Source organism: Paenibacillus glacialis (assembly GCF_001637205.1).
In the GTDB taxonomy this organism is placed as follows: Bacteria; Bacillota; Bacilli; order Paenibacillales; family Paenibacillaceae; genus Paenibacillus_AQ; species Paenibacillus_AQ glacialis.
The window spans coordinates 1-57,671 of the sequence record NZ_LVJH01000018.1 but is presented as its reverse complement, the minus strand read 5'-3'; the positions used below and the strand labels follow the sequence as shown (position 1 = coordinate 57,671).

Genomic DNA, 57,671 nt, shown 5'->3' with positions numbered 1-57,671 from the left:
CATCCAACAACAGAGTCAGATTGCTACACAGGAGGAACTAGGTCGACGCCTTAAGGAAATCCAAATGCAGGGAGATCGTCTTGCACGAGCCATGACAATTCGTGAATTGAAAGCCTATCGCACGATGATCAAGCGATTTCTTGAAGATACAGTTCGTCGTGCGGTAAGCATGAAGGAAACGAGGGGCTGGGATCGACGTGGGCGCGGGAAACGTTACAAATTAATTGATGAGATAGATTCGGCGTTATTAGCCATGGCAGATGAATTATTAGAAAGTGAAGAGGGTAAAATAGACCTTCTGCAACAAATGGGTGAAATTCGGGGGATGCTAATCAACTTAAGTTTCTAATAGATGATTGTGTCCTTGACGGATTTATCCAGGAAAAGAGGATTTATGTCTTTTAATGATATTCTAGGGCAGGCTGATGCGAAGAAAATTCTTCAGAGTGGATTACGCAAAGACAGCGTGAACCATGCATATTTGTTTGACGGCCCTGCGGGCAGTGGTCAGATGAAGACGGCACTGACATTTGCACAAGCATTATTTTGCACTGAAATGAAGGACGACGCCTGTGGCAAGTGTTTAGAATGCCGTAAAGTCGAGCACGGTAATCATCCTGATTTATATCTGATCAATCCAGACGGTGCATCCATCAAAATTGAGCAGATCCGTGGATTACAGCGGGTCTTTTCCTATCGATCGGAATCAAAGAATCCGAAAGTATATATTATTGACCATGCCGACACGATGACGAATCAAGCGGCCAATAGCTTACTTAGATTTCTTGAAGAACCACCCATTCCCGCAGTGGCTATTTTGATTGCAGAGAATGTACAAGCACTCCTTCCTACGATTCAATCTAGGTCCCAGCGCGTATCATTTAGTCCATTAAGTCCTTCGATGATGCTTCAAGTTCTCATTAATGAAGGGTATCCTTCACCGTTAGTTCGTTGCGCGGTTCATTTATCTTCTGGATTGGAAGGATGTAGGGAACTGCTTGAGCAGAATTGGTTTGCAGAAATTAGAAACGTAGTGTTACAATTAGGGAAGGAGTCTATGGGCAGAGGGAGCACGTCTCTTATTACTGCGGGAACGAAGCTGTTCAAAGCAGGACTCTCAGAGCACCTAGATATTCTCTTTAACCTGTTTCATTTGTGGTTTAAAGATATGCTGCACGTTCAATACGAAAGGCACGAAAGTATCGTTTTTATAGATCAGCTAGAGTATTTGTCTTCACAGGCTTTTTCAAGAAGTACTGCGCAGTGGGTCTCCTATATGGATCTGGCCGCAGAAGCGAAGAAAAAGTTACGTTATAATGTGAATGGACAACTCTGTCTGGAACAGTTTTTGATGGGGTTAGATGATTGAGGTTTACTTGACCCCATTGTTTTTAGGGAACACGAAGAAGTGATGGTAGGGGGTTAGCTTTTTGTACAGTGTAGTGGGTGTCCGGTTTAAAAAGGCCGGTAAGATCTATTATTTTGATCCATTGGACTTCCCTATTATGAAAGATCATAGCGTTATAGTAGAAACAGCGCGTGGGATCGAATACGGAAAAGTCGTCGTTGGAAAAAAAGAGGTGCAGGAATCAGATGTGGTATTACCACTGAAGAAGGTTATTCGTATCGCGAGTGATTCCGACGCTAGTATTGTGGAAGAGAATCAACAGGCAGCAAAAGATGCGTTTGCTACCTGTTTAAATAAAATTCGGGACCACGAACTCAAAATGAAGCTTGTGGACGTAGAATTTACGTTTGACCGAAACAAAATTATTTTTTATTTTACAGCTGAAGGAAGAGTCGATTTCCGAGAACTTGTCAAAGATCTTGCGAGTATCTTCAGAACAAGAATTGAGTTAAGACAAATTGGTGTTCGTGATGAAGCCAAAATGTTAGGTGGTATTGGTCCATGTGGACGAATTCTATGTTGCTCATCTTGGCTTGGAGATTTCGAACCGGTATCTATTAAGATGGCGAAGGATCAACGATTATCGTTGAACCCAACCAAAATTTCCGGATTGTGTGGAAGACTCATGTGTTGCCTTAAGTTTGAGCATGATAACTACGAAAGCGTAAGAGAAGAACTGCCTGCCGTTGGCAAAATGGTCGTCACTGCTTTAGGGGATGGCAAAGTCGTAGGAATTAATGCTGGTAGCCGAAGTGTTCACGTGCAATTGTTCGAATTGGGCAAAGTTAAGGAACTTCCAATGGATGACGTTGTCATCAAGTAGACCAATGAGGTCACTGTTCGGGGTGGAAACATGGAAAAGAAAAATGTATTTCTACGCATGCAGGAAATGGAAGAACAAATGGAAAACATGCACAGTGATCTAGGTGAGTTGAAGCTACTCGTCAAGGAACTCCTTGAAGAGAATAATCGACTAATCTTGGAGAATGAGCGACTTCGAATTATATTGAAAAGAGAAGCTCAACTCATGGAAGAAAGAGCCGCGTCTTCTATAGTACCTCATCCACATGAAATTCTAGAAGATGTCGTTGGAGAGGGATATGATAACCTTGCGAGGTTATATCATGAAGGCTTCCATATTTGTAATGTCTATTATGGGCACTTACGAACCGAAGGTGACTGTCTATTCTGTCTGTCTTTTCTGAATAAATAGCAAAAACAAGCCGTAGGAGAAATTGCCTACGGTTTTTTTGAAATATAAGAAAGTATAAGTTTCACTTGATATGCTCCTTCTAATATTTCCGAAGAGACGGATACCCGTTCTTAAGGGACGGTATGGCTGTTGCTACTTGAAATATTGTTTCTGTCTGTTTGAATAATAAACTGTGTAAGGATTGGGTATATGAATATAGATAATGTCATTCTTAAAGAGTCTGAACGAATTGATGATTTATTAACGCACGATCTTGGGATCATTCAGAGCGACGAGGTATTTAGTTTCTCTATGGATGCGGTTTTGTTAGCGCGGTTCGCTAGTATCCCACCCAAAGGGCGTATATTGGATTTGTGTACAGGCAATGGAGTAATTCCATTGTTATTAACGTCTCGTACGAAAGCTTCTATTGAAGGTATCGAAATTCAACCTAGACTAGCTGATATGGCACGTCGTAGCGTTCAACTGAATGAACTGGAGGAGTCCATCGTCATCCGAGAGGGAGATCTGCGTGAGCTTTATAAGGAAATGGGACATGGTATATATGATGCCATTACGGTGAACCCGCCCTATATGCCGATGAATGGCAGTGATATTAAGCTAAATGAACATCAAGCGATAGCTCGTCATGAGATCAATTGTACGCTTGAGGAGGTATTGCAAGCTTGCTCACGTTTAGTGCGTACAGGTGGGAAAGTGAATATGGTGCATAAACCTCAACGCTTAGGGGATCTAATCACATTAATGAGGGAGAATCGACTAGAGCCGAAACGAATTCGATTTGTACACTCTCGTGCTCATTCTGAAGCTAATATGGTATTGATTGAGGCTTTACGAGATGGGAAGCCAGAAGTGAGAATTCTACCCCCACTGATTGTATACAATGAGCAGAACGAATATTGCCAAGAGTTAATAGATATTTATTATGGAGATAAAGAAAAAAGAAATTAAAAGAGGGTGAAGTATGAATATTCAGAAGCAAAGCAGCTTTCAAGGCGAAACAACTCGGACAAGCGGTTCATTGTATCTTGTGGGCACACCGATCGGTAATTTAGAGGACATCACTTTTCGTGCGGTAAGAATTTTGAAGGAGTGTGACATTATTGCAGCTGAAGATACACGTCAGACGCGCAAATTATTGACTCACTTTGAAATAACGCCTGAACATTTATTTAGTTATCATGAGCACAATAAGCTCGCAAGCGGTCCAGAGTTAATTCGATATATAATAGAAGGAAAAAATTTGGCACTTGTGAGTGATGCCGGTTTGCCGGCTATTTCTGATCCGGGATCAGACCTTGTGAAGTTAGCCATAGCCGAAGGCATTCCAGTGATTCCGATTCCTGGTGCTAATGCGGCACTTTCAGCGTTAATCGTATCAGGGCTGTCGACAGAACGGTTTACCTTTGCTGGATTTCTGCCTCGTGAGCGAAAAGATATTCAGAGTGTCCTAACAACTCTACAGTATGGACAAGGAACCTTACTGTTCTATGAGTCCCCACATCGTATTATTAAGACTTTAGGGTTCCTGTTAGAAACATTGGGGAATCGTAGGATCGTACTTGCACGTGAATTGACCAAGCGATACGAAGAGATTGTACGTGGTAGCATTGATGAATGCCTACTATGGTTAGATGAACATTCACCTATTGGAGAATATGTAGTCGTGGTGGAAGGGGCAAGTAAGGAAGAAGAACAGGCTCAGAGGGATGCATGGTGGCAGGATTTATCTTTAGAAGAACATGTTACACATTATGAGAAAGAGGGAGACTCACGTAAAGATGCGATGAAAAGAACAGCAACGGATCGTGGGGTATCCAAGCGAGATATATATAATGCCTTGCTATAAATGAATTCTTTGTGACAAAAGACAAAAAAATGTCCTCTCAGCTTCGAAACAAAGCTTGAGAAGACATTAAGGAGATATAAAAAAGGTTTGAATTAATAAATTTATAATTCCTATTATAACCTATTTCAAAATATAAGAAAGTATAAGTTTCACTCGATACTCTACTTCTTAATTAAATTGTCACAGGTGTTGGTATTTCGGAAATACATTCATTACAAACAATTTTACCTTTGAAATATACCACGTTCTCTGCGTTACCACAGAAGATACAAGCTGGTTCATATTTCTTAAGAATAATGCGTTCGCCATCAACGTAGATTTCTAGAGCATCTTTCTCTCCGATTCCTAGTGTACGACGCAATTCGATTGGAATAACAACCCGTCCTAGTTCATCTACTTTTCGTACAATTCCTGTTGATTTCATCATATTTATCTTTGCTCCTCTCGAATATTAAATAAAAATGTCACGATTCGACATAATTCGTACTTTAATGATATTTATAATACCAACCTTTCCCAAATTAGTCAACCCATAAAACACATGAAATACAGGAATTGTTATGGAAAAGTGTTGTAATATACGAAGTTACATATAAAATGAGTACAATGATTTATTGATAGCAGTGTCGGATTACAACGAGAAAATGCGACCTAATAAAACATAATTCGACAGTGCTAATTATGCTACTAAATGTATTGAAAAAGGAGTGAAAATGATATGATGCGTCCTCTAAATGAAGAAAAGGTATTCAAAGATCCAGTTCATAATTATATCCATGTACAGGATACGACGATTTGGCGCTTGATCAATACAGCTGAATTTCAGCGGCTCCGTCGTATACGTCAGTTAGGGACATCTTATTTCACTTTTCATGGGGCTGAACATAGTCGTTTCTCACATTCGCTAGGAGTCTATGAGATTACAAGGCAGATCATTTCGTTGTTTGAAAGAAACCAGTATGCTGATTGGCCCAAGGAAGAGAAGTTACTAACACTTTGTGCTGCCTTGTTGCATGATTTAGGGCATGGACCTTTCTCGCACTCTATAGAAGAAGCTTTTGACATGAATCATGAAGACTGGACCTGTCGCATCATTCTTGGAGATACCGAAATACATAACATCCTATGTGAGGTAGATCCTGAATTACCAGCAAAGGTTGCTTCAGTCATTGCAAAAACTTATGATAAAGCGATTGTTGTCAATCTTGTATCTAGCCCACTGGACGCTGACAGGATGGATTACTTGCTCCGAGACGCATATTACACAGGTGTAAATTACGGTACAATCGATGTCGATCGTATCATTCGGATGCTAAGACCCCATGATGGGCGAATCGTGGTGAAAGAATCAGGAATGCATGCTGTTGAAGACTATCTTATGTCAAGATACCAAATGTACTGGCAAGTGTATTTTCATCCTGTGACAAGAAGTTCTGAAATAATGTTACGACTTATCTTTCGACGTGCTAAAGAATTGTATAATAGCGGATTCCAATTTGAGTTCATGATGAAGCCTATAATCAGCTTGTTCGAGGAACAACTGAGCGTTGAGCAGTATCTGAAACTCGATGAAGCGCTCATTCAGACTGCATTTATGCAGTGGACAACAGAAAGGGATTCATTACTCAGTCAACTCTGCGAGCGATTCATGCATCGAAGACTGTATAAATATGTAGAGTTAGAATCACATAATATGGATATGATTAATGATGTCCGTGAAGCGTTTATCAAAGCTGGACTAGATCCAGAGTATGACCTTGTTGTTGATCTCCCAAGTGATCTTCCCTACGATATATTTCGTCCGGGTGATGAAGTGAGTCAGAAACAAATTTTATTATTAGATCGACAAGATAGACTACAGGAAATATCCGAAGTGTCAGATATTGTACGATCCATTAGTGGTCTACATCGTGGCAAAGTTCACCTTTATTATCCTGAAGAGAAACTGAATGCAGCATTATCGCTGTTTTCTCCGTCTATTACCCATATTTTCATATGATTTGATGCTATTACCGACAAAAGGGGGTTATATCATGATGTTGTTCGACACACATACGCATCTCGATGCACCGCAATTCGACGAAGACCGTGAAGAGGTTATTGCACGTTGCGTCGAAGGTGGCGTAAGTAAAATGGTAAATGTCGGTTTTAATCGGGAGACGATCCCAACGACCATGACTTTGGCTGAGAAATACGATTTCATCTATGCGGCAGTTGGCTGGCACCCACAAGATGCAATTACGATGAAAGAGGGAGATCTAGAATGGATCGCGTCCCTGTGCCAACACGAGAAGGTCGTAGCTATTGGAGAGATTGGGTTGGATTACTACTGGGATACCTCTCCTAAGGATGTTCAGCACAAAGTGTTCCGCCAACAAATTGGACTTGCCCGTGAGATTAAGATGCCCATCGTGATTCATAATCGGGATGCACATGAAGATGTGGTTAGAATTTTAAGAGAAGAGAAGGCACATGAGGTTGGTGGTATTATGCACTCTTACTCAGGAAGTTGGGAAACCGCTAAAATATGTCTCGATATGGGGTTCCATTTGTCATTCGGAGGACCTATCACATTCAAGAATGCTAAACAGCCAAAAGAGGTCCTAGCACAGGTGCCCATGGAGCGATTATTGATAGAAACAGACTCTCCGTATCTTACCCCACATCCATATCGAGGAAAGCGAAATGAGTCTGCTCATGTTAGGTTGGTGGCAGAGGCTGCAGCCCAGATTAAAGGTGTTGATATCGAAGAAATAGCCCGAATAACGACCCGAAATGCACTGGATTTATTTGGAATATTGTAAAAACGAGAGTAAATGTGGTGTAAAATCGAGCATGAGCGACCAATACATGTATGACGGTGACCAAAAGCGAGTATATTACAAATTTTTAACCATTTATTCAGAATTTTGTGGTTGATTCATGCTTTACAACATGCATAGAAACGCGATATCATCTTTTCAGTGATATGAGCTGATCAGTTTTTGATAGCTTATTATTTTCTTGAACCAGTCTCGCTAAATCTCCGAATTGTTGGAGAACGGGGGAACCAATACGAATCGAAAACTGATGAAGTCTTCAGTGGATGGCGTATTTGATTTCTTTTATTGGGTCTTTGGGGTGAATTTAAGGGCAGCCGCCATGAGCGGTTGACCTAAGATAGGGCGACTCTCTTTCGTCCGAACCCGACAGCTAACCTCGTAAGCGTTATGAAGAGAGGCAACCTCGTGCATGCATTTCCCTTATTCGAAATTTCGGGAAGCCACGAAAGAGTTCCTCTAACTCTTTCTTATGGCTTCTTTTGTTTTTGAATAAAGACAATGTTGTCATCATACTCTTGTTTAACAGGGGGGTGACAAACATGACGAGCAGACTGGCACATGAATGCAGGATACTCGAGTATCTATATAGATTGAACTAAAGACGAACCCCCAATTCATGATTCTCTTTAGAAATGATTGAAATTGTGAGAGCAAACTTTAGTTAAATCTATCTAAAGTATCCTGTAAAAAATTTAAAATAGTCACGTCAATCGCAGATTGCATATGGTTACATAGACGGCGAGGCTATGAAGGAGGATCGGAAAGTGGGCATTTTGAAAGAAGAAACCCATGATTCATCATCATCCAGCATGACTTACGCAACGCGTTGGAAGTATGAAAATTTACGTAATATCTCTGTTGCAGCTATTGTTCTAATAGCGATTTCCCTTTTGACTCTTTTGTTAATCAGCATTCAAGGACGTAAACAAGTGTATGTGGTCGTAGATGGTCAAGTTAAAGCCATAGAAACCCATCACACGATGTTACGTGATATGTTTGATGAGCAAGCCATTGTATTGAGACCGGAAGATAAGGTTTCCATGGCACTGAACAGCTCGATTAAAGACGGGGATAAGGTTCTTATTCAACGTGCAGTCGAGATTAATGTTACTGTTGATGGACAGTCCAAATCCCGTTTCACAACGCAAGGCAATGTAAAAGGTGTTATTCATGAATTAGGTGTTTCACTTACAGAGCATGATAAAGTGTTTCCTGCATTGACTAGTAAAGTTACGGATAAGTTAGATATCAAGGTTGTACGGATCAACAAACAGATTGTAGACCGCATAGAGAAAGTTCCTTTCCGTGTTATTAAGACTTCAGATTCAACGCTACTCAAAGGAAATGTTAAAGTGGCACAGAATGGACAGCCTGGCACGATCGTTCATCATATCGAGAAAGTATATCAAGACGGTAAGTTTGTATCGATGAAGAAGGTTGGCACAGAAGTGCAGAGTAGCAGACAGGATAAAGTTGTTCTCGTAGGCACGAAAGCAGAAGCAAAGAAAAAGCCCGTCTTAGCATCCTCAGAAGCAATCAAAAAAGACACTAGCAAGAAGAGCTCTGTTATCAAAGCAAGCCTAAGCAATAACAAGCTCAGTAAGGCTGGAGTTGACTTCACATATAAAAAAGTCCTTAAGAACGTGTCTATGACCGCTTATTCTTCGGAAGAACCAGGAATAGGTACACGGACTGCTTCAGGCACACGTGTAACAGAGGGACGTACCATTGCGGTTGACCGTAACATCATCCCTATGGGTTGGTGGGTATACATTGAAGGTATTGGATTCCGCCGTGCTGAAGATACGGGTGGTGCCATAAAGGGTAACAAGATTGATGTATATTATGATTCTTTACAGCATGCACGTAATTTTGGACGGAAGTCCGGAAGAACGGTATATGTAATAGGACCAACTAAGCCTCAATTGAACTAAATCGGTTTTACAACAGTGTTGTAATGCTATACTATTAGGGTCATATAGAAGCCATGCTAAAGAAGGGGATTTATCCTCTTCTTTTTGCTGTTGTTATAATGGATTTGAAGGGATGAAATAGCTATGATCAAAGAGGTTATTGTCGTAGAAGGACGCGATGATACTACAGCCATTAAGAGGGCTGTAGATGCGGACACAATCGAAACGGGTGGTTCTGCGATTAATGCACGTATTATACAGCGGATTGCATTAGCACAAGAGCGAAGAGGCGTTATTATATTTACGGACCCTGATCATGCTGGAGAGCGGATTCGCAAAATTATCGCTTCTCGCGTTCCTGGATGTAAGCATGCATTCATCCCGGAAGCAGACGCGACACGTAAAGGTGATATTGGTGTAGAGAATGCAACGCCTGAAGCCATTCGGCATGCATTAGAACGTGTCCACACATCCTATGAAGGCGTAGAGAGCCTTATTGACATGGAGGACCTTGTAGACGCGGGACTTATGGTTCACCCTGATGCAGCAGCACGTCGAATGGCAATGGGTAACATTCTTGGAATTGGGTATTGTAACGGCAAGCAGTTTCTGAAGCGTCTCGCGATATTTCAAATTACGCGGGGTGAATTCGTTAATGCCCTCGCCCAAATTGAAGAGGGAGGATAAATCATATGAATGAGTTAGATAGTATTGCCACACCAAGACGAACGAAGGATATCATCAGACGACATGGTTTCTCTTTTAAGAAGAGTCTAGGTCAGAATTTTCTAATTGATCAGAATATTCTTAATAAAATTGTGGAAGCAGCAGAATTGGATTCCACCAAAGGGGCATTAGAAATTGGTCCTGGTATTGGTGCACTGACGGAGAAATTGGCACAGACAGCCGGTAAGGTGACGGCAGTTGAAATTGACAGACGCCTTATACCGATATTGGAAGAAGTGCTGGAGCCCTATGAACATGTTCAGGTGGAACAAGCCGATGTACTTGAAGTAGACCTGCCAGCGTTGTTTGAGAACAATTTTAAAGATGTTTCTAAAGTTAGCGTAGTAGCTAATCTGCCATACTACGTTACGACTCCTATTCTGATGAAACTTCTAGAGGGAAAGCTGCCTCTTGAGCATATTGTTGTCATGATTCAAAAGGAAGTTGCCGAGCGTATGGCTGCTTCACCGGGGAGTAAGGATTACGGTAGTCTTAGTATTGCTGTTCAATATTATAGTGAGCCGAAGTTGATCTGTATTGTGCCGAACACGGTATTTATCCCTCAACCTAATGTGGATTCTGCTGTTATTCGCCTAACGGTTCGTGAGAAACCGCCAGTCGATGCATTGGATGAAGTGCATTTCTTTGACGTGGTACATTCCTCATTCGCTCAACGGCGCAAGACTATTTCCAATAACCTTAAGAGTCGCTTTTCACCTCCTGAAGGACGGGAGCGAATTGATGCCTTATTAGTACAGGCAGGGATACAGCCTTCAAGACGCGGAGAAACACTAAGTCTACAGGAATTCGCTACCCTTAGTAATGTGCTGTTAGAAGCGGGTATTGTGTAGATCGAAAGCGATAAATATACCAAAACACGAACCAATAGGGGTCACTGCCCATAACATGGAGTAGGGGTGATGTTCTGATGGAATTGGGTGATTTGGTCGTCCGCCAATCGTATGGCGGTGATATTGCGTTTCGTATTGAAGAAATACAACAGGATTCTGCGATCCTTAAGGGGACTGATTTCCGATTGTTGGCGGATTCCCCCCTTAGGGACTTATTGAAGGTACCTTCCTCACCGGTGAGTGAAAAGACCCAGAAGGCACAAGTGAAAGCGAGTGAATCACTTTCGTCTCTTCAACGTCATCGGGAAGAACAATCTGCCCGAAATCAAGCTCAAACGGGTGGAGAGTGGGGTGGAACGAAGGAGCCTGCCTTTTTCGAAGTGCCTGGTAAAGTACTGCATCTCGACGGAGATCCGAATTATCTGAAGAAGAGTCTTCAGGCCTATGAACAACTTCGGGTGCCAGCGGAGGGTCATTACGTAAGGGAATCAGGCATGGCAGATGCGCTCTATCGACTCTTGCCAAAGGTCCAGCCAGATATCCTGGTCATTACAGGCCACGATGGCGTGTTGAAGTACAGAAGGAACCACGATCTTTATAGCTTGAATAGCTACAAAAACTCTCAAAACTTTGTAAATGCGATCCAGGTGGCTCGTCAGTATGAACGTAACTTGGATGCGTTGACCATTGTTGCAGGAGCCTGTCAGTCTCACTTTGAGGCGTTACTTCAATCAGGGGCTAATTTCGCAAGTTCGCCCGCTAGGATTCTAATTCATGCGCTGGATCCAGTATACGTGGCCGCTAAAGCCTCATTCACCTCGATCAGGGAATTCGTCAATATGAATGAAGTGTTAAGGAATACGATCAGTGGTACCGAAGGCGTAGGTGGGATTGAGTCACGTGGGAGCTACCGTATGGGTCTTCCTCGTCTTTACGATTTATCTACACTTAATGTGACGCCAGCAGCGATTTAGTCATGACGTCCAAATGGTGAATCCCAGATGGAAATAAATGACGTAAACTCTTGAACACAAAGGATACAGTAGTTGTCAAAAAAAGAAATAAACCCCGAATTTGCTCCTTGAATTTGGGGTTTATTTGTTGAATTTAGGGATTTATTGAAATGGTTTGTAGGCTCAGAAAAAATTCGTTGACAAGATAATTTTAGTGCTGATATAATTAATGTTTTGATTTGACAACCACTCAAAAATTTGTTATAATGGACAAGGAAAGAGGTGGTCGTTAGACATGGCTAAAAATGCACTGTTAGAAATCAAGCACAGTCTCGATGCTCATGTAGGTCAAAAAATTATGTTACGTGCCAACGGCGGTCGCCGAAAGACTGTGGAGCGAACTGGTGTTTTGGAAGAAACGTACCCTTCTGTTTTTATTGTGAAACTAGACGAAGAACAACAGACTTTTAAACGTGTTTCATACAGTTACGCAGATATCCTTACTGCTTCGGTGGAAGTTACGATTTGCGAGAACAATGGTGAAATGCAGCTTGAGTATATCAAAGCATAAATCTTAACTATAAAGATGGACAGTCCTTTTTGGAGGGCTGTCTTTTTGTATATTCTTTTTTGAAATATAAGACAGTATAAGTTTCACTTGATAGAATGAACTAAAGTTTACGCTCCTCCTATTCAATCATTTCTAAAGAAATTCATAAATAGGGGATATCGTCTTTAGTTCAATCTATATTGATACTCTATTCCTTATATTTCCGTTAAAACGGGTGCTGTCCTTGAAAAAGGACGGCAGAGCCGTTTCTACTTGGGCGATTAAATTAGTGAACTACTTTGTGAATGAGATTGAACGTACTGCGTCATACTAACAGTGACATTTATCTTCATTCATCAAGGAGGGGGACTGTAAATGAGCCGTAAAAGACGTAGCGTAATGTCCGAGGAACTCAAGTATGAACTTGCGAAGGATTTAGGATTCTATGACACCGTCCAGAACGAAGGATGGGGAGGCATTAGAGCTAAGGATGCAGGGAATATGGTCAAAAGAGCGATTGAACTTGCGGAGAAGGCAGCTGCCAGAAACCCAGATTAATGAGTAGATGAAAGCGAATGCTGTCCTTAAAAGGGCGGTCTTCGCTTTTTTTATTATTTAATTCATTTGCATCTTGGATAAATAAGGGTATGATCATCATAATCTTAAATGACTTGAATGAGACAGTTTGGTATAATGTGTGAAGTTATAATGAGCGAAAAGTTAAGGGTGGGTGAACGCCTTGAAAATTTATGAAAAAGCACCAGCCAAAATCAACTTAATGCTGGATGTATTACATAAGCGTCCTGATGGTTTCCATGAGGTTGAAATGGTAATGACAATGGTCGATTTGGCTGACCGATTAGAAATGGTGGAGTTACCAAGAGATACGATCATAATTTCAAGCCAAGCGGGTTATATTCCGCTCGATGAGAAGAATCTGGCTTTCCAAGCTGCAAGATTAATTAAGGATCGGTATGACGTCAAGAAGGGCGTTCATATTCATCTGGACAAAAAAATCCCTGTCGCTGCGGGTCTGGCCGGCGGTAGTAGTGATGCAGCTGCTACACTAAGAGGCCTGAATCGTCTTTGGGGGCTTCATATACCAATCAAAGAGTTACAACAATTAGGGGCAGAGCTTGGCTCTGACGTGCCTTTCTGTGTGACTGGTGGGACAGCTCTTGCTACAGGAAGAGGAGAACTGTTAACGCCTATCGAGAATCCTCCACAATGCTGGGTTGTATTAGCTAAACCGCCCATTAATGTGTCAACAGCAGATGTGTATACGCGACTCAAGAGTAATCAGATCACGAAGCATCCTTCTGCATCCAATATGATTGCTGCAATACAATCAGGGAACTTCCATGAGGTCTGCGGGCAACTTGGCAATGTACTTGAAGATGTCACACTGAAGTTGCACCCAGAAGTTCAACATTTAAAAGAAACGATGATGAAGTTGGGTGCGGATGGAACGCTAATGTCGGGTAGTGGTCCAACGGTGTTCGGTTTGGTATCGAAAGAATCCAAAGTGCCTAGGATTTATAATGGTCTGCGGGGATTCTGTCGTGAGGTTTATGCTGTACGTCTATTGACTTAGGGTGATAGACACTTGTAAAAAGACGTATAATGATGATATATTTTAGATAAAATATTCGGATTTAGCGAGGAGTATTTCGTGAAAAAATTAAAACGTAGCGCGCGTTTAGTGGAGTTAACGCAATATTTACTAAACAGACCACATACATTGATCCCTCTTACGACATTTGCAGACCGCTATGGAGCTGCAAAATCGTCCATTAGTGAAGATCTGGCCATCATTAAAGAAGTGTTTGAAGATGAAGGTATGGGAGATCTTCAAACATTTGCAGGAGCAACGGGTGGCGTAAGGTTTATTCCTAAGATGAATAAGAAGCAAGCTCTACTCTTTGCACAGGATTTGTGCGCACAATTGGAACAAAGAGATCGGATTTTACCAGGTGGATATTTATATATGTCCGATTTACTAGGTGAGCCATCACTCATGAACGAAGCGGGTAAAATATTCGCTACAGCTTTCGCAGAAAAAGAGATCGATTGTGTGATGACTGTGGAAACTAAAGGAATTCCTTTAGCTTATGCTACAGGTGCACAACTTAATCTACCCGTTGTCCTCGTTCGCCGAGATCACCAGGTGACGGAAGGATCAGCGGTAAGTATTAATTACGTCTCCGGCTCCAACAAGAGCATTCATACGATGTCCCTGTCTCGTCGAGCATTGAAAGAAAAGTCTAAAGTACTTATCGTGGATGATTTCATGAAAGCGGGAGGCACGATTCAAGGCATGGTCGATTTACTAGATGAATTTAATGCAGAAGTAGCTGGCGTCGGTGTATTGGTGGAATCAGGAGCTGTAGAGACGGAAGAACGATTGCTCCATGATTATGTCTCCCTTGCAAAATTGACAGCCGTTGATTTCAAGAGTAAACAGATTCTTGTGAGTCCGGGTAATTATTTCGAATCATAGATTGCTCCCTGGTCTCGAAATACTTGTCGATTTTAATGCGTGATATAGGGTGATTTACAACGAATAAGCAAGAAGATTGTCGAATAATATTTTAATTTAATAAATTCCTGTTTTTAGGATATTTTATTGAAGTAAAAAAAAGGATTTCCGTGTGTTGTGTGGAATTATACACCAAGTCTCTGATGGAAAAAGGTGGTGAACACACACATGCAAATTACGGATGTCAGACTTCGTCGGGTTAATTCTGAAGGAAGAATGAAAGCAATCGCATCCATTACCATTGATAACGAATTTGTTGTTCATGACATTCGGGTTATTGATGGAAACAACGGAATGTTTGTTGCTATGCCTAGCAAACGAACTCCTGATGGAGAATTTCGCGACATTGCCCACCCAATCTCTTCCGGTACTCGGGAGAAGATTCAGTCTGCTGTATTAGCAGAGTACGAAAGTGCAGCTAATGAAGAAGAAGTGATTGAAGAAGGCGCTTAAGTTGCCCTAATAGTGTTTAAAGAAGAGGGAGCCATCACATGGCTCTCTTTTCTTTTTTCGTAGAATAAGATATATTCAGTAGTGAGCAAGTGGAAACGGCTGAATCGTCCTATTTCAAGGACAGCATTCGTTTTAGCGGAAATATAAGGAATAGAGTATCAATATAGATTGAACTAAAGACGATATCCCCTATTCATGAATTTCTTTAGAAATGATTGAATAGGAGGAGCGTAAACTTTAGTTCATTCTATCAAGTGAAACTTATACTGTCTTATATTTTTAATGAGCAGGAGGTTAGATCCCTTGAAAAGAATGGCTATAGTTCTTGCCGCAGGTCAGGGCAAGCGGATGAAATCCAAATTATACAAAGTACTTCATCCTGTATGTGGGAAACCCATGGTAGGGCATGTACTTGACACCGTTAAACAAGTCAACAGTGAACGAGTGATTGTGATCGTTGGACATGGTGCGGAAGCCGTACAATCTTATCTAGGGGATGCCGCAGAATATGTGCTTCAACCGCAACAGCTAGGAACTGGGCATGCCGTTACGCAGGCTGCACCGTTACTTAGGAATGAGGCAGGCTCTACGATTGTCATCTGTGGAGATACTCCCCTAGTTACACCAGAGACGCTAGAAGGGCTCATGCAGTTGCATGAGAGCAACAAAGCTGCTGCAACCGTCTTAACTGCCCAAATGGATAATCCAAAAGGTTATGGACGTGTTATTCGCGGAGAAGATGGTAGCGTACTACGGATTGTGGAACAAAAGGATTGTACTCCACAAGAAGACGCCGTAGGCGAGATTAATACAGGTACGTATTGTTTTGACAATCTCAAATTGTTCGAAGCACTTGAGAAGGTGACGAACCATAATGCCCAAGGAGAATACTATTTGACAGATGTGATTGGTATCCTTGTGAAGGCAAACGAAACGGTGCTAGGGTATATTACAAATGATAGTGCCGAATCTATTGGTGTAAATGATCGTCTAGCACTTTCTGAAGCCGAACAATTTATGAGAGAGAGAATTGCGAAGCGCCACATGTTGAATGGTGTAACGATTATTGATCCATCTTCAACAGTCATTGGTGCTGATGTTACCATTGGTTCCGATACGATTCTGTTTCCAGGAACTATCATTAAAGGATATACTGTTATAGGTGAAGAATGTGTCATAGGACCTAATAGTGACATTGATTCATCGACTATCGCAAATAACGCAATCATTAAACATTCAGTTGTCGATCATGCTGAAGTAGGGTCGCGTACAGCAGTTGGACCTTTCGCGTATTTACGTCCAGGTTCTAAGCTTGGAGAAGACGTCAAGATTGGCGACTTCGTAGAAGTGAAGAATTCAGTCATTGATAATGGCTCGAAAGTGTCGCATTTGAGCTATATTGGAGATGCTACCGTCGGGAAAAATGTCAATGTCGGTTGCGGTGCGATAACTGTTAACTACGATGGGTATAATAAGTTTGTGACAGAGATTGAAGATGACGCCTTTATTGGTAGTAATGTCAATCTCATCGCTCCGGTTAAAGTAGGAAAAGGTGCATTTATTGTAGCGGGTTCAACGATAACACACTCCGTTGGTGAGAATGATATGGCCATCGCGAGACAACAACAGGTGAATAAACCTGGATATGCAGATAAAATTCGTAATCAGGCCAAAGCAAAGAAGAATAAAGACTAATAACCCTACTTGATGATAAATTTAACCGTTTATGTGAATGAATCAGTAGGTAATAACAGACATGAATTCAATGAATCCGCACGGAGGGTTTTTATTTTATGACTTATTGTGATTCCAAATTAAAATTATTCACTTGTAACTCTAATCCAAAGCTTGCGAATCAAATTGCTGACTATATCGGCATTCCTATGGGTGATTCCCATACGACGAGCTTTAGTGATGGCGAAATTCAAGTTAAATTGTCCGAAAGTGTTCGGGGCTGTCATGTCTATATCGTACAGTCCACTTGTGGTCCGGTTAACGATAATCTGATGGAGTTATTGGTGATGGTTGACGCATTGAAACGCGCTTCTGCGAAAAGTATCAATGTGGTTATTCCCTATTACGGATATGCTCGTCAAGATCGTAAAGCGCGTTCGCGTGATCCTATCACTGCCAAACTCGTAGCTAATCTGATTGAAAAAGCCGGTGCGCATCGCTTAATAACGATGGACTTACATGCCATGCAGATTCAAGGATTTTTTGATATCCCTGTAGATCATATGTTGGGTGTTCCAATTATAGCCCAATACTTTCGTTCTATGCAGATTGAGAATCCTGTCGTGGTCTCTCCAGATCATGGTGGCGTAGTCCGCGCAAGAAAACTTGCTGATTTCCTCAATGCACCGCTTGCTATTATTGATAAGCGTCGTCCTGAGCCTAATGTTAGTGAAGTCATGAACATTATTGGTCATATTGAAGGTAAAACAGCCATATTGATTGATGATATCATTGATACCGCAGGTACCATTGTATTAGGTGCAAATGCACTGATGGAAGGTGGAGCGAAAGAAGTCTATGCATGCTGTACACACCCTGTATTATCGGGACCAGCTATGGAACGACTTGAGAACTCCCCACTGAAGGAAGTTATCGTAACAGATACGATTCCAATTACACACCCTAATCCGAGCAATAAGATTAAGGTTCTTTCAGTAGCTCCGTTGATGGGTGAAGCCATTATTCGTGTTCACGAAGAATTATCGATTAGTAAACTCTTCGAGATTGAGTAAGAATGTAGAACTTAAATAAAGGGTTATATCGCCTCGCTTTAGAGGAGATATAACCCTTATCGTGCATTCTATAATATCTTAGTATTTCAAAAACGTTTGATTACGGTATCAAATAACGTCTGATGGAGGATATATATAGCAATGAAATGGATTGTAGGGCTTGGGAACCCGGGTTCCGCTTATGACAAGACACGCCATAACGTAGGATTCATGACGCTAGATGCCTTCGCGGCACGCCATGGCATTGTCTTTGGACCTAGTAGATGTAAAGCACATATAGGAGAAGGCAACATCGGTGGGACCAAGGTTACGCTCATTAAGCCGTTGACCTATATGAATCTTTCAGGTGAATCTGTACACGCATTTATGAGTTATTATAAAGCTAATCTGGAAGATCTTATCGTTGTCTACGATGACTTGGATACGGAAGTGGGTAAAATTCGTCTTCGATATCAAGGCAGTGCAGGGGGACACAATGGGATCAAGTCCATTATACAGCACACAGGTACACAGGCATTTAACCGAATTCGTATGGGAATATCGCGTCCAGTTCCTGGACTTGCGATCGTAGATTATGTGTTATCTTCTTTTGCCAAGAAAGAGAAAGAATATCTATTACAGATGATAGATAATAGCTGTGATGCCATTGAATACAGTCTTGACCATTCGTTCGAACAAACGATGGCGAAGTATAATGGCTAAGATACCCAAGTAGAAACGGCTAAGCCGTCCTTTTTCGGCACCCGTTTCAGCGGAAATATAAGGAATAGAGTATCAATATAGATTGAACTAAAGACGATACCCTCTATTCATGAATTTCTTTAGAAATGATTGAATAGGGGGAGCGCAAACTTTAGTTCATTCTATCAAGTGAAACTTATATTTTCTTATATTTGATGGATTGTCAAGCCCTGTCGCACTTGGCTTGATAATCCATCATTTTAAAAAAGACTTGCAGGGCTAAATCGGATGGAGTCAGGGCATACTGAGGGTATAAATGACCCTCAGGAGGCATAAAATGGCTATAAAATACATCTGCCGACACTGTAGCACGGTACTAGGAACGATTGATTCGAGCGTGATAACCGAGGCACAACTAGGCTTTCATTCCTTGACCCCTGCAGAACGTCGAGATATAATAGCGTATGATTTGAGCGGGGAAGTGACGGTTAGAGTCACTTGTGAATATTGTAATGAAGCGTTAGCATATCATCCCGAATTGAGCTTGATATCTAATCCACTTCAGTAATAAAAGTGAAGCCTAAGACTAATCTTTGTTCGTCTTTACGATGGGTTCACCGTCGTTACATGGCCTTGGCAGTTTGCTGAGGCTTCTTTTGACGATAGATAATATATGTTGTATACGTGAGGCATGGTTAAAGAAATGAAGTCAAATCTATCATTTACTAGTAAGTATAAGAGAGGTGCCACTTTTGCTACAAGCACTTATAGAAGCTTTTTCTAAGGACCCTGATTTAAAATCGATTGCATCTGGAATATCTGTTGGTATGAAGGAACAGCTCATTTCGGGATTATCTGGATCGGCAAGGCAGATCATGATGGCTTCACTGCACGAAGAAGTCAAGCGCCCGTTGCTAATTGTGACCCATAATATGTTCTCTGCTCAGAAAATGGCAGAAGATTTGCAGGAAGCGCTTTCTCCAGACCAAGTATTGCTCTATTCCGCTAATGAGTTAGTGGCTGCTGAATCAGCTGTTTCTAGTCCCGAAACGCTCGCACAACGTATTGATGTATTAATGAAATGCGCTCAAGGATTTAGGGGGATAGTTGTAGCCCCTGTTGCCGGAGTTCGGAGACTTCTTCCTGCTCCAGAAGTTATGGCTAATGCACAGATATCAATCCAGTATGGAGGCACAATACAACTGGATTCTTTTCTCATGCGCATGATTGAAATGGGATACGAACGCGTTGAACGGGTAGAAGGTAAAGGCGAGATGAGTATACGTGGTGGGATTATTGACTTTTATCCAATGACGTCCTTACTCGCCTATCGTGTTGAATTGTTTGATGATGAAGTGGATTCCATCCGTACGTTTGATCCAGCGGATCAGCGGTCTATTGATAAGGTCAACAAAGTCGTGATTACCCCATGTAAGGAAATCATTGCTGATCATACAAGGCTAGAGAGAGCAGCAGATGGAGTAGGGGTTCTATTGCGAGCTCAGCTTGATAAAATGACAGATCGCCAAGCTAAACTTCGACTTCAAGAGGAAATGCAGAAAGAAATGGAAATGCTGCAAGAACACGTGTATTTCCCTGAAATTTATAAATACATTTCTTTACTATATCCAGAAAAGTGTCACTTGTATGATTATCTTCCGGAAGATACGATTCTGATTCTTGATGAACCAACAAGATTAGTTGAAACAGCAAAACAGCTTGAACGTGATGAGTCTGAGTGGAATCTACATCTATTACAGAATGGCAAAACACTGCCACAAATGCCTTTGTCAATTGATAATGATGAAGTCTTATATGAGCGTCGATTCCAGACGTTATTTCTCTCTATCTTTTTGCGTCAAGTCCCTCATACCCAGCCTCAAAACATACTAAATATTACTAGCCGGAGCATGCAGGATTTCCATGGTCAGATGAATGTTCTTAAATCTGAAATGGAACGTTGGCACAAATCCGGTGTTCGCGTCATGATGTTAGCCAGCAATGAAGAACGTATGGAGCGCATGAGACGTGTGTTGTTGGATTATGGTATTGATGAGCCGATCATGCTTCAGGGGAACTTGCAGACTGGATTCGAGTTACCTTCGATTCATTTGGCTGTCATTACAGAGGGCGAAATGTTCTCGCAGAAGCAGCGTAAGGTTCGTAAGCTTACTAAGAACATCGATAACGCAGAACGCATCAAAAGTTATACCGAACTTAAAGTCGGCGATTATGTCGTACATGCAAACCACGGAATAGGTAAATATGTGGGAATCGGTACGTTAGATATAAATGGTATCCATAAGGATTATTTACATATTCTTTATGCCGGTGGAGACAAATTATCCGTCCCTATTGAGCAAATTGACCTTATTCAGAAATATGTAGGTTCTGAGGATAAAGAGCCGAAGATTTATAAGCTTGGTGGTAACGATTGGGTACGTGTTAAGAACAAAGTTCGTTCTACGGTACAGGATATCGCGGATGATCTAATCAAACTGTATGCCGAACGTCAATTGACAACAGGTTATGGATTTGAGAAGGATTCTGCTGAGCAGCAAGAATTTGAAGAGATGTTCCCATACGATGAGACTCGGGATCAGATCAGAGCGATCGAAGAGATCAAGAAGGATATGGAGCAGGGTCGTCCGATGGATCGCCTACTCTGCGGAGATGTTGGTTATGGCAAGACAGAAGTGGCTATTCGTGCTGCCTTCAAGTCTGCTATAGAGGGTAAGCAGGTAGCGGTATTGGTTCCAACAACAATATTAGCTCAACAGCACTTTGAGACGTTTAGAGAGCGATTCTCAGGATATCCAATTAACATCAAGGTACTAAGTCGTTTCCGTTCCCGTAAAGAACAGAATGAATCCATTAAAGGGATTCGAGCTGGAACAGTAGATATTATTATTGGTACGCATCGACTATTATCACAGGATCTCGTATTCAAAGATTTGGGTCTTCTGATTGTGGATGAGGAACAACGATTTGGTGTGACTCACAAAGAGAAGCTGAAGAAATTGAAGACGAATGTAGATGTACTTACGTTGACAGCGACGCCAATTCCACGCACACTCCACATGTCTATGTTAGGTGTTCGGGATTTGTCGGTTATTGAGACGCCTCCGGAGAATCGATTCCCCGTACAGACTTATGTTGTGGAACACAGCCATACGCTTGTAAGAGAAGCTGTGGAACGGGAACTTGCTCGCGGTGGGCAAGTGTATTACTTATACAATCGCGTGCAAGGGATTGAAGAGATTGCGAGTCAGATTACTGCACTTGTACCCGACGCTAGAGTGGGTATAGGGCATGGACAAATGAATGAGTCAGAACTAGAGAAGACTATTCTTGATTTCTTAGATGGTGAGTATGACGTGTTAGTGAGCACTAGCATTATTGAGACGGGTGTAGATATCCCTAATGTGAATACGTTAATTGTACATGACGCCGATAAAATGGGGTTGTCCCAGCTTTATCAGCTACGAGGTCGTGTAGGTCGATCCAATCGGATTGCCTATGCCTATTTCACCTACCAGAAAGACAAGGTGTTAACAGAAGTTGCAGAGAAACGTCTTCAGTCGATCAAAGAATTCACAGAACTTGGATCTGGGTTCAAAATCGCAATGCGAGATCTTTCTATTCGTGGTGCAGGGAACCTGCTTGGAGCGGAGCAACATGGATTTATTGCATCCGTTGGGTTCGATCTGTATTCGCAAATGCTTGCTGAAGAAATTCAGAAACGTAAGGTCACGGTATTGGGCGAAGAGCTTCCACCGCAGAAGGTGTGGAATACACTCATCGATATCTCTATAGATGCATATTTGCCATCTGATTATATTTACGATAGTATTCAAAAGATTGAAATTTACAAAAAAGTAGCCGCGACTACTTCGTTTGAAGAGGTAGCCGAGATCGAAGATGAGCTAATGGATCGCTTCGGGGAATTACCTGAGGCCGTAGTGAATCTGCTTGCCGTAGCAAGAATGAAAGTATACGGTAAAATGTACGGAATTGAGTCGATTGTGAAGCGTGGAGATGACGTCACACTTAAATTTTATGCGGGTCAAGAAAAGGCAGTTGACCCTGCCAAGTTGGCCTCCATTGGAAATTCGTTTCAAAGACGTGTACAATTTGAACAAGAGCTTGTCATGACCATACGCGTGAAGGGCAAGGGACTTGAGGAAAAGCAGCTGTTGGATCTTCTGGAACAATTTCTTGAAGCCATCCGAGAGCCGTTCAAATCGAAAGGGGAACTTCAGGATGTTGTCAAATAAGAAATCATGGAAATTAGTATCTATTACGCTAGTGGCGGTATTAGCGCTATCGTTGTTATCTGCATGTGGTAAGAGCAGTGAAAATGTTGTTGCAACCTATAAGGGTGGAGAACTTACACTCGATGAATACAATATTGAGAAAAAAGTGCTTATCTTTTTATCACCACAGTATGCGCAACTAGCAGAAATGGAAGATTTCAAAACATATCTTGTAAACCAACAAGTAGCTTTTGAGTATTTGAGCGATAAAGCAACCAAGGAAGCTAAGGAAGCAGGCAAGAAATTAGCTGTTGATCAATTAGATCAAATGAAGGAGCAGGTTGGCGAGGATGCGTTTAAAAAGATGTTGGATGAACAAGAACTGAAGGAAACCGATTTGAAAGGTTACTTGGAGCAAGTCATGATCTCGATGCAGGATATGACTGATAAGGTAACAGATGAAGAAGTGAAGAAACAATATGAAGCTACGAAACAGGATTTCACGATCGCGTCAGTTAGACATGTTCTGATCTCATTAACGGATGCTAATCAGAAGGCACGTACCAAGGAAGAGGCTCTGAAACTTGCTAAAGACGTAAAATCTAAGTTGGATAAGGGCGAAGATTTCGCGACTATAGCGAAGAAGTATTCCGACGATAAAGGTTCTGCGGAGAACGGCGGTTTGTATGAGAATACACCTGCAGGTACATGGGTAGAAGCTTTCAAGCAAAGCGCAGTGACACTTCCACTGAATACCATCAGTGATCCTGTTGAAACCGATTATGGATATCATATTTTGAAGGTGGAGTCACGCACAGAGACACCTTTTGATAAATTAACACAAGTACAAAAGGATGCGATTAAGAACACAGTGGGTTCGAAAAAAATCGACGACTTTATGAGTAAGGACTTGAAGGATATCATTAAAAAGGTGAACTTGCCGAAATCTCCAGAGGCTAAGACAGACGAAAAAACTCCGACTCCTGAAACAGGAACAGATACAAAAACAGATACAAAAACAGATGCTAAGACAGATGAAACAAAGACAGAAGCTACAACGCCTTAATGCAATGACCCAACTGTGATTTGGACAAGCATGGTACGGGGTAAGTGAAATTGCGATTTAGAACAAAAAACGGTAACTGGTTATAATCAATCGGTATAACTATTATGTGTATTGTATGTATAAGGAAGTGGATAGAGTTAAATACTATGGTCAGATATCACACTTATAACTGATCTGGGGGCTCTCCATTTCCCTTTTGAAACAGTAGTTGAAAAATCTTCTTTAGAAAGTGGGGCAACATGTGAAATGAAAGCTACTGGAATTGTACGCCGTATTGATGACTTAGGCAGAGTTGTTATCCCGAAAGAAATTAGACGAACATTGCGAATCCGCGAAGGAGATCCGCTTGAAATCTTTGTAGACCGTGATGGTGAAGTGATATTGAAGAAATACTCGCCAATCGGAGAGCTTGGTGATTTCGCGAAAGAATATGCTGAATCATTATTTGAAGGAACAGGACATATCACAATAATCTCGGATAGAGATACCTTCATCACTGTAGCTGGAGGCTCCAAAAAGGAGTATCTAGATAAACAAGTAGGGATCCTTGTTGAGAATTGTATGGATAGTCGTAAATCGTTGCTGGAAACAAACAGTGGAAGTTATGAACTCAGTAAAGACCACCAGGAGACACTTTCATCTTATGTCATAGCACCGATTATTTCGGGTGGAGATCCTATTGGGTCCGTCATCCTTATGAATAAAGATGAGTCAGTGAAAATGGGCCAGATGGAAATGAAGATGGCTGAGACAGCAGCTTCATTCCTAGGCAAACAAATGGAACAATAAGAAATTCAAGACAACATTCCCGTTATTCTTTCGTTCCTTTACTCGGAACAAAAGAAGCGGGAGTTTTTTTGTGACACTGATCGCGGTTATAATAGATATAGATTGTACTAAAGTTTGCGCTCACCAGTTCAATCTTTTCTAAAGAAGATCATGAATATGTGATTTCGTCTTTAGTTCAATCTATAGAGTAATTCATCTCAATTTTAATATCCGCGAAAAGTAGGGACGTAAATCATGAAGGTAGATAACGTGAGCGTAGCTTCAAAAATGCTACATGGGGCATTTATATTAACCCTAGCCACCGTCCTTTCGAAGCTTATTGGCACATTGCAGAAGATCCCTCTGCAAAATATGGGCGGGGATATCGTGTTTGGCATTTATAATACCGTTTATCCATTCTACTTACTGGTAATTACGCTAGCTATAGCAGGTTTTCCTATTGCCATCTCTAAGTTTGTAGCAGAGAACGGCGCTGCAGGTAACGACAAAGAGAATAGACGGATATTACGGATATCCTCTTTGTTTATCGGATTATTGGGTATCGTGCTTGGTCTTTGTACCTATGTAGGTGCACCTCTGATCGCAAGCTGGATTGACAATGACCATGTGGTCTCAGCCATCCGCTATGTCTCGATCGCATTTTTGTTTATACCAGTGATGTCTTTGCTACGGGGATTCTTTCAAGGACATCAGAATATGGTTCCTACGGCTGTCTCACAGATTGTAGAGCAGAGTGTTCGCGTAACCGTGATGATTTTGCTTCTGCTCTATTTAACCTCAAGACAGGCCGGACCAGAGGATATTGCTGCTGGTGCGCTCTTTGGTTCTGCTGCCGGCGGTGCTGCCGGATTACTAGTGATGCTGTTATATTGGCGTAGGTATCGCACAAACGTAAATAGGGAAGTGGGATTAAAAGATGCGTCCACAAGATGTGAGATAGCTACAGCATCAGAGGCAATAGCTACAATCGACAGAGTGGGCGTCTGCGTTTCGCAGGAGAGTTCTTGGATGCTTCTAAGAAAAATAGTGGTGTATGCTATTCCTATTTGTCTTGCTTCATTGGCTCTTCCATTAATGAATTTGGTCGACACCTTTACGGTTCCTAGGTTACTCAAGGTAGGTGGAATTGGGGATTCGGGAGCGATGATCCAGTTCGGGATATATAACCGCGGCATGCCACTCGTCCAACTTATAACGATGTTGGCGACATCGTTATCTGTGTTGTTCATTCCGGCGTTAGCTGAGGCAAGATTTAAGCGAGATAATTTATTGATACAGAATCAATGTCGCTTATCACTTCGCTGGTTTTGGTTGATGGGCCTTGCGGCATCTATAGGCTTATGTGTCTTGGCTGAACCGATCAATGTGATGTTGTATCAGGATGCTACAGGCACAGATACGATCCGCTGGATTGCCTTTACGGCTGCGTTCAGCTCGATCGGCTTGATTTCAGCCGCGCTACTGCAAGGCATTGGCATCGTGAAGGCACCGGCTGTGAACTTGCTCGTCGGCGCTTTAGCGAAGACGCTGCTCAACTTATGGCTGGTGCCCAAGTTTGGTATCACTGGCGCGGCCATCGCTTTCGTGGCCGCGCAATTGTTGGCGGCAGCGCTGAATGTAGCGCTGCTCGTCCGCAGCACCGGCCTGCGCCTTCGCGCCGGTGCCCTTCTAGCTAAGCCGGCGCTCATTCTCGCCGGCCTGGCTAGTGCCGCAGCCGGCGCCCAGTGGGCGGCTGCGGCTGTGCTCTCTGCGCTCGGGATGCGCGCAGGGCGGATGGTTGCTGTAGTAGAGAGCCTTTGCGGCGTAACCGCAGGGGCTATCGCGTTTGTCATCCTAGTGGCGCTGACGAAGCTGATCCGTGAGGAGGAGCTTCGGATGTTACCTAAGGTTGGAAGTGGACTTGCGAAGTTACTCCAAAAGCTACGCGTGCTACGGTAGGCATTGTAAGCTACAATAGTCCATATGGTGTGGGTATCATATCCCTTCGTCATGATGGCGAATAAAGAGTGGAGGTAGGCGTATGAGCTCAACATTAACGGTCGTAGGTCTTGGATCGGGAAATCCCGACCAGCTCACGGTAGGTATTGTGAAGACATTACAAAAGGCTACAAGTATATACGTTAGAACGAAAGAACATCCGGTCATGCCCGCGATTGATGAATGGAACTTATCCATTGAGTCATTTGATGCGATATATGAGACGCATGGTTCTTTTCCAGAGGTATATAATACGATTGCTAATCAATTAATGGATAAGGCTCGCTCTGGTGAGGTGGGCACAGAGATTGTATATGCTGTACCAGGTCATCCTATGGTAGCAGAGTCAACGGTCCAGTTACTTCGAGAACGTTGTCCAGAAGAAGGCATTACATTACATGTGCTTGGCGGAGAGAGTTTTCTAGATGAAGCCTTCACAAGGCTTGGCTTTGATCCGATTGAAGGCTTTCAACTATTGGATGCTGCGGGACTGAATAGTACGCTAATACAACCGCAGTTACATACTCTAATCGGACAAGTCTATGATGTGTACACCGCTTCAGAGGTGAAGTTAAGTCTGATGGAACTTTATCCAGATGATTATACGGTTATCGTAGGTCATGCTTTGGGGGTAGAGGGACAAGAAAGCATTCAACGCGTACCTTTATATGAGTTGGATCGTGTAGAGGGATATGGCAATCTATCCTTAGTGTATGTGCCTAGAAGTGATGAAGATCATCTGCGGCAACGGACATTTGCACGATTGCATGAAATTGTCGGTATCCTTCGTAGTCCGGATGGATGTCCTTGGGATCGAGAACAAACTCATGCTTCGTTACGTAAAAATCTCATTGAAGAGACATACGAAGTGATAGAGACCATCGATGAGGATGACCCAGAGCATATGCAGGAGGAATTAGGGGATCTGATGCTACAAATCCTGCTCCACTCTCAAATGGAGGAGGAGAATGGTTCCTTCAACGTGTATGACGTCATTCAAGGCCTTAATGACAAGTTGATCTTCCGTCACCCTCATGTATTTGGAGACATCATTGCGAAGGATGCGGAGGCTGCTCTGCAAAACTGGGATCAGATGAAGGTGGAGGAGAAACGTCTTAAAGGGCTAAGCGCTGAGAAGACATCTGTATTAGATGGTGTTCCACGCGATTTGCCAGCTCTGATGAAGGCCTACAAGTTGCAGAAAAAGGCTGCTAAAGTGGGTTTTGATTGGGATGATATTGAGGGCGTATTTTCCAAGATAGAAGAAGAATTGCTTGAGTTGCGTGAAGCTGTTGAACAAGAACAGAGTCACGAGGAACAAGTGTTAGAGCTCGGTGATTTATTGTTTGCTGTCTCTAACATAGCTCGCTTTATTCATGCTGATCCTGAAGAAGCGCTATCGAAGACGAATCACAAATTCGTTTCGCGGTTTCACTTTATTGAGGAGTATTTACGGTCTCAGGGACGATCTATTTCGGATAGTACATTAGAAGAAATGGAAGAAATATGGACTCTGGCCAAAACACAAATCGTCAAGAAATAGCAAAATTCGAACAATAAATTAAAAATTACATCGGAAAAGCAGGACTTTGCATGTAAATCAAGAATATCCATATAGTACAATTCCGGTGTGATGACGGTTTTGTAAAACCGAAGTCCCATACCGCAGGTATAACAGCTTATTTATATATTAGGAGGAACTAATGATGAACAAGACAGACCTTATTAACAACATTTCTGAAAAAAGTGGATTGACTAAGAAAGACGTTGAATCCGTATTGAATGGTTTTCTAGGCGAAGTAACGGATGCATTGGCAGGCGGAGATAAAGTACAATTAATCGGTTTCGGAACATTTGAAACTCGCAAACGTGCAGGACGTACAGGTCGCAATCCACAAACAGGAAACACGATCGAAATTCCTGAATCTACAGTTCCAGCTTTCAAAGCGGGTAACAAACTTAAAGAAGCTGTAAAATAGTTATGAGAATTGATAAATTCCTTAAAGTATCAAGGTTAATCAAGCGGCGTACCGTAGCGAAGGATATTTCGGATCAAGGTCGGGTACTTATCAACGGTCGAGAGTCTAAACCTAGCAGCGCGGTGAAAGTGGGCGATGAAATTACCGTTCAATTTGGCCAGAAGCTGGTTACGGTTCGGGTTGAGAGACTTGCTGAAAGCACCCGTAAGGAAGAGGCCACAAGCCTTTACACCTTGGTCAAGGAAGAGCCTATTGCTAGAGAGACAGGTTTTTAAATAGCAATGGGTGAAAGATTTATCATGGAGCGTCCTCTTCAAATGAAGAGGACGCTCTTTCTTTGAAATATAAGAAAGTATAAGGTTCACTTGATAGAATGAACTAAAGTTTACGCTCCTCCTATTCAATCATTTCTAAAGAAATTCATGAATAGGGGATATCGTCTTTAGTTCAATCTATATTGATACTCTATTCCTGATATTCCCGCGTGAAACGGGTGCCGTCCTTGGAGAAGGACATGGCAGCCGTTTCTACTTGCGTTATTTTGAGAGAAGAGATTATATTTGTCGGGCCCCCGAAGTTCTAATGGATCAACACCTGCCATAAGCTATCTGTAGAAGGAGGGGTACATGCTATGATTGAGCAAGGAAAAACGAAGGCACATGATTTTCATATGCAAAACCGCAGACAGATTCATATGACAGGCGTTATCAATGTGGAAAGCTTCGACAGTGAGGAGTTTCTGTTACAAACAGAACTCGGACATTTGACCATTAAAGGTCAGAATTTACATATTAAAAACCTCAGTTTGGAGGAGGGTCTCCTCTCCATCGATGGGCTAGTGCATTCCCTTGTATATTTGGATCCCGGATCCCACCATAGTAAAAATAAAGGAATGTTGGGCAAACTATTCAAATGAGTCCCTACGTTCAGTGGATTACGCTGTTCTGGATGTTATTCTCAGGGGCAGCTATGGGACTGGCTTTTGACAGCTACCGGGTGCTGTCCAATCGGTTCCACTTTCCCAAATGGACAATCCATTTGCTCGATTTGATGTACTGGTGTGGAATGGCCATATTTATATTTAGAATGCTTTATATTAGCAATCAGGGACAGTTGCGGTTTTATGCATTTGTAGGGTTGTTTATAGGTGTGTGGGGCTATTTTTTAATCTTAAGTGTTACAACACAACGATTTGTGGTAATGTTAATAAAGGTAGTACAATATTTGTTATATTTGCTGAAGCGGTTATTCATAGTCATCATTTGGTGGCCGATTAGAACTCTATATCGGTTAGTAGCGAGTCTGTTAGGCATCATTTGGACACTGATCATGTTCATTCTTCGCATTGTGTTACGATGCTTACATCCTTTTTGGAGACTACTGAAATGGATGCTTCATCCGTTAATATTAAAGCTTAGAATACCAGAGCTGATCAAGAAGGTTAAGCAGATTTGTGTGAATTTGTGGAATCGATGGGTTTAAGGAGGTTTCATTCATGGGCAAGTATGCCTCGCAGACATCAGTTAATCAAGGTTCAACTAAATATGCAGGCGGGCGCAGACGATTGTCTTTATGGATGTGCTTTATGGTTCTTTTTATGAGTTGGGCAGGATATACTCTATTTAATCAGAACTCACAAATCGCAGATACGAACGCTGAATTGGTTAAGAAACAAGCAGCTAAGGCGGCATCGGACGAAGCTGTGTTACAACTGAAACATGAAGTTAACCGATTACAGGATCCCGAATATATCGGGCAATTGGCACGTAAGGATTACGGTCTATATAGACCGGAAGAAATTCCAATTCGTCCGGACGTCTCAAGCCCGTAATATAGGCGCGGGTGCAGGTCATTCGTTTGTTGACCTTACTTTGCGCATTATGTATAATCAAATCACCACAGCCAAGATTTATAAATCTTGCTGTATATTTTTTAGGGGAGGATCATTTTATTCTATGGCAATCGAAGTAGGCACCAAGTTAGAAGGCAAAGTGACAGGCATAACCCATTTTGGAGCATTCGTGGATCTGTCAGGAGGTGTCACGGGTCTCGTTCACATCTCAGAAATCGCTGATAATTACGTTAAGGATGTCAATGATCATTTGAAGATCAATGATGTCGTAACGGTTAAAGTGATCAATGTCGACAAGGACGGCAAGATCGGACTATCCATCAAGCAAACTGTTGACAAGCCACCAGAAGCAGCGAGACCACCAAGAAGTCCAAGACCTGAACGTAGCGGTAGTACTGGAGGCAGTACTGGCGGTAGAGAAGGTGGAGAACGATTTAGTGGCGGTAGAGAAGGCGGCGGTGGCGGTGGTAGTTACAATCGTGAACGAGGCGGGCGTTCGTTTAAGCCTGCTGTCAAAGCTACATTCGAGGATAAAGTGTCACGCTTCCTAAAAGATAGCGAAGAACGGGCATCGTCCATCAAGAAAAACACGGAATCCAAACGTGGCGGCCGTGGCGCTAAGCGCATGTAATAGTCAATATCACAAGTGGAAACGGCTATACCGTCCTTTTTCAAAGACGGCACCCGTTTTAGCGGAAATATAAGGAATATAATATCAAGTAAAACATATACTTTCTTATATTTTAAGATAACCGTAGTTGGCAGTGATGCCTCTACGGTTTTTTTGTCGTCTAAAATTAGTTGCCGACAACTTCCAACTGATTTCCAGCTATCTCATGTTCAATCGCTAGATAAAATAGACTAGGGTGCTACTAATTTTAACGAAGTGAAAATCATAAGGGCAGTTTTAAAACGTTGTGTGAAAGGGGATTAAAGCCCATTCCCGACATTCCGCAACGGAGGCTTTTTTGTCGGAAATTTCTTAGATGCCTGTCCAATGTTCTGACAAACTTTCTCGCACGGTTCACTTTATAATGGGTACCTACAAACATTATTAAGGGCGGTGCTTAAAATTATGGAAAAAAGAAATGTGATTAACTTCCCTGACGTACATATGGCAGAAAGAGCAAAATCAGCGAATCCATGGATTACACGTATGACACAGGGGAGTGTCGTTCGGCGTATGGTACATTTGGTGGCAGCTAGGAAATGGATGATAGTGTTAACGTTTATGGGTTTTTTATTAGGCAAAGCCATGATATTGGACGAGTTATCGCCTTTTGCATTAGCATTTTTTGCTGTTATTTTATTTATGCGTCGAGACTATCTTCCAATCGTTTCTGTCGCTATCGTTGCAGGTAGTCTATTTGCACCTTTTCCAACGGCGATAATGATATCTTCAGAATTGTTGATTTTCTTTCTGATTTATAAGGGGTTAGAGGCCTTTGAACATGCTGAGTTATCCTATGCTCCTATTATGGTGTTTGTCTCCACGTTCTCTGTGAATCTACTCTACGTTCTTCTAGGTCCATCGTTAACTTGGTATTCTCTACTGATGATGACAATGGATGCGGTGTTGAGTTTTGTGCTTACGGTGGTATTTATACAAGCTATGCCGGTATTCACCTATCGCAAAAAGAACTATCAGCTTAAAAATGAAGAAGTTCTCTGTTTAATTATATTGCTAGCCTCTGTTATGACGGGAGCAGTAGGTTGGAGTATCTATTCATTATCGATTGAGCATATCCTATCTCGTTACTTGATTCTGTTGTTCGCTTTCGTAGGTGGAGCTTCTTTAGGAGCTTCGGTTGGTGTAGTAACAGGACTCATTCTAAGTTTAGCGGATCTTACAGCAATTTATCAGATGAGTCTCCTTGCATTTTCCGGGATGTTGGCGGGTATGTTACGTGAAGGTCATCGAGCGACGGTAGCGATGGGTATGCTTATAGGTTCGTCCATTCTTTCGATCTATTTCATTGGCTCAGGAGATGTATTGACTTCTACTTGGGAGACTTGTGCCGCTGTTGTTCTCTTTATGATTACACCTAAGACCGTGATTGGCATGATATCCAAATATGTACCGGGTACGCAAGATCATACGAAATCTCAGCATGAATATGCGAAGCGGGTACGTGATTTGACTGCGGATCGGGTCACGCAGTTCTCACAAGTATTTAGACAATTATCACAGAGTTTCGGTCAAGTTTCGGGCGCAGAGGAAGTTAGCAAACGTACGGAGGAAATGGACCATTTCATGAATTCCGTCACGCAAGGCACTTGTTCGGGATGTTTCAAGAATCAACATTGCTGGGATACGAAATTCTATCAAACATATAAATATATGACGGATATGATGAGCGCGGTAGAAGGAAATCCAGATATTTCTTCGGATAAACTTCCACATGAATGGCATAGAGTGTGTCACAAGACGGGTGATGTGCTGGCGGTTATGAAGAAGCAGTACCATCTCTATCAACATGATATGCAGTGGAAACGTCAAATATACGATAGTCGTCATTTAGTGGCTGAACAATTGTCAGGCGTATCTCAAGTGATGGACGATTTAGCGCGCGAGATCAAAAGAGAAGGACAAGCGATGTATCAGCAGGAGGAAGAGATTCGAGAAGCGCTAGAGAAGATGGGATTATCTGTTCATGGCATTGATGTTATTAATCTGGATTCAGGGCAAGTGGAGATCGAGATCATTCATGCGTATACGCGGGGGTATGATGAGTGCCGTAAAATCATTGCTCCACTTCTCTCTAACATTCTAGATGAACACATTGCCGTGATGCAGGAAACGGTATCGGGCACACGTGACGGGCTAGCAACGGTTGTATTCGGATCAGCCAAAACATTTGAAATCACAACGGGGGTTGCTGGGGCTGCCAAAGGAGGAGATGTATTCTCGGGAGATAGTTTCAGTACGGTGGAGTTAGGCAATGGAACCTTTGCAGTTGCCTTGAGTGATGGCATGGGTAATGGAGAACGCGCACGCCAAGAGAGCAGTACCGCACTTAATATTTTGGAGCAACTCCTACAATCGGGTATGGATGAGAAATTAGCTATCAAATCCGTTAATTCAATACTCTTACTTCGATCACCAGATGAAATATATGCAACAGTCGATATGGCTCTGATCGATCAATATACGGCAGAGACGACATTTATGAAAATTGGATCGACTCCAAGCTTTATTAAAAGAGGCCAAGAGGTCATTGTTGTCTCCGCGAGCAACCTTCCGATTGGGATCATTCAAGAAATTGAAGTGGATTTAGTCACACTTCAACTTCAAGCTGGCGATATCGTCATTATGATGACGGATGGTTTATATGATGCACCGGGTTATGCGGTGAATAAGGAATTGTGGATGAAACGAATTATTCAAGAGATTCAGAGCGATGATCCACAATATATTGCAGATTGTCTATTGGAAAAAGTGATCCGTTATCAGCAGAATCAGATTCATGATGATATGACAGTCGTCGTAGGAAAGGTGGAACGTTTTCAGCCGAAATGGGCTACACTGCATGTACCTGGTTTAGCACGTATGGACCGGCCACGTACCGTGAGTTAGCTGAATAATAAAAACAATACGCTTAAAAGAGTACGAATCACTTAGAAACTCCTTGTTTGAATTCTCTCATTTCTGGAAATGATAGAGAGAAGGAAGCAATTTCCATAGGGAGGGTGATCGGACATGAAACAAATTTTGTTAATCACAGATGGATGTTCAAATATGGGAGTCAGTCCTGTTCTAGCAGCAACACATGCGCTAGAAGACGGTATAACTGTGAATGTGGTAGGGGTCGTAGATTACGGAACCATTGGGGAGATTGGTAGTATAGAAATTGCTGATATTGCCAAAGCAGGTGGGGGAATTAGTAGAATTGTTGGAACTCAGAAATTAGCACAAACGATGCAAATGATGACTCGGAAGACGGTTGTGCAGACCATACAACAAGCCGTTAATAAAGAGTTGAAACATATATTAGGAGGGTCGACCTTAGAGGATTTACCTCCAAATCGCCGTTCGCAAGTGGTTGAGGTGGTGGATGAATTAACGGAGACGACACCACTTCAGGTGGCGTTGATCATTGATGCTAGTGCGAGCATGAAGCCAAAACTGTTCGCTGTCGAGGAAGCTATCCGCGATTTGATGTTAAGCTTACAGGCTCGGGAAGGCTTTAGTGAATTAGCTGTATTCCATTATCCAGGACGACACAGTGGAGAAGATGCCATTATGAATGTGAATTGGACTTCTGACCTAGGAAAATTAAAGTCGTTGTTCAATCGAATTAACATGAAAGGAGCCACTCCGACGGGACCAGCGATCATGAAGGTGATTGATTTCTTCCGTTATGGTACACTAGATGAACATCAAGCATGGCGGGGGAATTCCGATGAGGGAGAAGGAAAACGCGGTGATTACGTCGTCTAATCCTAATTACCCAACGGGTACGGTGATCACGGGGAAATGGCGAAATAGCCGTTTTGTGATTCAAGGTGTACTTGGAAGTGGGGCTAATGGAACCGTTTATTTGGTTCAGAAGGCAGGTTACCGGGAGCGTTATGCGCTGAAGATGGGAAATGATACTTTGGAGTTACAGTCGGAGATTAATGTTCTGACTTCACTACAGATACAGCAGAAACAAAAAGATAAACAAGAAGGTATAGCGCATCGTCCCTATCTACTTGAAGTAGACGATTATTCAGAACGCCAACGGGAGATCCCCTTTTATGTGATGAGATACGTAGAGGGAAGTCCACTACACTGGTTCATACGCAAACGTGGACAAGAGTGGATTGGTATAGTGGGCTTACGGCTCTTAGAGAAGCTTCGCGATTTACATCAATTAGGATTCGTGTTCGGAGACTTGAAACCTGAGAACGTGATGGTATCTGAGTATGGAGAAGTGGAGCTCATTGACTATGGCGGTGTAAGTTCAATAGGCCGTAGCGTGAAGCAATTTACAGAGTGGTATGACAGAGGTTATTGGAATGCCGGGAGTCGAGGAAGCGATGAAGGGTATGATCTATTTGCCTTTGCCGTTCTCTGTATTCACTTACTTCACGGAGAAGCTCTGAGGTCTGCAGCTGCACACCATCTCCCTCAGACTCGTAGTGTAGCTGATCTGCTAACCCTGGTTCAACGAAGTCACAAGCTAAAGCCTTATGCGGGTTGGTTGACCAAGGCGATTCGTGGAGAATTTGAAGGGTCAGATCAAGCTTGGAACCTATGGAAGCAACAAATAAATAAACCTGTATTCTCTAAAAGCAAACCCTCTGACAAGACGCCTCGTTGGTTAAGATATGCATTTACTTTTTCATTCTTACTGTTATGTGTTGTCGTCTGTTTGGCGGTTTGGTTGTAAAGGGTATAAGTGTTTAAGGTAGAAAAGGAGCATACGAAACATGAGAATGCACCTCTTGGTAGAGCATGTTCTTCGCACTGCGGAAGAACAGGGCCTATGGCTCCCTCACGATACCATTATAGTCGCAGTCTCCGGTGGTCCGGATTCTGTGGCTCTTTTGCATATTATGCACGAAATATCACAACATCATATGCCATTGAACCTCATATGCGCCCATGTCCATCATGGATTCCGTGTAGAATCAGATGAAGAGGCTCTGTTGGTGGAGAACTTGGCAGCAAGTCTCGGTATTCCATTTGTGATGGAGGCTATTGATGTTCCTGCTTATATGAAAGAAAGTGGAAAAGGTACGCAGGAGGCTGCAAGGGATAAACGATATGAGTTTCTTATTAAAACAGCTGTGAATTATGACGCACGTTCTATCGCTCTAGCTCATCATGCTGACGATCAAGCAGAAACCGTACTTCTTCATCTGTTACGCGGAAGTGGCCCGTCTGGTCTTGTTGGGATGAAGTTTAATAGAACAATAAAAAATGTGGAACTTATTCGACCCCTCTTACGTATATACAAAACGGACTTGATTGACGTATGCGAAAGCGAAAGTCTGGTGTATGCCATTGATCCAAGTAACTTGCAAACGAAGTATAGACGCAATGAGATCCGTCTGGATATACTTCCTTATTTAGGGCAATATAATGGACAGATTACTCAGGGTTTGAATCAATTATCCAGTGTAATGACCGCTGAGGACGATTACGTGGAGCAGGCTACCGAGAAGGTGTACCACGAATTGGTGCGTAAAGTCGACGAAAGGTTCACGTTTAGCGTATCTTCCTTTTCGGGCATACATGTCGCTTTACAACGGAGGTTGATTAAACTAATATTAAATTACATGTCAGTGGACTCTGAGCTCACTGATTATAATAAGATCGAGACCCTTCGCGATGGCATTTCACAGAAAGCTCCGTCGACGTGGAGCCGAGACCTAGGTGGAGGATTCGTCTGTATACGAGAATATGATGTCGTTACATTTCAGCCTAAGCCACTTATGCAGAGAGTAAGGTATACATATCAACTAAATGCAGTTGTTCCAGAACTTATGGTAAGCGAAATTGGGAAGATCTTGAGAATGGTAGTCCATTTGAGAGAGCAAACGTCATGGTCACCTTTAAAAGGTCACGAAGCAGTATTTGACTCGGATCTATTATCTTTTCCGTTGACCTTGCGATGCAGGCAAGATGGAGATACCATGAAGGTGATGGGATTAAACGGTAGCAAAAAGGTGAAGGATATTCTTATGGATGATAAGATACCTCCGTCCCTACGTGCTCATATCCCAATGATTCTTGACGGTAACAACCAGATTATTTGGATACCGGGAATACGACGATCTATCCATGCACCTGTCAGTCAGCATACGACTTCTATTCTTCATATGTCTCTTGAAGATGCATAAGCGTAAGAAATTGGTTAATAGTAATGGTTGGTGTCATACTTTCATAGTTTAACGTAGGGGGTTCAGTCAGTTGCAGAATGATATACTAGAAGTACTCATCAGCGAAGAAGACATCCGGGAGAAAGTTGGAGAACTCGGAACGAAGTTAAGTGCCGAATATGCAGGTCGTAATCCTCTTGTGATTTGCGTTCTAAAAGGTGCGTTTATTTTTATGGCAGACTTGGTCAAGACGATAACGGTACCGATTGAACTTGATTTTATGGCAGTGTCCAGTTATGGGGCAGCCACTAAATCAACGGGTATTGTCAAAATCATCAAAGATCTAGACGTTCCTGTTGAAGGACGGGACGTATTGATTGTTGAAGATATTATCGATAGTGGACTTACACTAAGTTACCTCATTGAAATGTTAAATAATCGCAATGCCAAATCTACACGCGTGGTTACTTTATTTGACAAACCGGTTGGCCGTACGGTAGATTTACAAGCAGATTATACAGGATTTATACTACCCGATGCTTTTGTGGTCGGATATGGTTTGGATTTCGCTGAGAAATACCGGAACCTGCCTTATGTTGGGGTACTGAAACCGGAAATTTACACAACTTAATTCAGCAATACCATGGTAGAAATCATTTATGACTCCTTGTCAGATGCCTCTATTGAGACAGCCTGACAGGTTATGGTAAGATAACTTAAGTGTCTTGAGAGGAGGTAGGGGATGAATCGGTTCATCCGTAATTCTGGTTTTTATTTGATTCTATTTTTAGTCGTGGTGGGTATTGTACAATTCCTCAGCAATAGTAATGAAGCCGCTGATGCCCCTAGATATGACCAGTTACGCCAGCAGATTAAAGCTAATAATATTGCTGAGATGGAGGCGCAATTTGATCAATACGCCTACCTAGTGACTGGTAAATATATAAAGGCGCCAGAAGGTAAGTCTGATAGTTTCATGACCTATATTCCTGCCACTGATTTTGCATTGGATGAAGTCATTCAAGCGAGTGAGAAGAATAAATTTAATCTTGATGTGAAGCCGATGGAAGGGCAGAGCATTTGGTTAACTATATTTTCATCGTTTGTTCCATTGATTCTTATGTTTGTCCTATTCTTCTTCATATTTAATCAATCGCAGGGCGGCGGCGGCAAAGTGATGAACTTTGGTAAGAGCAAAGCCCGGTTATATAATGAAGAGAAGAAGAAAGTCTCATTTGAGGATGTCGCAGGCGCTGATGAAGAGAAGCAAGAGCTCGTTGAAATCGTTGATTTCTTAAAAGATCCTCGCAAATTTGCAGCAGTGGGTGCTCGTATTCCTAAAGGGGTTCTGCTTGTAGGTCCTCCGGGAACAGGTAAAACATTGTTAGCTCGTGCAGTTGCAGGGGAAGCAGGAGTACCTTTCTTCAGTATCTCAGGTTCTGACTTTGTAGAAATGTTCGTTGGGGTAGGGGCTTCACGTGTTCGCGATTTGTTCGAGAATGCGAAGAAGAATGCACCATGTATCATTTTTATTGATGAAATTGATGCTGTAGGTCGTCAACGTGGCGCTGGTCTTGGTGGCGGACATGACGAACGTGAGCAGACACTCAACCAGTTGCTTGTAGAAATGGACGGATTTGGTGGTAACGAAGGTATTATTATGATTGCTGCAACAAACCGTGCTGATATATTAGACCCTGCATTGTTACGTCCAGGACGTTTTGACCGTCAAATTACGGTTGATCGACCAGATGTGAAGGGGCGCGAGGCTGTATTGAAAGTACATGCACGCAATAAGCCACTTACTGACGATGTTAGATTAGATGTTATTGCTAAGCGTACGACTGGATTTAGCGGTGCAGATTTGGAGAACTTGCTTAATGAATCTGCCTTGATCGCTGCACGTCGTAATCGTAAGGATATCTCGATGGATGAAGTAGATGAAGCCATTGATCGTATCATTGTAGGAACGCAGAAACGTAGTCGTGTCATTAGTGATCGCGAGAAACGAATCGTTGCCTATCATGAAGCGGGTCATACGATTGCAGGTTATTTCTTAGAACATGCGGATACGGTACACAAGGTTACGATCATCCCGCGCGGACGCGCAGGCGGATATGTGATCATGCTTCCGAAGGAAGATCGTATGCTTGTTACGAAGAATGAATTGCTGGATAGAGTTACCGGTCTCCTTGCTGGACGTGTAGCAGAAGAAATTTTCATTGGGGAAATTGGTACAGGTGCTTACAGTGACTTCCAACAAGCCACAGGCATTGTACGTAGCATGATCATGGAATACGGGATGAGCGATAAGCTCGGACCTATGCAGTTCGGTTCATCTCAAGGTCAGGTATTCCTTGGAAGAGATATTGGACACGAGCAGAATTATAGTGATTCTATTGCATATGAAATTGATCAGGAAATGCAGTATTTCACCAACTACTGTTACCAACGTTGTAAGGACTTGTTGATCAAACACTCGAAAGAGATGCATCTTATTGCGAATACGCTAATTGAAAGAGAGACGTTAGAAATTGATCAGATTAAGCAGCTGATTGATAACGGATCTATTTCAGATGAGGTTGCTAAGTCTACTGAGACTACACCAACTGAAGTTGCGGGTACGCCAATCGTGGAAACTGTAGGTGATGTTACGGTTCGCATTCTTCCTAAGAGTGATGAAACAGACGCAACTCCGACAGGAGATATTCCAAACACAACAGAAATACCTAATTCAGTTGATCGTGATTCTAACGATCCTAGCGATTCAAGTAATGAAGGCGGAACACCGCCAGAAAGTAAATAATGATTAGTATGTTCTAATCATGTGAGAACCCCGTATGACACAAACGTGTTATACGGGGTTCTCTTTTTCTTGTATGGTCAGTTAGGTTGATTGACAGAGTGGTGAACGTTGTGTAAATTAGTTGTTAAACAACAAAGGATACTCTTGGGTGGACTTGATTGGTGAGTAAGAGAATATAGTAGTTAAGCATGACAATTGTGATTGATAATTATGGGTACATATAGAGGGGGAAATTGCTGGTGGAGGCACTCGCACTAGAGCGTAAGGCGGAACAGAATAGAGAACTACGCGAACGACTCATGCAATTGAAAAAAGAACGTAATGCCATTATTTTAGCTCACTATTATCAACGCGATGAAATACAAGAAGTAGCAGATTTCCGCGGGGATTCGTTTCTACTTGCACAAAAAGCAGCTCAAACCGATGCCGAAGTTATTGTGTTCTGTGGTGTACACTTCATGGGGGAAAGCGCCAAAATTCTAGCACCTAACAAGACGGTGTTAATTCCTGATGAACGAGCAGGATGTCCTATGGCAGATATGGTCAATGTAGATGGACTTCGGAAGCTGAAAGCTCAACATCCCAATGCCAAGGTAGTTACATATATAAATTCTTCTGCAGAGATCAAGGCGGAGACCGATATTTGCTGTACGTCAGCTAACGCAGTTAGAGTTATTCAATCCGTCGATTCGGACGAAATTATTTGGGTTCCCGATAAAAACTTAGGTCACTATGTGCAGCAGCACACAGACAAGAAGTTGATTATATGGGAAGGTTATTGTAATACGCATGATATGTTAACCGTCAAAGATGTATATGAAATGAAGGCTAAGTATCCTGATGCTCCTTTTGTGGTTCATCCTGAGTGCCGGCCTGAAGTGGTTGAATTGGGAGATTTCGTAGGAAGTACTACAGCTATTCTGGAATATTGTAAGAAATCTGATGTGAAACAATTTATTGTGGGTACCGAGGACGGAACTGGATTCCAGCTTCGTCAGGATAGTCCAGATAAGACGTTCCACTTCGCAACTAAGTTTCTAGTATGTCCTAATATGAAGGTTAATAATCTTAAAAAATTGGTGAAATGTCTGGAGACGATGAAGCCACAGATTTATGTTCCTCCCGCTATTGCCGACAAAGCAAGGATTTCCCTAGAGCGCATGTTACAGGTCCAGTAGCATGCGCTACTCTTTCTCTTAAGACAGGTGAACAACGTTATGATTCCACGGTATTTGGTAGATTTCGATCTAGAGTCTCTTCCAAAAGTAAAGACAGACGTTATTGTGATTGGATCTGGTATTGCTGGATTATTCACAGCCATTAAAGCAGGTAAGGATCGTCAAGTCATATTGATTACTAAAAATGCATTGCTTGAGAGTAACACCCGTTATGCACAAGGGGGCATTGCCGCTGTTATATCAGAGGATGATTCACCAGCCTTCCACCGACAGGATACACTGCTCGCCGGGGCTGGTCTTTGTTCTTCGGAAGCCGTTGATATCCTTGTGAATGAGGGACCGTTGGGGGTTAAAGAACTTATTCGGTTAGGAACGACATTTGATGAGGATAATGGAGAGTTAGCGCTCACTCAGGAGGGGGCACATAGCCACCGGCGTATTTTGCATGCCAACGGAGACGCGACAGGGTTTGAGATCGTTAGGGCGTTATCGGAGCAAGTTATCAAAAAGGACAATATTGATGTATGGGACAACCATTTCGTACTGGATATTATTACGGATGAGGGCGTATGTATTGGCGTACTCGTACAGGCTCCAGGTGGAAAGCGTATCTTCGTACAAGGAGATGCGACTATTTTGTGTTCTGGAGGAACGGGCCAGTTATATCGCTATACGACAAATCCTGAAGTTGCAACAGCGGATGGCGTGGCGATGGCCTACCGTGCTGGAGCTAAAATTTGTGATATGGAGTTCCTACAATTCCATCCAACCTCGCTTTGTTACCCAGGAGCTCCACGGTTTCTAATATCGGAAGCTGTACGTGGCGAAGGGGCAATTCTGCGCAATATTAAGGGAGAACGTTTCATGAGTAAATACCATGAAATGCTTGAACTTGCACCAAGGGACATCGTAGCCCGTGCGATCGTAAGTGAAATGGAAGAGACGAAGTCTACCTTCATATATTTAGATATAACGCATGAGACACCAGATATGATTAAGCACCGTTTCCCAACCATATTTGAGACTTGCATGGTATATGGTCTAGATATGACAACAGACTGGATTCCTGTAGCACCTGCTGCACATTATATGATGGGTGGGGTTCAGACGGATCTGAGTGGTGAAAGTAACATTTCACGCTTGTTTGCATGTGGTGAGGCATCCTCAACGGGTGTACATGGAGCTAATCGTTTGGCAAGCAATTCATTGTCAGAAGCGATTGTATTTGGTCGCCGAATTGTGAATCGAATTAAGGAACTTCCACCACTCAATTGGTCAGGACGCTCACTCGTGGTAGACTATAATCGGGTAGATGTTCCTATGCAGGCGATGATAGAGAAGCGATTGAAGCTACAAAAGGTTATGGTACGCTATGCCGGTCTTCGTCGTGATGAAGAATTATTATCGAAGGGACTGGAAGAACTACGTCGTCAGCTACCTATTTTTCAAGCGGCGTTGTTTAAGAAGGAAGAATTCGAATTTGCTAATATGCTGACGTGTTCGTTGCTTATTACGCAGGCCGCTTTGGCACGTAAAGAAAGTCGTGGTGCGCACTATCGGTCTGATTATCCTGAACGGGATGATCTGTTCTGGCGTAAGCATCTGTTACAGCAGCGTGAGCATGAGATCGTGGGGGAAGTTAGTGATGATGTTTAATGGTTACAATGAAAATTTGGTAGAGTCAATACGCCATTGGTTGAGAGAAGATGTTGGATCAGGTGATATCACGTCTCTCGCAACGATATCTGTAGATCATGAGTCTAAAGGGATTATTCATGCCAAAGAAGACGGTATTATTGCTGGAATTCCGGTATCTGAGCTGGTGTTTGAAGTCGTGGATCCGTCACTCTCCTTTGTGTCCCATGTAGAAGAGGGTCAATCTGTATCAAAAGGAACTATTCTTGCAATCGTTGAGGGAAGTACACATAGCATTCTGACAGGTGAACGTTTAGCTCTGAATTTGTTACAGCGGTTGTCTGGCGTTGCTACAAAGACGAGTCAATTTGTTGATGCGATAGAGGGATTACCTACGCGACTTGTGGACACACGTAAGACGACACCAGGTCATCGTATGCTTGAGAAGTATGCTGTGAGAGTTGGCGGTGGGGCAAATCATCGATTTGGATTATATGATGCTGTCATGATTAAGGATAACCATATCAAGGGTGCGGGTGGTATTGCGCAAGCAGTGAGTCGTGCACGTGCTCATATTCCACATACGATGACGATTGAAGTAGAGGCTGAGAATCTGGCGCAAGTGAATGAGGCGATTGCTGCGGGGGCTGATACTATTATGTTAGATAATATGAGTCACAGTCTCATGAAGGAAGCTGTTCAAATGATCCGATCACGGGTGCCTCATGTCAAAATAGAAGCATCCGGAAACGTATCTTTACATACGATTAGGGGAATTGCTGAGTGTGGAGTCGATATTATCTCGGTTGGACAACTGACATATTCTTTTAATAGTTTAGATATCAGTTTGGATCTTAATGCGAAGAAGGAGGGCCAGACTTCATGATTCTTGTAGTAGACATAGGAAATACCAACATTGTATTAGGGATCTACCACAATAAGGAGCTGGTCCACCATTTTCGACTTAGTACGACTCGTCAATCTACCGTTGATGAGTACGGTGTGATGATCTTTAATCTGTTTCGGATGTCTGACATTTCAGTTAAGGATATCGAGGGTGTGATCATATCTTCTGTGGTCCCACCTCTAGTCAATATTTTTGAAGAGATGTGTCTGAAATTCATTCATAAAACACCTTTGGTGGTTGGACCCGGGATTAAAACTGGCTTGAATTTGCGTTACGAAAACCCGCGTGAAGTGGGTGCGGATCGTATTGTAAATGCTGTAGCGGCAGTGAATCAATATAAAGGGCCTCTAGTTGTTGTTGATTTCGGTACAGCTACGACATTTGATTGCATTGATGAGTTGGGAAACTACCTTGGTGGAGCCATTGTACCTGGTATAGGAATAGCAACGGAAGCTCTTTATCAACGTGCATCGAAGTTGCCTAGAATAGAATTGGAGAAGCCCAAAAAGGTCATTGGTCGCAATACGATTCATGCCATGCAGGCGGGTATTATTTTTGGATATGCCGGGCAAGTGGATGGTATCGTTGAACGTATAAAGGTTGAGATGGAAGCGCCGGACCTAAAAGTAGTTGCTACAGGCGGATTGGCTGAATTGATCGCAAGTGAGACGAAATGCATACAAGAGGTCAACTCCATGCTTACGCTCGAGGGACTGCGTTTAATATACGAACGTAATCAATAAGGCAAAGAAATGTATTAGTACAAATGAAGATGGAATAGACATGATAGTATAACGTAATAGGCAGAGGAGGCCATAAGAACATGGACAACAAAAAAGATCGATTAATCCGAGGGACAGCTATGAATGGACATGTTCGTGCCTTAGTGGTGCGTACAACCAGTTTAGTAGAAGAACTTCGTCAAAGACATGACACTTGGCCAACGGCTACAGCAGCATTAGGTCGTACCCTTACTGCGGCGGCAATGATGGGTGCAATGCTTAAAGGCAAAGAGAAAATAAACATTCAGATAAAAGGCGATGGGCCTATAGGTCAAGTCGTAGCAGAAGCTAATGCGAATGGAGATATCAGTGGGTATGTAACGAATCCGCATGTTCATCTACCAAGTAACAGTCTAGGTAAGCTGGACGTGGCAGGAGCTGTAGGGCGTGATGGTTTCGTGAATGTAATTAAAGATCAGGGATTAAAAGATGTTTATACAGGTAGCACCCCAATCATTTCTGGTGAGATTGCAGAAGATATGACCTATTATTTCGCAGTGTCAGAACAGACACCGTCGGCGGTAGGGTTAGGTGTGTTGGTAGGAACAGATAATGAGGTTATGGAAGCGGGAGGTTTCATCATTCAGCTGTTGCCAGGATTAAGTGATGATGAAATTAATGCAATTGAGCATGCCGTAAGTATGCTTCCTCCAGTCACATCCCTCATGGATCAAGGTATGGATTTAGAAGAGATGCTTCAATGTTTGCTACCTGATGCGGTAGTCTTAGAAGAAATGGATCTTCGATTCCAGTGTCAATGTTCCAAAGGACGCGTGGAGAACACACTGGTCAGCTTAGGACAAACCGATCTTGAACAAATCATTGAAGAAGACGGTCAAGCAGAGGTAGTATGCCATTTCTGTAATGAAAAGTACTCTTTTGATAAAGCAGAACTTCAGCATATTTTAGAACAAGCCAAGTAATGGCATCCATATGATAAAGATCAAGAGAGAGAAAAGGACGCTGTGGGTCGTCAATGTCATCTTAGTGATGGGCCTCCTTTTCATGGGCTGCTTGATTATGTTCCGTGGTCTAGGGCCATTAGATAAGGAACCTCAGCTTCCAGTTGCGGGTATACCGGTAGCCTATTTTAATAAAGAACCGATTTCCAACAGTGAATGGGAAGAGGAGCTCAAGCGTAAGTATGGACAGGAAGTATTACTTCATATGTTGAACCGTAAAGCGGTATTCGAGGAAGCTAATGCACTGAATATTCATATCTCTTCAGATGAAGTCTCTAGCCAATTGAAGAAGGATATGTTGGGTTATGACTCTGAACAAGCTTACTATGATGAGATGGAGACACAATTGGGTCTTTCACCTGAAGATGTTGCGACGGAGATGAGTTATAGATTGACATTAGAGCAAATTGCCATATCAGACATCCACATTTCAGATGAGGAAATTGATAAATATTATAAGGAGAATGGGGATCAATTCGAAGCTCGTACACAACTTCAACTCTCTGTGATAAAAGTATCTAGTCAAGAGGAAGCTCAAGATGTGTTAGATCAACTCGAACAAGGTGCCACTTTCACGCAAATGGTTAAAGAACACTCCATAGACGTAAGTAGTCGTGATCAGGATGGAAAGATCGGTGAGGTAGAATGGAACGATCCTTTCTTACCCAAGGAAATGCTAGATGCAGCGGCTTCGTTACAAGTTAACGATATCGCGGGCCCTTTTCGATGGGATGAGGATTACGTTGTTATCTTACTAACGGATATCATCACAGAAGAACAAGAAGATACGAAACAGATTCGCGAGTCTATTCGCAAACTGCTAGCGCTTAATGAAGCCATGCCGCTTACTGAGTTGGAGAAGCTTCTTAGGGACAAATACGATGTTAGTATAGTAGCTTATCGTGGGCTATAGTTCTTTGGAATAAATACCTTTGGACACCCATTCTGAATACCCAGTGGATACTTTGATAAACAGATGATGGCTGTTCGTCTAAGTATCCTTTTTTTGTATAACCTCAGTTGACAAGGTACGTGGAGATTTGATAATATGAAGATACAAAAACCAACTGAAATACTCGGATATATCAGGAAACAGAGACACTAGTTTAGCTGTCGTTAGTAGTTTCCTTATCATACAACTAGATGAAATGACTCTAGCAATGCTCGTATATATAACCATTATCCTAGGGAGGGCTTTATTTATGGCAAAGGTCGTTAATAATGTAACCGAATTAATCGGAGGAACACCACTTGTTCGTTTGAACCGTCTATCCACTGAAGACAGCGCAGAAATTTTCCTTAAACTAGAGTACCAGAACCCAGGTTCAAGTGTTAAAGACCGTATCGCGATTAGCATTGTAGAAGAAGCAGAGAAAGATGGTAGCCTTAAACCAGGCGGAACCATTGTTGAAGCAACGAGTGGTAACACTGGAATTGGCTTAGCAATGGTAGCTGCTGCAAAAGGTTATAAAGCTCTTATCGTTATGCCTGAGACGATGAGTTTGGAGCGTCGTAACTTATTGCGTGCTTATGGTGCTGAACTTGTTCTGACTCCAGGATCGGAAGGTATGAATGGTGCTGTTACGAAAATGGAAGAGATTGTAAAGGAAAACCCTGACTACTTCATGGCAGAACAATTTAAGAACCAAGCTAATGTGAAGATTCACCGTGAAACAACAGGTCCAGAAATTGTGGAAGCGATTGATTCCATCGGTGGTACACTAGATGCATTTGTTGCTGGAATTGGTACAGGCGGAACGATTTCTGGTGCTGGTGAAGTGCTGAAGAAACAATATCCAGACATTAAGATTTATGCTGTAGAACCTGCTGCTTCACCTATCTTAGCTGGTGGTAAACCTGGTCCTCATAAGATCCAAGGACTAGGGGCTAACTTTATTCCTGAAATTCTGAACCGTGATATATACGATGAGATCATTCACATAGAGAATGAGGAAGCTTTTGAAGTTGCACGTCGTATAGCGACAGAAGAAGGTATTCTGTCCGGTATTTCTTCAGGAGCTGCTGTATCTGCTGCACTTAAAGTAGCTAAAGAGTTAGGTAAAGGCAAACGTGTTGTCGTGATCATACCTAGTAACGGTGAACGTTACCTGAGCACGCCATTATACAACTTCGAAGGTTAATACTGGCTATCCAATTCAATATAATTTGAGTCAAACCCCTATTGCCTTTAATATTGGCAATGGGGTTTTTTATACTATTCAATGGATAAGGTCTTTTCAAAATAGCTATAACTAAAGTATACTGACAACCAGTTTAAGATTACTTTAACGAAATAAAGCAGGGAACAGTGCTTATACAATATGATAAAGCTAGCGAAAGTATGTTTTTATGAAGATGAATAGTAAGTAAGGATAAAAGAAGACTATGCATATGCTTTCGAAGTAAGTCTTTTTTTCGAAGCAAGACAGCAAGCGTTGGTCAAAAAGACTAAACGTATGCTTCCGAAGTAAGTCTTTTTTACGAAGTCGAACAGGAAGTGTTGCTCAAAAAGACTTTTAGGAGGAAACAAAGTGACAACAAATGTGCTAACTTCACTTACACAGTGGGAACATTGGTCAACGGAGGGGTGGAGCGTACTGCCTTATCTTGTACGGATGAAGGGAGAGGATCTACCACAAGCTTGGACTCGAGCATGGGAGGCCTCATCACCTTATGCTGTCGTGCTTGAGAGCGGTAAGAGTGGTCGCTATACGTATTTAGGGCTTAATCCCATTTCTGTTATATCAGGAAAAGGAGACGAAGCGAGGTTGGTTAATCCTCGAACGGGTGAGACGGATATTATTGAGGGAGCTCCCTTACAAGTCTTAGAGCAATGGAGGGCTCCTTATCATTCTCCTCAAATTGCAAATGAGGACTATCCTCCCTTCCTAGGAGGGTGCGTTGGATTTATGGGGTATGATGTCGCTCGTTCTTTAGAGAGACTCCCTTCATGGGCAGAGGATGAGCCATCATTTCCTGATTATATGTGGATGAGAATGGATGAAGTATGGATTTATGATAATCAGGATCAGGTTGTTTATTGTGCAGTTCATATGCCTTTAAACAAAGTAGATCAATCTATGCCCGAAAAAACATTACCTTTGAATGATAGTATCGACTTCATGTTGGAGACGCTGTATAAGAAGGCTCAAGAGAGATCCCTGGGCATGATGGCGCTATGGGCTTCCTTTAGCGAAATAGGATCTGATGGAGCACCCCGTGGAGAATCAGAGCGGAATCATCGCCTACTTCAATTGGACAAGATGGAAGAGCGTGAACGGATTGAACAGGGGAGCAGCTCCTCGCAGGAGACATGGCCAGGAATGACAGCACACTTTTCACAAGAATCTTTTGAGAAAGCAGTGTTACGGATTCAGGAATATATTCGGCAAGGAGACGTCTTTCAAGTTAATCTATCGCTGCGGCAGGAGAAAGAATTACACTCACAACCAGAACAAATTTATGAATGGCTTCGCCTATTGAATCCTTCCCCGTATATGGGTTTGCTTAGATCACCGGATTTCTCCTTAGTTAGTGGTTCGCCCGAATTGTTGGTGAAGTTACACGGGGATAAGGTGAGCGCTCGTCCTATTGCGGGTACAAGACGAAGAGGGATTACAACGGATGAAGACGCTGCGATGGCAAATGAGCTCTATACGAACGAAAAAGAGCGTGCAGAGCATATCATGTTAGTTGATCTGGAACGCAATGATATTGGTCGTATAGCGGCATATGGTTCCGTACATGTTCCTGAACTAATGACGATCGAATATTATTCGCATGTCATGCACCTCGTCTCTCAAATAGAGGGCAGCCTAGCATCGGGGAAAGATGTTTATGAAGTGATTGCGGCTCTTTTTCCGGGAGGAACGATTACGGGCGCTCCTAAGATTCGAACGATGGAAATTATAGAAGAACTTGAACCTGTCCGCCGTGGACCCTATACGGGATCTATGGGGTGGATTGACTATAATGGTAATATGGAATTAAATATCATTATAAGAACATTAGCCGTACTTGACGGAAAAGGCTACATTCAAGCTGGAGCAGGTATTGTGGTGGACTCAGATCCTTATCGTGAATATCGCGAGTGCCATAATAAAGCTAAGGCTATGATTAAGGCAGTGTTATGTAGTGAAGAGGAAATAGCCGTAAGTAGATAGATTGAAAGAAAGACTGCGTTACCTACGAGTGATTGCAGGACGCTCTTTAGCTCAATTTATATAGCGGCGTACAAGGGGGATATACTCATGATATTAGTACTCGATAACTATGATTCATTTACTTACAATTTGGTTCAGTACTTGGGTGAATTAGGTCAGGAGGTAAAAGTATATCGCAATGATGAGATTGATATCGAGGGTATTAAGAAACTTGCACCAGATCATATCTTGATCTCTCCAGGGCCCTGTACACCTAACGAAGCAGGTATTAGTCTTGAAGTGATTCAGCAATTCAAGGGAATCATTCCAATCTTCGGCGTATGTTTGGGACATCAAGCAATTGGTCAAGCTTTCGGAGGGAAAGTTATACGTGCAGAGCGGTTAATGCATGGTAAGACCTCGCAGATGCATCATAAGGGTACTTCTGTATTCGAAGGACTACCTTCACCTTTTACAGCTACTAGATACCATTCATTGTTGGTGGAGCGGGAGAGCTTGCCTGATTGTCTAGAGATTACAGCGGAGACGGAAGAAGGCGAGATTATGGGGCTACGTCACAAGGAATACCCAATTGAGGGTGTACAATTTCATCCTGAATCGATTATTACTGACCATGGACATCAAATGCTTCGTAACTTTCTTAAGCAGTCTCTAGTAAAGAAAGCATGACCTTTATCGGAATGAATTACGGCATTGTAGATGCTATGCATGCTAAGGTGTCTGTGATGGATCACGGGTTTCTTTATGGGATGGGCTTGTTCGAGACGTTTCGTACTTATGGTGGCGTACCATTTCTGTTGGATAGACACCTAAAAAGACTCTCCGAAGATTGTCGTTATCTAGGTATTCCTTATGAAATTGATCTAGAAGCTACATCTGCATGGATTGCTAGTCTGATGACAGCCAACGGATTAGATGAGGCGTATATTCGATATACGGTTAGCGCGGGTGAGGGTGTGCTGGGGTTGCCTACGGAAGACTATTGTAACCCTAATCACTTCCTTATCGTTAAAGAGCTTCCTAGAATGCCTTCTGATCTTTACCGTGATGGAAAGGGACTGCAAAAATTACACACTCGTCGTAATACACCTGAGGGTCCAGTCCGGTTTAAATCGCTTCACTATATGAATAATATATTAGCGAAAAGGGAATTGATGTCTTATTCTGCTACATCTCGGCATTCATCGGAAGGACTTATGTTGAATGGACAGGGTTATGTGGCAGAAGGGATAGTCAGCAATTTGTTTTTTGTTCGACAAGGTTCTCTTTATACGCCCCATCTAGATACCGGTATACTACCGGGAATTACTAGGGAACTCGTGATGGAACTCTCCTTGGACATCGGCCTACATTGTGAGGAAGGTCGGTATACATGGGATGATTTGGCGAATGCCGAAGAAATATGGATGACAAGCTCTATTCAAGAGCTTGTACCTATAACGACACTTCTATTGGAGGACGGCTCCCACATAACGATAGGTAGTGGCACTGCTGGACCTACAACAACTAGACTTCTACAATTATATCGAGAGAAAGCAGGCATTACCTAAATGAAGACGATGATCTATGAACGAACTTACTCTTGTGGAGAAACGGAATTAAAACTAGGCCAATCCACGCTTATTATGGGGATATTAAATGTTACGCCGGATTCCTTCTCTGATGGTGGACAATATACGAATACGGAACTTGCTGTGCAACATGCGCTTCAGATGGTGGAAGATGGGGCTGACCTGATTGATATAGGTGGGGAGTCAACTCGACCTGGCTCGGTTGAGGTTGGGCTAGAAGATGAACTGGCACGGGTTATTCCTGTCATAGAAGCGATTCATCGCGTAGCTCCGCATATCCCTATTTCAGTAGATACGTATAAAGCAGAGGTAGCCCGGCAAGCGGTTCATGCAGGTGCTCATATCATTAATGATATTTGGAGGGGGATAGGCGATCCTCAGATGTTATCTACGGCAGCAGAACTCTCTGTTCCTATTATTCTGATGCATAATCGCCACGATCGGAATTATACTAACCTGATTCCAGATATGATTCAGGATTTGAAAGAAAGCATCAATCTAGCACTTCAAGCAGGTGTAAAAGCGGACAATATTATTTTGGACCCTGGAATCGGTTTCGCTAAAGATTATGTCGAGAACATGCGTGTTATGGTGGAGCTTGATGTATTAGCTCAACTGGGATATCCAGTATTGCTTGCCACATCTCGCAAGAAGTTTATCCGTACTGCTCTGGATCTTCCCGTGGATGATGTCATAGAGGGAACAGCAGCGACGGTAGCCTTCGGCATTGCACAAGGTTGCCAAATCGTGAGGGTACACGATGTGTCTTCTATACAACGAACCGTACAAATGTGCGACGCTATGATGTATGGAGCATTGATTGAACAATAATCTAGTACACAATAGAACATTTAGAGGAGTGGTATTTCAAGATGGATAAAATGGTTATGCACCGGATGGAGTATTACGGATACCATGGGGTCTTCGAAGAAGAGAGAAGACTTGGACAACGTTACTACATTGATTTAGAGCTAGACATGGATCTTCGCGAAGCGGGAGAACAGGATGATTTAACGAAAACAATTAATTATGCTGATATTCATGTTCTTGTGAAGGAAATAGTTGAGAACAAGTCTTTCAAATTAATCGAAGCTTTAGGAGAAGCCATTGCATCCTCGTTATTAGACACTTATACTAGAATCAATGCATTAACGGTCAAAGTGACCAAACCGCATCCTCCGTTCGACATTCATTTTCAAGGTGTTACGGTGGAGCTGTCCAGAACAAGAAAGTGAGAATCCATCATGAAGTTACATTCCACCTCTGAGTCATCAGAGGCTTATATTGCTTTAGGGGCTAATTTAGGTGACCGCGAAGGAACCTTGATGGAAGCCGTAAATCGTCTCCATATGCATCAACAGATTATCGTCCTCCGAGGCTCCAATCTTTATGAGACTGAGCCCGTAGGTTTTATAGATCAGCCCTATTTTCTCAATATGGTCGTTGCCGTGAACACCGATCTAAATCCTCATGATCTTTTAAAAGTCATGCAAGAGATTGAACGAGAACTGGGTCGTGTACGGCACATCCACTGGGGACCTCGTACCGTAGATTTAGACCTTCTATGGATGGATGGAGTGGTTGAGAATACACCAGACCTTATTGTGCCTCATCCACGGATGGAAGAACGAGCATTTGTCCTCGTCCCGTTGCGTGATATTGTACCTTCTGAAGAAACCTCTGGTTTGCATATCGTGGTAAAGACAGCTCTGGAGAGACTGGAAGGAAAGGAAGGGATACAACTATGGAGAACTTACAACTGGCAGCCCGAATCCGCGCTTTCAGAAAACTAAAAGGATACACCCAACAAGAGCTAGCTTCTAAGATGGGAATATCTCTTGCTGTTTTAGGAGAAATTGAACGAGGTAATCGTCATGTAGAAGATCAAATTTTAAGTAAAATTGCAGGAGTTTTGGATATCTCGATTTCTGAACTAATGAATATTTCGTCATAGTATGTAATTTGGATACTCGCAACGATAACTAGTTCCCGGCAAATATTTGTGTAGGATGCAGCATGATAACGGATTGTTCTTTTCGTTGCGAGTTTTTCGAAGTGAATCAAGAAGTAACACAATAAAAACTTAAGATTATGCTTCCGATGCGAGTTTTTATCGAAGTAGATCATGTAGTAATACAATAAAAACTTGGAGGTTCATCACATGTTAAAGATTGGCGATATTGAAATGAAGAACCAAGTCGTGCTTGCCCCCATGGCAGGAGTGTGCAATCCAGCATTCCGCTTGATCGCCAAAGATTTTGGCGCGGGATTGGTATGCGCGGAAATGGTTAGTGGAAAGGCCATTGTCCATGGTAATAAACGTACCCATGACATGCTGTTTGTTGACGAACGGGAGAAGCCGCTAAGTTTACAGATTTTTGGGGGAGACCGTGAATCTCTGGTAGAAGCAGCCAAAGTCGTAGATAAAGAAACCAATGCTGATATTATTGATATTAATATGGGGTGCCCTGCTCCAAAAGTGACTAAGATTGACGCAGGAGCTCGTTGGCTTTTGGATCCAAATAAGATATACGAAATGGTGTCTGCTGTTGTAGATGCCGTAGGTAAACCAGTTACGGTGAAGATGCGTACGGGTTGGGATAGTGAGCATATCTATGCTATAGAGAATGCTCAAGCGATCGAACGCGCAGGTGGTAAGGGAGTTAGTATTCATGGCAGAACAAGAGAACAACACTATACGGGGCATGCGAACTGGGACATTATTAGAGATGTGAAACAATCTGTGGGTATTCCAGTTATAGGTAACGGCGATGTTGTTACGCCAGAAGACGCGCGTCGGATGTTGGATCAGACCGGATGCGATGGCGTTATGATTGGTCGAGGGGCACTTGGTAACCCTTGGATGTTATATCGCACGATTCAGTATCTGCAAACAGGGGAGCTTGTGGCAGACCCATCCGCTGAAGAGAAGATTAAAATCGCTATTCTTCACATGGACCGTTTAATAGCTATGAGAGGCGAGCATATCGCTGTTCGTGAAATGCGTAAGCATATAGCTTGGTATTTGAAGGGACTAAAAGGTTCTGCACGGGTCAAGGATATCATCATGGAAGAAACTAGACGAGATGAAATGGTGAAAATTCTAGAAGACTTCGTTGCAGGACTGAACGAAGAAGGCGAGACTAATGGTGATTTATCAGCTGTCTTCGCAGCTATGAAATAATCTTGAATGGGTTACGATGGAACTGCATTGACATTTTGAAATGGTTACCATATACTTTTGCAGTATAAATTCGACTCAATTGTTAATCTCAGCAGCAGAGGAATGTTCTGATTCCTCAAGATTTGCATATAGTGGTTTTCATAAGTATAGGTAATCATTTAAAATATTCACATGACAGGAGAATCGGTTAATGAGCGATAAAGAAGTCATTCTTACACAAGAAGGTCTTAAGAAATTAGAGGATGAGCTAGAGCACCACAAATCTGTAAAGCGTCGTGAGGTTGCTGAACGGATAAAAGTCGCCATTGGTTATGGCGATATTAGTGAGAACTCCGAATATGAAGATGCTAAGAATGAACAAGCCTTTATTGAAGGACGCGTGATTACGCTTGAGAAATTATTGCGTAATGCTCGCATCATTAACAATGATGATATTAATACGGATTTTGTAAGTGTTGGTGTTACGGTTACTGTTGAAGATGTGGAGTTTGGAGACACGGTGGAATACTTAATCGTAGGTACAGCTGAGTCTGATCCGCTAAACAACAAAATATCCAACGAGAGTCCGGTTGGTAAGGCTATTCTTGGTAAGCAAAGAGGAGCCATTGTTGATGTTAATGTTCCACAAGGTGTTGTTCAATATAAGATTATTGACATCCGTAAGGTATAATGACTGAGGATTGTTTTAAAAGGCTTCCCAAGGGAAGCCTTTTTTAAAATATAAGAAAGTATAAGTTTCACTTGATACGCTTTTCCTTATATTTCCGCGAGAGACGGATACCATCCTTGAAAAAGGAGGGAACAGCCGGTTTTACTTGGATATATGAATACCAGATATGGGTAACTCGTCGACATAAGGAACGCGAAGCTTTTTCAAATGGATGAAACAGTCTTATAATGATAAGTAAAGATATACAACAGTCAAAACAATGGCTAAATCGTAAGGTATACGAAGGAGATGGAGTTGCATGTCGGAAGAGATAGTTGTTCAGGAGAATGAACTCAGCGAATTGCTACAGATTCGTCATAACAAATTGGACGAGCTACGCGGAATGGGTTTAGATCCATTTGGAAAAAAGTACAACAGAACACACAATGCAGGTGAATTGGTAGCTAAATATGACTCATTTACGAATGAAGAATTAGAAGAAATGGCAATCCCCGTTAGCATAGCGGGCCGTATTATGGCTAAACGTGGTATGGGTAAGGCTATTTTTGCTCAAATTCAAGATCTTAGTGGAAAAATCCAAATATACGTGCGTCAAGACTCTGTGCCTGAAGTGAAATTCAGTGCCTTCCGGTTATTTGATCTAGGGGACATTATCGGTGTAACAGGGCATATGTTTAAAACAAAGACTGGAGAGACTTCAATCAAAGTAGACGATGTGGAGATACTCTCGAAGTCACTATATCCATTACCTGATAAATATCATGGTCTTAAAGATGTGGAACTTCGTTATCGTCAGCGTTATGTTGATTTGATGATTAACCCAGAAGTACAACAGACATTCATCATGCGCTCTAAAATTATTCAATCCATGCGTCGCTATTTAGATTCACTTGGTTATTTGGAAGTGGAGACACCGACGTTACACACGATTGCTGGTGGTGCGGCTGCGAAACCTTTTACAACACATCACAACGCGCTTGATATGGATCTATATATGCGTATCGCCATCGAACTTCATTTGAAACGCCTTATCGTTGGTGGATTTGAAAAAGTATATGAAATTGGACGTGTATACCGTAACGAAGGTATTTCGACTCGTCACAACCCTGAATTTACAATGATCGAGTTGTACGAGGCGTACGCGGATTATAAAGATATCATGAATTTGACAGAAACGATGGTTGCTCATATTGCTCAGGAAGTATTAGGTACAACGGTTATTGATTATCAAGGTCAAGAAGTCGATTTAACGCCATCATGGCGTCGAGTGTCCATGGTTGATGCGGTTAAAGAAGTAACGGGTGTAGACTTTAGTGTTCATATGACAGATGAAGAAGCACGTAATTTGGCAAAAGAACACAAAGTACCTGTAGAAGCACATAATAAGTTTGGTCATATTCTAAATGCTTTCTTTGAGCAATTCGTCGAAGAGACTTTGATTCAGCCAACATTTATTACGGGTCATCCCGTGGAAATTTCTCCACTTGCGAAACGTAATGAAGAAGATCCGCGTTTCACGGATCGTTTTGAATTATTTGTTGTTGCAAGAGAGCATGCGAATGCATTCACGGAGTTAAATGATCCGATTGATCAACGTCAGCGTTTTGAAGCTCAAATGACAGAACGTGAGCAAGGTAATGACGAAGCTCATGAAATGGATGATGACTTTATCCGTGCACTTGAGTATGGTATGCCTCCAACGGGGGGACTTGGAATTGGTATTGACCGTTTGGTGATGTTGTTGACCAACGCTGCGTCTATCCGTGATGTTCTTCTCTTCCCTCATATGCGTACTCAAAAAGACAACTAAGTATGGGTGGGTTAAGAGTTCAGTAAGATAAATAGTTCGTGGAGTACCGGCTTAACTTTCCCTTGGAAGGTTGGTCGGTTTTCTTTTTTTTAAATAAGAAAGTATAAGTTTCACTTAATACGCTACATCTTATATTTCCAAAGAGAGCATACCCGTCCTTAAGGGACGATGTAGCCGTTTCTTCTTGTGTAGCTATATAGATTGAACTACCCGTATTTATGATTCTCTTAAGAAATGATTGAGCTTGTGAACGCAAACGGTGCTTCAATTTAGATAGAATGCTTCAAATTCAATCTAAGTGAGCAAAGCGAATCCACCTGCTAAGATACCCCGCAGCTTGTTGCGGGGAGTTTTATTTTAAAATAAGTATTGCATTCATTTCTTTCACGTGATATATTATTAGTCCGGCCAGTAAATAACACATTTATTGAATCGGCAAGCCAATATCGAATGAAACTTAAATTGAAAAAAAGCTTGCATAAACGAACCGGACATGATATGATATAAAAGTTGTCACCGAGAAGCACTGGTAACGACAAAGCGAAATTATTGGTCTTTGAAAACTGAAC

Annotated in this window: 56 protein-coding genes and 1 riboswitch (1 of these 57 running past the window's edge); of the genes, 55 read left to right on the top strand and 1 reads right to left on the bottom strand. The window is 42.3% G+C overall.

The window, feature by feature from the left end; all coding sequences use genetic code 11:
• The 6 genes from PGLA_RS11510 to rsmI all read left to right on the top strand — a co-directional run.
• Positions 1 to 349 carry the 3' portion of a YaaR family protein gene (locus PGLA_RS11510; protein ID WP_068532746.1) on the top strand. 95 nt of this gene lie to the left of the window's left edge, so the window shows 349 of its 444 coding nt (coding positions 96-444); its start codon lies off the left edge, out of view; its stop codon occupies positions 347 to 349.
• 45 nt (positions 350 to 394) lie between these two features.
• Positions 395 to 1,369, top strand: a complete 975-nt coding sequence (holB, locus tag PGLA_RS11505; protein ID WP_068532715.1) for a DNA polymerase III subunit delta' — start codon at positions 395 to 397, stop codon at positions 1,367 to 1,369.
• 61 nt (positions 1,370 to 1,430) lie between these two features.
• The gene (locus PGLA_RS11500) at positions 1,431 to 2,231 is read left to right on the top strand and encodes a PSP1 domain-containing protein (protein ID WP_068532713.1); all 801 of its coding nucleotides are present in this window, start codon (positions 1,431 to 1,433) and stop codon (positions 2,229 to 2,231) included.
• Positions 2,232 to 2,261: 30 nt separating this feature from the next.
• Positions 2,262 to 2,621 carry a DNA replication initiation control protein YabA gene (yabA, locus tag PGLA_RS11495; protein ID WP_068532711.1) on the top strand — a complete coding sequence of 120 codons (360 nt, stop codon included), beginning with the start codon at positions 2,262 to 2,264 and terminating at the stop codon, positions 2,619 to 2,621.
• A 189-nt stretch (positions 2,622 to 2,810) separates the two neighbouring features.
• A complete protein-coding gene (locus tag PGLA_RS11490; RefSeq protein WP_068532709.1) occupies positions 2,811 to 3,572 on the top strand; it encodes a tRNA1(Val) (adenine(37)-N6)-methyltransferase in 762 nt (253 codons plus the stop codon).
• Between the two features lie 13 nt (positions 3,573 to 3,585).
• Positions 3,586 to 4,470: a 16S rRNA (cytidine(1402)-2'-O)-methyltransferase gene (gene rsmI / locus PGLA_RS11485; RefSeq protein WP_068532706.1), complete on the top strand. Its 885-nt coding sequence runs from the start codon at positions 3,586 to 3,588 to the stop codon at positions 4,468 to 4,470.
• Between the two features lie 172 nt (positions 4,471 to 4,642).
• Here the strand turns inward: rsmI and PGLA_RS11480 are convergent, their stop codons facing one another.
• Positions 4,643 to 4,897 (bottom strand): AbrB/MazE/SpoVT family DNA-binding domain-containing protein, encoded by a 255-nt coding sequence (locus tag PGLA_RS11480; protein ID WP_068532704.1) that lies wholly within the window; start codon positions 4,895 to 4,897, stop codon positions 4,643 to 4,645.
• Between the two features lie 291 nt (positions 4,898 to 5,188).
• Between PGLA_RS11480 and PGLA_RS11475 the strand changes: the two genes are divergently transcribed.
• From PGLA_RS11475 to lysS, 49 genes are all read left to right on the top strand, one after another.
• Positions 5,189 to 6,469 carry an HD domain-containing protein gene (locus PGLA_RS11475; protein ID WP_068532702.1) on the top strand — a complete coding sequence of 427 codons (1,281 nt, stop codon included), beginning with the start codon at positions 5,189 to 5,191 and terminating at the stop codon, positions 6,467 to 6,469.
• Positions 6,470 to 6,503: 34 nt separating this feature from the next.
• Positions 6,504 to 7,274 carry a TatD family hydrolase gene (locus PGLA_RS11470; protein ID WP_211269532.1) on the top strand — a complete coding sequence of 257 codons (771 nt, stop codon included), beginning with the start codon at positions 6,504 to 6,506 and terminating at the stop codon, positions 7,272 to 7,274.
• Between the two features lie 201 nt (positions 7,275 to 7,475).
• Positions 7,476 to 7,692: riboswitch (cyclic di-AMP (ydaO/yuaA leader) on the top strand.
• 364 nt (positions 7,693 to 8,056) lie between these two features.
• Entirely contained in the window at positions 8,057 to 9,226 is a 1,170-nt protein-coding gene (locus PGLA_RS11465; RefSeq protein WP_068532700.1) for a resuscitation-promoting factor, read from the top strand.
• Positions 9,227 to 9,349: 123 nt separating this feature from the next.
• A complete protein-coding gene (gene rnmV / locus PGLA_RS11460) occupies positions 9,350 to 9,892 on the top strand; it encodes a ribonuclease M5 (RefSeq protein WP_068532696.1) in 543 nt (180 codons plus the stop codon).
• A 5-nt stretch (positions 9,893 to 9,897) separates the two neighbouring features.
• Entirely contained in the window at positions 9,898 to 10,782 is an 885-nt protein-coding gene (gene rsmA / locus PGLA_RS11455) for a 16S rRNA (adenine(1518)-N(6)/adenine(1519)-N(6))-dimethyltransferase RsmA (protein ID WP_068532694.1), read from the top strand.
• Between the two features lie 77 nt (positions 10,783 to 10,859).
• A complete protein-coding gene (gene yabG / locus PGLA_RS11450; protein WP_068532692.1) occupies positions 10,860 to 11,756 on the top strand; it encodes a sporulation peptidase YabG in 897 nt (298 codons plus the stop codon).
• A gap of 274 nt (positions 11,757 to 12,030) precedes the next feature.
• Positions 12,031 to 12,306: a biofilm formation stimulator Veg gene (veg, locus tag PGLA_RS11445; RefSeq protein WP_068532690.1), complete on the top strand. Its 276-nt coding sequence runs from the start codon at positions 12,031 to 12,033 to the stop codon at positions 12,304 to 12,306.
• 354 nt (positions 12,307 to 12,660) lie between these two features.
• Positions 12,661 to 12,843: a small, acid-soluble spore protein, alpha/beta type gene (locus PGLA_RS11440; protein ID WP_068532688.1), complete on the top strand. Its 183-nt coding sequence runs from the start codon at positions 12,661 to 12,663 to the stop codon at positions 12,841 to 12,843.
• 181 nt (positions 12,844 to 13,024) lie between these two features.
• Positions 13,025 to 13,879, top strand: a complete 855-nt coding sequence (ispE, locus tag PGLA_RS11435; protein ID WP_068532686.1) for a 4-(cytidine 5'-diphospho)-2-C-methyl-D-erythritol kinase — start codon at positions 13,025 to 13,027, stop codon at positions 13,877 to 13,879.
• A gap of 78 nt (positions 13,880 to 13,957) precedes the next feature.
• Positions 13,958 to 14,785 (top strand): pur operon repressor, encoded by an 828-nt coding sequence (gene purR / locus PGLA_RS11430; protein WP_068532685.1) that lies wholly within the window; start codon positions 13,958 to 13,960, stop codon positions 14,783 to 14,785.
• A gap of 207 nt (positions 14,786 to 14,992) precedes the next feature.
• Positions 14,993 to 15,277: a septation regulator SpoVG gene (gene spoVG / locus PGLA_RS11425; protein WP_068532683.1), complete on the top strand. Its 285-nt coding sequence runs from the start codon at positions 14,993 to 14,995 to the stop codon at positions 15,275 to 15,277.
• 312 nt (positions 15,278 to 15,589) lie between these two features.
• Complete coding sequence (gene glmU / locus PGLA_RS11420) at positions 15,590 to 16,972, top strand: bifunctional UDP-N-acetylglucosamine diphosphorylase/glucosamine-1-phosphate N-acetyltransferase GlmU (protein ID WP_425415374.1); 1,383 nt, start codon at positions 15,590 to 15,592, stop codon at positions 16,970 to 16,972.
• A gap of 98 nt (positions 16,973 to 17,070) precedes the next feature.
• Positions 17,071 to 18,024: a ribose-phosphate diphosphokinase gene (locus PGLA_RS11415; protein ID WP_068532679.1), complete on the top strand. Its 954-nt coding sequence runs from the start codon at positions 17,071 to 17,073 to the stop codon at positions 18,022 to 18,024.
• Between the two features lie 141 nt (positions 18,025 to 18,165).
• Positions 18,166 to 18,726, top strand: coding sequence for an aminoacyl-tRNA hydrolase (gene pth / locus PGLA_RS11410; RefSeq protein WP_068532678.1), 561 nt, complete (start codon positions 18,166 to 18,168; stop codon positions 18,724 to 18,726).
• Positions 18,727 to 19,042: 316 nt separating this feature from the next.
• Complete coding sequence (locus tag PGLA_RS11405; protein WP_068532676.1) at positions 19,043 to 19,273, top strand: anti-sigma-F factor Fin family protein; 231 nt, start codon at positions 19,043 to 19,045, stop codon at positions 19,271 to 19,273.
• A gap of 184 nt (positions 19,274 to 19,457) precedes the next feature.
• Positions 19,458 to 22,982, top strand: a complete 3,525-nt coding sequence (gene mfd / locus PGLA_RS11400; protein ID WP_068532674.1) for a transcription-repair coupling factor — start codon at positions 19,458 to 19,460, stop codon at positions 22,980 to 22,982.
• Positions 22,969 to 24,027 (top strand): peptidylprolyl isomerase, encoded by a 1,059-nt coding sequence (locus PGLA_RS11395; protein WP_068532672.1) that lies wholly within the window; start codon positions 22,969 to 22,971, stop codon positions 24,025 to 24,027. The genes mfd and PGLA_RS11395 overlap by 14 nt, the downstream gene beginning before the upstream one ends.
• 246 nt (positions 24,028 to 24,273) lie before the next feature.
• On the top strand, positions 24,274 to 24,816 hold the full coding sequence (gene spoVT / locus PGLA_RS11390) for a stage V sporulation protein T (protein WP_068532669.1): 543 nt from the start codon (positions 24,274 to 24,276) through the stop codon (positions 24,814 to 24,816).
• A 234-nt stretch (positions 24,817 to 25,050) separates the two neighbouring features.
• Positions 25,051 to 26,754 carry a putative polysaccharide biosynthesis protein gene (locus PGLA_RS11385; protein ID WP_068532667.1) on the top strand — a complete coding sequence of 568 codons (1,704 nt, stop codon included), beginning with the start codon at positions 25,051 to 25,053 and terminating at the stop codon, positions 26,752 to 26,754.
• A gap of 82 nt (positions 26,755 to 26,836) precedes the next feature.
• A complete protein-coding gene (yabN, locus tag PGLA_RS11380) occupies positions 26,837 to 28,336 on the top strand; it encodes a bifunctional methyltransferase/pyrophosphohydrolase YabN (protein WP_068532665.1) in 1,500 nt (499 codons plus the stop codon).
• Positions 28,337 to 28,499: 163 nt separating this feature from the next.
• Complete coding sequence (locus PGLA_RS11375) at positions 28,500 to 28,772, top strand: HU family DNA-binding protein (protein ID WP_068532663.1); 273 nt, start codon at positions 28,500 to 28,502, stop codon at positions 28,770 to 28,772.
• Positions 28,773 to 28,774: 2 nt separating this feature from the next.
• Positions 28,775 to 29,047, top strand: a complete 273-nt coding sequence (locus PGLA_RS11370; protein WP_068532660.1) for an RNA-binding S4 domain-containing protein — start codon at positions 28,775 to 28,777, stop codon at positions 29,045 to 29,047.
• A 356-nt stretch (positions 29,048 to 29,403) separates the two neighbouring features.
• Entirely contained in the window at positions 29,404 to 29,688 is a 285-nt protein-coding gene (gene yabP / locus PGLA_RS11365) for a sporulation protein YabP (protein ID WP_068532658.1), read from the top strand.
• Complete coding sequence (yabQ, locus tag PGLA_RS11360; RefSeq protein ID WP_068532656.1) at positions 29,685 to 30,254, top strand: spore cortex biosynthesis protein YabQ; 570 nt, start codon at positions 29,685 to 29,687, stop codon at positions 30,252 to 30,254. The genes yabP and yabQ overlap by 4 nt, the downstream gene beginning before the upstream one ends.
• A gap of 13 nt (positions 30,255 to 30,267) precedes the next feature.
• Positions 30,268 to 30,603, top strand: coding sequence for an FtsB family cell division protein (locus tag PGLA_RS11355; protein ID WP_068532655.1), 336 nt, complete (start codon positions 30,268 to 30,270; stop codon positions 30,601 to 30,603).
• A gap of 124 nt (positions 30,604 to 30,727) precedes the next feature.
• On the top strand, positions 30,728 to 31,255 hold the full coding sequence (locus tag PGLA_RS11350) for a S1 domain-containing RNA-binding protein (protein ID WP_068532654.1): 528 nt from the start codon (positions 30,728 to 30,730) through the stop codon (positions 31,253 to 31,255).
• Between the two features lie 444 nt (positions 31,256 to 31,699).
• The gene (gene spoIIE / locus PGLA_RS11345) at positions 31,700 to 34,201 is read left to right on the top strand and encodes a stage II sporulation protein E (protein WP_068532653.1); all 2,502 of its coding nucleotides are present in this window, start codon (positions 31,700 to 31,702) and stop codon (positions 34,199 to 34,201) included.
• Between the two features lie 123 nt (positions 34,202 to 34,324).
• A complete protein-coding gene (locus PGLA_RS11340; RefSeq protein ID WP_068532651.1) occupies positions 34,325 to 35,065 on the top strand; it encodes a vWA domain-containing protein in 741 nt (246 codons plus the stop codon).
• Positions 35,049 to 35,999: a serine/threonine protein kinase gene (locus tag PGLA_RS11335; RefSeq protein ID WP_068532649.1), complete on the top strand. Its 951-nt coding sequence runs from the start codon at positions 35,049 to 35,051 to the stop codon at positions 35,997 to 35,999. The genes PGLA_RS11340 and PGLA_RS11335 overlap by 17 nt, the downstream gene beginning before the upstream one ends.
• A 40-nt stretch (positions 36,000 to 36,039) precedes the next feature.
• Complete coding sequence (gene tilS, locus PGLA_RS11330; protein WP_068532645.1) at positions 36,040 to 37,455, top strand: tRNA lysidine(34) synthetase TilS; 1,416 nt, start codon at positions 36,040 to 36,042, stop codon at positions 37,453 to 37,455.
• Positions 37,456 to 37,525: 70 nt separating this feature from the next.
• The gene (gene hpt, locus PGLA_RS11325; RefSeq protein ID WP_068532643.1) at positions 37,526 to 38,065 is read left to right on the top strand and encodes a hypoxanthine phosphoribosyltransferase; all 540 of its coding nucleotides are present in this window, start codon (positions 37,526 to 37,528) and stop codon (positions 38,063 to 38,065) included.
• Positions 38,066 to 38,176: 111 nt separating this feature from the next.
• Entirely contained in the window at positions 38,177 to 40,240 is a 2,064-nt protein-coding gene (ftsH, locus tag PGLA_RS11320) for an ATP-dependent zinc metalloprotease FtsH (protein WP_068532640.1), read from the top strand.
• A gap of 239 nt (positions 40,241 to 40,479) precedes the next feature.
• Positions 40,480 to 41,418, top strand: coding sequence for a quinolinate synthase NadA (gene nadA / locus PGLA_RS11315; RefSeq protein WP_068532638.1), 939 nt, complete (start codon positions 40,480 to 40,482; stop codon positions 41,416 to 41,418).
• A gap of 39 nt (positions 41,419 to 41,457) precedes the next feature.
• Positions 41,458 to 43,074, top strand: coding sequence for an L-aspartate oxidase (gene nadB, locus PGLA_RS11310; RefSeq protein ID WP_068532636.1), 1,617 nt, complete (start codon positions 41,458 to 41,460; stop codon positions 43,072 to 43,074).
• Positions 43,064 to 43,939: a carboxylating nicotinate-nucleotide diphosphorylase gene (nadC, locus tag PGLA_RS11305; protein ID WP_068532634.1), complete on the top strand. Its 876-nt coding sequence runs from the start codon at positions 43,064 to 43,066 to the stop codon at positions 43,937 to 43,939. Before nadB ends, nadC begins: the two co-directional genes overlap by 11 nt.
• Positions 43,936 to 44,703 carry a type III pantothenate kinase gene (locus PGLA_RS11300; protein WP_068532630.1) on the top strand — a complete coding sequence of 256 codons (768 nt, stop codon included), beginning with the start codon at positions 43,936 to 43,938 and terminating at the stop codon, positions 44,701 to 44,703. Before nadC ends, PGLA_RS11300 begins: the two co-directional genes overlap by 4 nt.
• Before the next feature lie 80 nt (positions 44,704 to 44,783).
• The gene (gene hslO / locus PGLA_RS11295; RefSeq protein WP_068532629.1) at positions 44,784 to 45,665 is read left to right on the top strand and encodes an Hsp33 family molecular chaperone HslO; all 882 of its coding nucleotides are present in this window, start codon (positions 44,784 to 44,786) and stop codon (positions 45,663 to 45,665) included.
• Positions 45,666 to 45,675: 10 nt separating this feature from the next.
• A complete protein-coding gene (locus tag PGLA_RS11290) occupies positions 45,676 to 46,617 on the top strand; it encodes a peptidyl-prolyl cis-trans isomerase (RefSeq protein WP_084410968.1) in 942 nt (313 codons plus the stop codon).
• A 289-nt stretch (positions 46,618 to 46,906) separates the two neighbouring features.
• Positions 46,907 to 47,845, top strand: coding sequence for a cysteine synthase A (gene cysK / locus PGLA_RS11285; RefSeq protein WP_068532627.1), 939 nt, complete (start codon positions 46,907 to 46,909; stop codon positions 47,843 to 47,845).
• 390 nt (positions 47,846 to 48,235) lie between these two features.
• Positions 48,236 to 49,867: an anthranilate synthase component I family protein gene (locus tag PGLA_RS11280; protein WP_068532624.1), complete on the top strand. Its 1,632-nt coding sequence runs from the start codon at positions 48,236 to 48,238 to the stop codon at positions 49,865 to 49,867.
• A gap of 87 nt (positions 49,868 to 49,954) precedes the next feature.
• Positions 49,955 to 50,536, top strand: coding sequence for an aminodeoxychorismate/anthranilate synthase component II (pabA, locus tag PGLA_RS11275; protein ID WP_068532622.1), 582 nt, complete (start codon positions 49,955 to 49,957; stop codon positions 50,534 to 50,536).
• Complete coding sequence (locus PGLA_RS11270; RefSeq protein WP_068532619.1) at positions 50,533 to 51,417, top strand: aminotransferase class IV; 885 nt, start codon at positions 50,533 to 50,535, stop codon at positions 51,415 to 51,417. Before pabA ends, PGLA_RS11270 begins: the two co-directional genes overlap by 4 nt.
• Positions 51,418 to 52,269, top strand: a complete 852-nt coding sequence (gene folP, locus PGLA_RS11265) for a dihydropteroate synthase (RefSeq protein WP_068532617.1) — start codon at positions 51,418 to 51,420, stop codon at positions 52,267 to 52,269. It abuts the gene before it with no gap.
• Positions 52,270 to 52,310: 41 nt separating this feature from the next.
• Positions 52,311 to 52,673 carry a dihydroneopterin aldolase gene (gene folB, locus PGLA_RS11260; RefSeq protein WP_068532615.1) on the top strand — a complete coding sequence of 121 codons (363 nt, stop codon included), beginning with the start codon at positions 52,311 to 52,313 and terminating at the stop codon, positions 52,671 to 52,673.
• A gap of 9 nt (positions 52,674 to 52,682) precedes the next feature.
• Positions 52,683 to 53,231 (top strand): 2-amino-4-hydroxy-6-hydroxymethyldihydropteridine diphosphokinase, encoded by a 549-nt coding sequence (gene folK, locus PGLA_RS11255; protein ID WP_068532613.1) that lies wholly within the window; start codon positions 52,683 to 52,685, stop codon positions 53,229 to 53,231.
• Positions 53,183 to 53,392, top strand: coding sequence for a helix-turn-helix domain-containing protein (locus PGLA_RS11250; protein WP_068532611.1), 210 nt, complete (start codon positions 53,183 to 53,185; stop codon positions 53,390 to 53,392). Before folK ends, PGLA_RS11250 begins: the two co-directional genes overlap by 49 nt.
• A 207-nt stretch (positions 53,393 to 53,599) precedes the next feature.
• Positions 53,600 to 54,622 carry a tRNA dihydrouridine synthase DusB gene (gene dusB, locus PGLA_RS11245; RefSeq protein WP_068532609.1) on the top strand — a complete coding sequence of 341 codons (1,023 nt, stop codon included), beginning with the start codon at positions 53,600 to 53,602 and terminating at the stop codon, positions 54,620 to 54,622.
• A 190-nt stretch (positions 54,623 to 54,812) separates the two neighbouring features.
• Positions 54,813 to 55,292 (top strand): transcription elongation factor GreA, encoded by a 480-nt coding sequence (gene greA / locus PGLA_RS11240; protein WP_068532607.1) that lies wholly within the window; start codon positions 54,813 to 54,815, stop codon positions 55,290 to 55,292.
• Positions 55,293 to 55,590: 298 nt separating this feature from the next.
• Positions 55,591 to 57,102, top strand: coding sequence for a lysine--tRNA ligase (gene lysS, locus PGLA_RS11235; protein WP_068532604.1), 1,512 nt, complete (start codon positions 55,591 to 55,593; stop codon positions 57,100 to 57,102).
• Positions 57,103 to 57,671 lie beyond the last annotated feature (569 nt).

Excerpts from the sequence above, each read along its gene's own strand:
- holB (WP_068532715.1), top strand. The coding sequence starts at position 395 with ATGTCTTTTAATGATATTCTAGGGCAGGCTGATGCGAAGAAAATTCTT.
- yabA (WP_068532711.1), top strand. The coding sequence starts at position 2,262 with ATGGAAAAGAAAAATGTATTTCTACGCATGCAGGAAATGGAAGAACAA.
- PGLA_RS11490 (WP_068532709.1), top strand. The coding sequence starts at position 2,811 with ATGAATATAGATAATGTCATTCTTAAAGAGTCTGAACGAATTGATGAT.
- rsmI (WP_068532706.1), top strand. The coding sequence starts at position 3,586 with ATGAATATTCAGAAGCAAAGCAGCTTTCAAGGCGAAACAACTCGGACA.
- PGLA_RS11480 (WP_068532704.1), bottom strand. The coding sequence starts at position 4,897 with ATGATGAAATCAACAGGAATTGTACGAAAAGTAGATGAACTAGGACGG.
- PGLA_RS11475 (WP_068532702.1), top strand. The coding sequence starts at position 5,189 with ATGATGCGTCCTCTAAATGAAGAAAAGGTATTCAAAGATCCAGTTCAT.
- PGLA_RS11470 (WP_211269532.1), top strand. The coding sequence starts at position 6,504 with ATGATGTTGTTCGACACACATACGCATCTCGATGCACCGCAATTCGAC.
- rnmV (WP_068532696.1), top strand. The coding sequence starts at position 9,350 with ATGATCAAAGAGGTTATTGTCGTAGAAGGACGCGATGATACTACAGCC.
- rsmA (WP_068532694.1), top strand. The coding sequence starts at position 9,898 with ATGAATGAGTTAGATAGTATTGCCACACCAAGACGAACGAAGGATATC.
- yabG (WP_068532692.1), top strand. The coding sequence starts at position 10,860 with ATGGAATTGGGTGATTTGGTCGTCCGCCAATCGTATGGCGGTGATATT.
- veg (WP_068532690.1), top strand. The coding sequence starts at position 12,031 with ATGGCTAAAAATGCACTGTTAGAAATCAAGCACAGTCTCGATGCTCAT.
- PGLA_RS11440 (WP_068532688.1), top strand. The coding sequence starts at position 12,661 with ATGAGCCGTAAAAGACGTAGCGTAATGTCCGAGGAACTCAAGTATGAA.
- spoVG (WP_068532683.1), top strand. The coding sequence starts at position 14,993 with ATGCAAATTACGGATGTCAGACTTCGTCGGGTTAATTCTGAAGGAAGA.
- glmU (WP_425415374.1), top strand. The coding sequence starts at position 15,590 with ATGGCTATAGTTCTTGCCGCAGGTCAGGGCAAGCGGATGAAATCCAAA.
- PGLA_RS11415 (WP_068532679.1), top strand. The coding sequence starts at position 17,071 with ATGACTTATTGTGATTCCAAATTAAAATTATTCACTTGTAACTCTAAT.
- pth (WP_068532678.1), top strand. The coding sequence starts at position 18,166 with ATGAAATGGATTGTAGGGCTTGGGAACCCGGGTTCCGCTTATGACAAG.
- PGLA_RS11405 (WP_068532676.1), top strand. The coding sequence starts at position 19,043 with ATGGCTATAAAATACATCTGCCGACACTGTAGCACGGTACTAGGAACG.
- PGLA_RS11395 (WP_068532672.1), top strand. The coding sequence starts at position 22,969 with ATGTTGTCAAATAAGAAATCATGGAAATTAGTATCTATTACGCTAGTG.
- spoVT (WP_068532669.1), top strand. The coding sequence starts at position 24,274 with ATGAAAGCTACTGGAATTGTACGCCGTATTGATGACTTAGGCAGAGTT.
- PGLA_RS11385 (WP_068532667.1), top strand. The coding sequence starts at position 25,051 with ATGAAGGTAGATAACGTGAGCGTAGCTTCAAAAATGCTACATGGGGCA.
- yabN (WP_068532665.1), top strand. The coding sequence starts at position 26,837 with ATGAGCTCAACATTAACGGTCGTAGGTCTTGGATCGGGAAATCCCGAC.
- PGLA_RS11375 (WP_068532663.1), top strand. The coding sequence starts at position 28,500 with ATGAACAAGACAGACCTTATTAACAACATTTCTGAAAAAAGTGGATTG.
- PGLA_RS11370 (WP_068532660.1), top strand. The coding sequence starts at position 28,775 with ATGAGAATTGATAAATTCCTTAAAGTATCAAGGTTAATCAAGCGGCGT.
- yabP (WP_068532658.1), top strand. The coding sequence starts at position 29,404 with ATGATTGAGCAAGGAAAAACGAAGGCACATGATTTTCATATGCAAAAC.
- yabQ (WP_068532656.1), top strand. The coding sequence starts at position 29,685 with ATGAGTCCCTACGTTCAGTGGATTACGCTGTTCTGGATGTTATTCTCA.
- PGLA_RS11355 (WP_068532655.1), top strand. The coding sequence starts at position 30,268 with ATGGGCAAGTATGCCTCGCAGACATCAGTTAATCAAGGTTCAACTAAA.
- PGLA_RS11350 (WP_068532654.1), top strand. The coding sequence starts at position 30,728 with ATGGCAATCGAAGTAGGCACCAAGTTAGAAGGCAAAGTGACAGGCATA.
- spoIIE (WP_068532653.1), top strand. The coding sequence starts at position 31,700 with ATGGAAAAAAGAAATGTGATTAACTTCCCTGACGTACATATGGCAGAA.
- PGLA_RS11340 (WP_068532651.1), top strand. The coding sequence starts at position 34,325 with ATGAAACAAATTTTGTTAATCACAGATGGATGTTCAAATATGGGAGTC.
- tilS (WP_068532645.1), top strand. The coding sequence starts at position 36,040 with ATGAGAATGCACCTCTTGGTAGAGCATGTTCTTCGCACTGCGGAAGAA.
- ftsH (WP_068532640.1), top strand. The coding sequence starts at position 38,177 with ATGAATCGGTTCATCCGTAATTCTGGTTTTTATTTGATTCTATTTTTA.
- nadB (WP_068532636.1), top strand. The coding sequence starts at position 41,458 with ATGATTCCACGGTATTTGGTAGATTTCGATCTAGAGTCTCTTCCAAAA.
- nadC (WP_068532634.1), top strand. The coding sequence starts at position 43,064 with ATGATGTTTAATGGTTACAATGAAAATTTGGTAGAGTCAATACGCCAT.
- PGLA_RS11300 (WP_068532630.1), top strand. The coding sequence starts at position 43,936 with ATGATTCTTGTAGTAGACATAGGAAATACCAACATTGTATTAGGGATC.
- hslO (WP_068532629.1), top strand. The coding sequence starts at position 44,784 with ATGGACAACAAAAAAGATCGATTAATCCGAGGGACAGCTATGAATGGA.
- PGLA_RS11290 (WP_084410968.1), top strand. The coding sequence starts at position 45,676 with ATGATAAAGATCAAGAGAGAGAAAAGGACGCTGTGGGTCGTCAATGTC.
- cysK (WP_068532627.1), top strand. The coding sequence starts at position 46,907 with ATGGCAAAGGTCGTTAATAATGTAACCGAATTAATCGGAGGAACACCA.
- pabA (WP_068532622.1), top strand. The coding sequence starts at position 49,955 with ATGATATTAGTACTCGATAACTATGATTCATTTACTTACAATTTGGTT.
- PGLA_RS11270 (WP_068532619.1), top strand. The coding sequence starts at position 50,533 with ATGACCTTTATCGGAATGAATTACGGCATTGTAGATGCTATGCATGCT.
- folP (WP_068532617.1), top strand. The coding sequence starts at position 51,418 with ATGAAGACGATGATCTATGAACGAACTTACTCTTGTGGAGAAACGGAA.
- folB (WP_068532615.1), top strand. The coding sequence starts at position 52,311 with ATGGATAAAATGGTTATGCACCGGATGGAGTATTACGGATACCATGGG.
- folK (WP_068532613.1), top strand. The coding sequence starts at position 52,683 with ATGAAGTTACATTCCACCTCTGAGTCATCAGAGGCTTATATTGCTTTA.
- PGLA_RS11250 (WP_068532611.1), top strand. The coding sequence starts at position 53,183 with ATGGAGAACTTACAACTGGCAGCCCGAATCCGCGCTTTCAGAAAACTA.
- dusB (WP_068532609.1), top strand. The coding sequence starts at position 53,600 with ATGTTAAAGATTGGCGATATTGAAATGAAGAACCAAGTCGTGCTTGCC.
- greA (WP_068532607.1), top strand. The coding sequence starts at position 54,813 with ATGAGCGATAAAGAAGTCATTCTTACACAAGAAGGTCTTAAGAAATTA.
- lysS (WP_068532604.1), top strand. The coding sequence starts at position 55,591 with ATGTCGGAAGAGATAGTTGTTCAGGAGAATGAACTCAGCGAATTGCTA.